Raw genomic sequence first — 56,387 nt, 5'->3', positions numbered from 1 at the left:
TTCTCGACGAAGCAACGGACAAATGGGGTGTGAGAATCACACGGGTTGAGATCAAAAAGATAGACCCACCTCAGGACATCACCGATGCTATGAGTAAGCAGATGAAGGCGGAGAGGACAAAAAGAGCTGCCATACTGGAGGCGGAGGGTTACAAGCAGGCGGAGATATTGAAAGCAGAGGGTCAGAAAAACGCGGCCATTTTGAGAGCAGAAGGTGAAGCGGAAGCCATAAAGAGAGTCGCGGAAGCGAACATGCAAAAGCTCATTCTCGAAGCACGTGGACAGGCTGAAGCGATAAAACTCGTTTTCAACGCGATACATGAAGGAAATCCGACTAAAGATCTTCTCACTGTCAGGTACCTTGAGACACTGAAGGAAATGGCCAACGGTCAGGCAACAAAGATATTCCTCCCGTTTGAGGCTAGTTCCATACTCGCAAGCCTGGGAGCCATATCTGAAATTTTCAAAAAGGAAGAAAACAAGAGGGATGAGAAATGATCTGGTTCCTTGAAGGGCTGTCCTTTTCTGTTGTTGGATTCTTTGTATCTGTCTTCTTTTCCTATCTCTATCTGAAAAGAAGAGAAAGAATTGATCTGAGTGCCCTCAAAATATTCAACGAGTTCACCACACTGGGTCTCATTTACCTGTTTTCTTGGATGTTGAATTCTCTCTTTTTTTATCTGATAGTGGTTGTTCTGGCGGTGCTCTTCTTTCTTGGAAAATCTGTTCGCTTTCTGATGAGTATAAATGAGCAGTACCGCATCATGTTTCTTTCCTTTGGATACAACGACAAAGAATTCAGCCTCTATCAGATCAGAAAAAAACTCTTCAAATCCTTTGTAAGACCTGCTCTGAAGTTTTTTGGTCTGTACATCGTCTTTTCGAGTGCAGATTTAAAGAATCCTTTCGTGATTTCAATCTTGCTTGTTCTTGGTGTAACAATAGGTTTACTGAACGGAGTAGACAAGTTCGACTAATTTGGTAGAATTATATCGGAGGTGAAAAAATGGGTATTTTGTCGGACAAGGACATCGCTTATCTCAAGGATCTTTTTGGAAAAGAGCTCAAAAGAAAGGTGAAGATCGTCTTCTTCAAAACAGAAGACAAAACACGCTGTCAGTACTGCGAAATCACGGAACAGGTTCTGGAGGAACTCGTTTCTGTTGATCCAAAGCTCGAGCTTGAAATCCACGATTTCGACAGCGACAAAGAAGCGGTGGAAAAGTACCAGGTGGAAATGGTTCCCGCCACAATCCTTTTGCCTGAGGATGGTAAGGATTACGGTATCAGGTTCTACGGAGTCCCTTCAGGACACGAATTTGGAACACTCATTCAGGATATCATCACCGTCTCTGAAGGAAAACCGCAGCTTTCTGAGGAGAGCATTCAGAAGCTCCAGAGTCTCGAGGAGCCGATAAGGATCAGTGTGTTTGTAACACCGACGTGTCCTTACTGTCCCAGGGCGGTTCTCATGGCTCACAACATGGCCATGGCCAGCGACAAGATAATCGGAGAGATGATAGAAGCGAACGAATACTGGGAACTGAGTGAAAAGTTCGGGGTTTCTTCTGTCCCCCACATCGTTGTGAACAGAGATCCATCGAAGTTCTTTGTAGGAGCTTATCCTGAGAAAGAGTTCATAAACGAGGTGTTGAGACTCGCAAAGGGGTGATGAAGAGTGGTTTTCTTTGATACTGGATCCTTAAAAAAGAAGGAGATAAAGGACAAATACGACATAGTTGTCGTGGGTGGAGGACCCGCGGGTCTCACGTCCGCTATCTACGCCAGGAGAGCCGGACTTTCTGTTCTGGTCGTTGAAAAGGCGATTGAAGGAGGTTACGTGAACCTCACTCATCTGGTTGAGAATTACCCGGGTTTCCCGGCCATCTCCGGAGAAGAGCTCGCCTCGAAATTCAAAGAACACGCTGAGAAGTTCGGTGCAGACATATACAACGCCGAAGTCGTTAAGCTGGAAGTCCAGGGAGACAAAAAAGTGGTTGAACTCGACGATGGTAAAAGAATAGAGGCTCCTGTAGTGATCGTTGCAACCGGTGCGAATCCGAAAAAACTGAATGTGCCAGGTGAGAAGGAGTTCTTTGGGAAAGGCGTGTCGTACTGCGCGACCTGTGATGGATATCTTTTCGCAGGAAAAGATGTAATTGTAGTGGGCGGAGGAGACAGCGCGTGCGACGAATCGATTTTTCTCTCCAACATAGTGAACAAGATCACCATGATCCAGCTTCTTGAAACGCTCACGGCTGCGAAGGTTCTTCAAGAAAGGGTTCTGAACAATCCAAAGATAGAGGTCATCTATAACTCCACCGTAAGGGAGATCAGAGGAAAAGACAAAGTCGAAGAGGTCGTTATAGAGAACGTGAAAACGGGAGAAACGAAGGTACTGAAAGCAGATGGAGTGTTCATCTTCATAGGACTCGATCCAAACTCGAAACTGCTTGAAGGTCTGGTAGAACTGGATCCCTACGGTTACGTTATAACGGATGAGAACATGGAAACTTCCGTGAAGGGAATATACGCGGTCGGTGATGTGAGGAAGAAAAATTTGAGACAGATAGTCACAGCTGTTGCAGACGGTGCTATAGCCGTTGAGCATGCCGCAAAACATTACTTCTGATCGCTCAAAAACAGAATCACAGGTCCTTCAAGAGGATGATTGGGTGGGGGTGTTTGTTCAGACACCTTCCACCCTTTTCCTTTTATTTCCACGTCTTTCACTCCGAGAGATTCCAGAACGAGTAAAGCGTCTCTAACTGGAAGACCTCTCAGATCCGGCATGAGACCTTTTACAATCCTTATTCTTCCGTCTTCTTTCTCCGTGAGAATCTCTACGATCTCTCTGAACACCGGAGCGGCAACCTCTCCTCCGTAGAAAGCCCCTGAGGGACTGTCCAGATGAACCAGTATCGTGTACTTTGGATCTTCAGCGGGGAAAAAACCCACAAAAAGTGAGTGATAGAGATTCCTATATTCTCCACCGACAGCCTTCTGCGCGGTTCCTGTTTTACCAGCAATCGCTATTCCCTTCACCTGAGCGAGTTTTCCTGTTCCTTCTTCCACGACCCGGACCATCGCCTGTCTTATCACGTCTGTTGTTTCTTTTGAAAAGACCCTTCTTTTTTTCACTGGGGAATCTTTCAAAATGGTAGGTTTCACCCAGTAGCCATCGTTCGCAAAGATATTGAGAGACGCAATCAGCTGTACAGGAGTGACACCGATACCCTGGCCAATCGAGATCTCAGCCGGATCTATGAGAGACCATTTTTTCGGTTCTCTCAGAACACCAGCGATTTCCCCTTCCATTTCGATACCGGTTTTTTCCCCAAAACCTACCTTTCGGAGCCACTCATAGAATCCTTCAACACCGGTTTTTTCTGTAATGAGCTCTCCTACCTTAACACTCATCACGTTGCACGATTTTACGATTCCCGCGGAGAAATCCACCAGACCGTGCTTTTCTATATCTCTTATGATCACAGGGAGTTGCTCTACTGGTTTTATTGAGCCTTCACATTCAACGGTGAAATCTGGGGAAGCAGAATGTGTCTCGAGAGCGATCGCGTACACCAGAGGTTTTATCGTCGAGCCTGGCTCTATGTATCCACCGATCAAATCGTTCCAGTTTCTGGTGGTCACCATTGAGAGTATCCTGCCGGTTTTCGATTCCATCACAATCACATGACCAGCTTCTGCGGAGTTTCCTTCCACGGCTTTCGAAATGATATCGTAGACGCGCCTTTGAAGGTCAAGATCCAGAGATAGCCAGACGTCTTTTCCGTTTTCGGGGGGGGAGTAATTCACAAGGGTGGGAGAGAGGCGGGCTCCTCTGTATCGAAGTTCTAAAAAACCCTTTCTTTTTCCTTGTAACTGATCGTCAAAAAAACCCTCTATTCCTCCCTTACCCGTTCCATCTATCACCGTTCCAAGCAGAATTCCTGTGGCGTAATCTTGAATTTTTTTTCTGGTGTATACCAGTTCTATGTTGACAAAAGGCAGCAACTCTGATTCTATCTTCTTTAACACGTCAACTTTGTCTTCTCCCTCTGTGAGTTTGAAAAACTTATACTCCATTACTTCCTCTGCTGACTTTGTGATACCGCAGTTTTGTAAGGTTTTCTCGAGTGCTTTTATATCCCCATTTTGCCTTTTAAAAAAGTCAACATCGAGATAAGCGACGTATTCTGGCGAATCATAAACTATTTTCCTCCCCCGAACATCCAGAACACTTCCTCTCCGAGGAGGAATGGAAACAAACCAGTTTTCTCTTTCCCCTGCCAGAGGAAAGAAGAACAGATTCATGAAGGAGACTGTCAAAAATATCGCGAAGATTGCAAGCAACAGCCACAACCTTTTTTCCATCTATCACTTTCACTCCGAGGGATTCAGGAGATCGAAATAGGACGAGATGTGGTAGAACTCTTCTTTGAGTGCCTGATGAGTTCTTTCCAGTTCTTTGATCTCGATTTCGAGCTTCTTGTTGTTTTGTGTGAGGTGGAAGGCCAGAACTCCCACTCTTAAGGCGGTTACCCCCACGAACAATAACACAGCAACGAGCACAATGGTGAAAATAAGTTGGTGCGAAAGAACAAGTACTCTCGTTCTCTGGTTTACCTTCGCTGGCAGATCAATCTCCTCCTTCCTCTATCCGCTCCGCTGCGCGCAAACGTCCGCTCCTGGCTCTTGGATTTTCTCTTATTTCCTCTTCTGAAGGACGAACAGGTTTTTCCGTCAATATTCGTAACTTTTTAGAATTTCTGAACGTCTCTTTGACGATCCTATCCTCCAGAGAATGAAAGGAAATGACCACTATTCTGCCACCAGGGTTTAGAAGATCCTCCGCTTTTTTCAGAAATTCTTTCAGATTTTCAAGTTCTCTGTTGACATAGATTCTTATAGCCTGGAACGTCTTCGTTGCAAAGTGTCTCTTGCGGCGTCTGATCTCGTAAGATGGAAGCGCTTCTCTCACAGCTTTAACAAGGTCAAGGGTGGTGTTGAGGGGACGATTTTCAACGATCTTTCGGGCGATTCTCCTTGCGAATCTCTTTTCTTCACCGTACTCAAAGATTATCCTCGCTAACTCCTCTTCCGGTAACTCATTCAATACCTTTTGAGCCGTTACTTCGCTTTCCAGATCCATACGCATATCCAGTGGTTCTTCTCTCTCGAACGTGAATCCCCGATTCTCTCCTTTGAGTTGATAAGTAGAAACCCCAAGATCCATTAATATCCCATCTACTTTTTCTATTCCTAAAGTTTTAAGAAGAAAATCCGCTTCTCTGTAGGAGACTTTGAACAAACTCACACGATCTGAGAATTCTTTCAATTTCTCTTCTGCGATCCGCAAAACTTCTGAATCAACGTCTATTCCTATGATTCTGCATCCCGGACAGTGTTCCAAAATCGCTCTAGAGTGTCCTCCTTCACCTACCGTGCAATCGAGGATGATTTTCTCATCCTCCGGTTTCAGAAACTCAATAACTTCTCTAACCATTACAGGAATATGTCGCTGCGAATATTTCCGCATTCTATCACGCCTTCTGATCCTCGTGTGGAAACATTATAACGTATTCTTCCGTAAAAATCAAAAAAACGGTAAACAAACGACAGGCCTCTTAAAATGCCGAATTGAAGGGATTTTTGGTTGATTCATTTTTTATATACAAGTGTGTACTAATTGAGTGGGAAAAGGAGACATTCTGTTGTTTCAAGAAACATTTACATTTTGTTTTATCAAACGTAAGATTTAAGTGCTAATATAATGAACCGGAGGTGAGAATTATGAGAAACCTGAACGAAAAGATGAAGGATATTTTCGAGAGGAGCGTGGAGGATATCAAAGAAAGAAATCAGAACCTGCTTAGACCAGAGCACATTCTCCTTCAGATCCTTTACGATGAAAACGAGGCCACGAAGGTGCTGAAAGATCTCAATGTAAACGTGGAGGAAGTGATTACTGAGCTGGAGGACTACATCGATTCCCAGTACGGGATATACTACGGATTCTCCGATCAGGTCTATGTATCGAAAGAACTTTCTTACATCCTGGAGCTAGCGAGAAAGGAAGCCAGGCTTTTCAAGCAGAAGGATATAGGTCCTCTTCACTTCCTTCTGGGACTGCTGAGAGATGGTTCCACACACGCTGCACGTGTCCTGAAGAAGTACGGTGTTGATTACGAAAAAGTGCTTCAGACGGTTAAGGAGCACGAAGAAGAATACGCAGCTGAGCAGTCACCACTCACGGCTTTTGCAACCGATCTCACAAAATTGGCAAAAGAAGGAAAAGTGGGTCCCATCATAGGAAGAGACAGGGAAATCGAGCGCGTGATAGAGATTCTCATGAGAAAAACCAAGAACAACCCAATTCTCATCGGTGATCCGGGTGTTGGAAAAACCGCCATTGTGGAAGGTCTCGCACAGAGAATCGTTGAAGGAAAAGTTCCTGATCCTCTAAAGGATGTGCGCATACTGATGGTAGATCTCGGAAGGATGATAGCGGGGACCAAATACAGGGGAGAATTCGAAGAAAGGTTGAAATCATTCCTCGATGAAGTGATGAAACAGAAAGAAAAAACGATTCTCTTCATCGACGAGATACACACTCTGGTTGGTGCTGGCGCAGCCGAAGGAGCGATGGACGCTGCCAACATGTTGAAACCGGCCCTTGCTCGCGGTGAAATACGCGTCATAGGTGCAACCACACTGGATGAGTACAGAAAACACATAGAAAAAGACAAAGCGCTCGCGAGAAGATTCCAGCCGGTGATGGTGAGAGAACCGAGTGTGGAAGAGACCATAGAGATTTTGAAGGGGTTGAAGAAAGTCTACGAGGAGCACCACAAAGTGAAGATAGAGGACGAAGCGATAGAGGCAGCTGCCAAGCTCTCAGCGAGATACATAACGGACAGATTCTTGCCAGACAAGGCGATTGACCTGCTGGATGAGGCGGCAGCGAGAGTGAGACTCAGCGCTACAAAACAGGAAAAGGATGAAACGAAGCTTCGCGAGCTCGAGGAAAAAATAAAAGAGCTTGAAACGAAAATCGATGAGCTCACTATAAGATCTCAGTACAAAGAAGCGGCTGATCTCAAGAAAGAACTCTTCAAGCTCAAAAATGAGTATGAAGCTTTGAAGAGTGGGAAACCGGTTGTCACAGCGGAAAAAATAGCAGAAGTGGTTGAATCCTGGTCTGGTGTTCCAGTTTCCAGAATCGTTGAATCTGAAAAGGAAAAGCTTCTGAAGCTCGAAGAGATAATCCACCAGAGGCTCGTGGACCAGGAGGAAGCGGTCAAGGTAGTGGCCGATGCCATCAGGAAGGCAAGGGCTGGAATAAAAGATCCTAACAGGCCAGTTGGTACCTTCCTCTTTCTTGGACCAACGGGTGTTGGTAAGACTGAGCTCGCAAAGACACTCGCTGAAGTGCTCTTTGGAAGCGAAAACGCACTGATACGAATCGACATGACCGAATACATGGAAAAGCACGCTGTCTCCAAGCTGATAGGAGCACCTCCGGGATACGTTGGTTACGAGGAAGGTGGTCAACTGACCGAAGCCGTAAGAAGAAGACCGTACAGTGTTATATTGCTCGATGAGATTGAAAAAGCGCATCCGGATGTGTTCAACATACTGCTTCAGATAATGGACGATGGAAGACTCACAGACAGCAAAGGAAACGTTGTTGATTTCAAGAACACGATCATCATCATGACGAGTAACATAGCAAGCGATCTGATACTGAACTACGTTAAAGAAGGAAAGAGCTTTGATGAGATTGAAGAAAGAGTCAGAGAAGAGCTGAAACACTACTTCAGACCCGAGTTCATAAACAGGATAGACCATGTCGTTGTCTTCAAACCGCTCACAAAAGAACACATGAAACAGATCGTGGAAATAATGATCAGAAGACTTGAAGCGCGGTTGAAGGACAAGAATATAAAACTCACGATCACTGAAGCGGCGAAAGAATACCTCGCAGAAAAAGGATACGATCCAACGTTCGGTGCAAGACCACTGAGGCGGCTGATAGAAAGGGAAATCGAAACACCACTCGCAAGAATGATCATAGCAGGTGAGGTGCAGGAAGGTCAGACGGTGAGAGTGGATTACAACGGTGAAAAACTGATCCTCGAAGTTGCCAGAGAACTCGAGAAGGTTCAGTAAGGGGCGTTAGCCCCTTTTCTTTTTTTCCCAGTTCAATTCCGCTATGGATTTCTGAAGATACAAAGGTTCGATTTCGTAGTAGTGTATGGTCTTTTTCTCTCTGAAAAGCCTCTCGCTCTCTTCAACCAACACAGCGGGTGAGATGAGAAGGTCGTCCTTCAGGACTATTTTTGGAGAAAACTCTTTTGTGATCTCTTCCAGTTCTTCGTCAGAGACCACACTCGGCTCTTTCAGCGGATTGAGTCCTTTGTCCTTCAGATAAACCGCACAATAGTGGTAACCTTTCCTCGCTCTTCTAGCCACGAGTACAACACCGTCAGCTGGACAGCTCTTTGCAGTCATTTCGAAGGAGTTCAGAGGAGCCACGGGTATATCGTATGGAGACACAAGCCCCACCACGGTGGCGATTCCCACCCTGAGACCTGTCAATCCTCCAGGGCCAATTCCCACTCCCACAACATCGAGATCTTTCACTTTGAGATCCAGTTCGTCCAGCAGCTTCTTCACAACAACGGGAAGAATTTCTGCGTGTTTTTTCTCACCTGTGTAGGAAATTTCAAAAAGATCTTCTCCTTTTCTCACCCCAGCTCTTATCCTCTGGGAAGTGTCGAGTGCCAGAACGTTCATTCTCTCACCTCAGAACAGATTGTCTATTTCCTGGACAGAAAACGAGTACTCTTCAGGATTCCATCCTTTCGACTCAAAAAAGTACCTCATGAACTCTTCCACTAATTCGTTCCTGTTTTTCTCCTTCACTGAAGAAAATGGAACGTAAATTGTGTACCAGTTTTTCTCCGATAGTATTTTCATATCACCATAAGAATCGAGGTAGTCGACTTCCTCAACAAAGACGTTTTTCAGATCTGCCCACTCTCCGAGCGGGAGATCAACGGCGTTCTCTTCTGGTGTGAGAGCCTTTATGGCGAAACTTGGTACTTCTTCTCCTTCTTCCAGAACGTTGATCTTGAGAAAAATTCTTCCAATCAGTTCAGAATTCACCGGTTCGAGGTTCACACCCGTTTCGTTGAAAATCTCTTTCATTTTCTTTTCGAGAACGCCGATTTCTTTTCCTTTTTTGTAGTAGAGTATTTCGAGACTGTCCATCAATCTCATTTTTTCTCTCCTTTCTTCAGCCCGAATCCTTCTTCTTCCACGTTTCCCAGTGGCTCAACGTGTATGGTTACGTCTTCTATATCGTCTCTCCTTTTCATCATCTCTTTTCTTATTTTCACGGTCAATTCGTGTGCATCTTTCACCGACATCTTTCCATCTACTTCGATATCCATTTCTATGAAGTATTTCGTTCCCACCCTTCTTATTCTCATCCTGTGGGGATTATGCACGTTTGGAAAACGCTCGAGAACGGCAAAGATATCATCGTACATATCTAACTCGGTTCTTTTCATACCATCCATGAGTTCGTAAGCTGCTTCGTAGAATACAGAAAAGGAAGTTCTCAGGATCATAATGGAAACGAAAATCGCGAGCAGACTGTCCAGCCACCACCATCCGAAGGTTTTCATCGCAACCATGCCGGCCAGAACGGTTGCCGAGATCATTATGTCGTTTCTCATGTTCAGAGCGTCACTGATTGTAGCCGGACTGTTCAAGCGTTTTCCAAGAGACAGTTTGTATAAAAAAAGAAAAGTTTTGCCTGCAACGGAAATTCCAACAACAATAAAGGCAGTTAGAGTGAGTTCTAGGGAAAACTCCTGTTTCACGAGCCTTTTGACTGATTCAACGAGAAGAGAGGCTCCTGCGTAAAACATAACGAAGGAGATGATCTTTGAAGCGATCGTTTCTGCCCTTTCATGACCGTATGGATGCGTCTCATCGGGTGGTTTTCCTGAAATTCTGGATGAGAGGAGTATGACAAGAGAGGTGAATATGTCGGTGGACGTGTCTATTCCGTCTGCGAGTATCGCGTAGCTTCCCGTAAACAGGCCCACCAGAATCTTCAAGACGGCAAGCACGGCGTTTCCAAATATTCCAATCCATGCTCCTTTTTTTATTTCTTCGTGCCTTTCCAATCTGAAACCACCTCAACAAAATGAAGGCCCACCTCGGTGGGCCTTCGGTGTTATCTCTTTATGGAGTAGAAAGATTTCAAACCTCTGAATTCTGCCACTTTTCCGAGTTCTTCCTCGATTCTCAACAGCTGGTTGTACTTGGCTGTTCTTTCGCTTCTGGAGAGGGAACCTGTCTTGATGAAACCAGCGTTCGTTGCCACAGCGAGATCCGCTATGAACGTGTCTTCACTCTCTCCAGATCTGTGGGAAATGATGGCCGTCATGTTGTTCTTCTGTGCCATTTCCACCGCGTCGAGAGTTTCCGTGACGGTGCCTATCTGATTGAGTTTGATGAGTATGGAGTTGGTCGCTTTGAGTTCTATTCCTTTGGAGAGTCTTTTCACGTTGGTCACGTAAAGGTCATCTCCAACGATCTGAACCTTGTTTCCTACTCTCTTTGTGAATTCCACGAACGCGTCCCAGTCTTCCTCCGCGAACGGATCTTCGATGGATATGATGGGGTACTTCGCTACCAGTTCTTCGTAGTATCCCATGAGAACTTCGCTGGATTTTTCCTCACCATCGACGTAGTAAACTCCCTTTTCCTCATCGTAAAAGGAAGATGCCGCACAGTCGAGAGCTATGAAAACTTCTTCTCCGGGTTTGTAGCCTGCTTTCTCTATGGCTTCAATCAGAACTTTTATGGCTTCCTCGTTGGAAGACAAATTGGGAGCGAATCCACCCTCGTCTCCGACCGCTGTCACGTGACCGGCTTCGTGGAGTATCTTTTTCAACGTGTGGAATATTTCCGCTCCTGCCCTCAAAGCTTCTCTGAAGCTGTCAAATCCGGCGGGAACAATCATGAATTCCTGAAGGTCAAGATTGTTGTCTGCGTGCTGTCCACCGTTGATCACGTTCATCAGAGGTACTGGCAGAACCTTCGCGTTGACTCCTCCAAGGTATTTGTAGAGGGGCAATCCAAGGTAATTCGCTGCTGCTCTGGCAACTGCCATAGAAACGGCGAGTATGGCGTTGGCACCCAGTTTAGATTTGTTTTCGGTGCCGTCCAGTTCTATCAATGTCTTGTCAACGAGTGGCTGGTCGAATGCGTTCATCCCGATCAGTGCAGGAGCTATGGTTTCGTTCACGTTCTCTACTGCTTTCAGAACACCTTTCCCGAGGTATCTCTTCTTGTCTTTGTCTCTGATTTCCAGGGCTTCGAATTTTCCCGTTGAGGCACCAGAGGGTACGATGGCTCTTCCCATTGTTCCGTCTTCAAGCACGACTTCCGCTTCAACGGTGGGGTTTCCTCTCGAATCCAGAACCTCTCTTGCTCTTACATCCACGATTTCCACGTACACAGTTTCCACCTCCTTGATTTTTTGATCCACCAAGGTTCTATTGTACCCTTTTATGTTAAATCTCTATTTGAGTTTCGGTTATAACATCCAGAATCTCTTCAGGTTTTATGAGTTCTCCATTCACCTTGTTTATGGTTCTTATGACTTTTGATCTTCTGTCTATAGAACTGATGAGTTCTTTCGCATACTGCCCCAGATTCATTTCAGCTATCACTATGGTGTTCACTTTCTCTGCCAGTTTTCTGAAACGTGATACGGGAGCCGGCCAGATTGTGATGGGTTTGAACAACCCTACTTTGATTCTGTCACGTCTTGCGATCTTCACTGCTTTCATAGCGCTTCTTGCGACTATCCCATAAGCTACCACCAGAATTTCTGCGTCCTCCGTCTCATACTCTTCGTAGAAGGCTATTTCATCCGCGTGAAGTCTAATTTTGTTCGTGAGCCTTCGTATCAATTTTTCTGCCGCATCCGGAGAGCTGAGAGGGAAACCTGATTCGTCATGAACAAGACCGGAGACATGAAACTTCGTTTTTCCCATCTCAGCCATGGGGAATGGTGTGGGTTCTGCGTACTCACTTTCAGAAAATGGTACGAAAAGATCTTCTTCTCCAAAGGAAGTGTCCTTCAGTCTCTCTATAATGAACAGTTCCTCATCTTTCGGTGGATAGAAACTTTCCCTCATGTGACCGAGCATTGCGTCCATGAGAAACACAACAGGAGTCCTGTACTCTTCCGCTAAGTTGAACGCAGTGATTATATAACGATAAACTTCCGCGACAGATGATGGATAGAGAGCGATTATGGCGTGGTCTCCATGCGTTCCCCATCTTGTCTGCATGATGTCTCCCTGTGCGGGTTTCGTTGGAAGTCCAGTGGAAGGGCCGAGTCTCATAACGTTGGCAAAAACACACGGTGTTTCCGTCATTATCGCATAGCCTATAACCTCCTGAATGAGGCTGAATCCGGGTCCACTTGTGGCAGTCATCGACTTCACACCGGCGAGGGACGCTCCAACAACAGCTGCCGCGCTGGCTATTTCGTCTTCCATTTGAACAAAAACACCACCCACTTTTGGCAGTTCTCTCGCCATCACTTCTGCTATCTCTGTGGAGGGAGTGATCGGATAGCCTGCGAAAAACCTGCATCCCGCTTTTATCGCACCCAGAGCACACGCTTCGTTCCCCTGAAGAAACATCATCTCAGGCATTCTCATCACTCACAATTTCTATGGCCATATCCGGACATATTTTCTCACATTTTAAACATCCGATGCATTTGTTTTCGTTTGTCACGGGTTTTCCTATTTCATCGCTTGTAATGGCACTAGTCGGACAAGCCCACGCGCACAGCTTACACGCTTTGCACCAGTCGTAATTCACCACGATCTTGTAACCCATATTCTTCCCTCTCAGCTGAGGAACATCAGAAACACTCCTGCCACAGTGGCTGAGCCTATGACTCCCGCCACGTTGGGTCCCATTGCGTGCATGAGTATGTGATTCCTTGGATCTTCTTCCTGAGCGAGTTTCTGTGCAACTCTGGCAGAATCTGGTACGGCAGAAACACCAGCCGCTCCTATGAGCGGGTTTATTTTATCCTTCAAAAACAGGTTCATGAGTTTCGCAAACAGAATCCCAGAACTCATTGACACGATGAAAGCGGCTGCTCCGAGAAAGAATATCATCAGACTTTGGGGAGTCAAGAAAACATCGGCTCTTGCAGAAGCCCCAACTGAAAGCATGAGAAGGATCGTCACCGTGTCGAGTATGTACCTGCTGGCGGCTTCAACGAGTCTTTTCACAATCCCCGCTTCTCTGAGGAGGTTTCCAAACATGAGAGATCCAACCAGAGGGAGCGACTTTGGAATCAGAAGAGCGGTTACTATTGTTATCACTATCGGAAATGAAAGTCTCTCGAATCTGCTCACCTTTCTTGGTGGTTTCATTTTGATTTTTCGTTCTTCTTTGCTTACTAAAATTCTGGAAACGACGGGTTGGAGGATGGGAATGAGAGCGATGTAGGAATAAGCAGATATGGCTATGGGGGCGATCAATTCTGGGGATAGTGTGTTCGTTATGTAAATGGCGGTTGGCCCATCTGCACCACCTATGATGGCGATGGAAGCCGCCTGTTTCAGAGAAAATCCTAGAACCTTTGCCACAAAAAAGGTGAAAAATATTCCCATCTGTGCAGCCGCACCGAGAAAGATGGTGATCGGGTACGAGAGCATGAAGGAAAAATCTGTGAGTGCTCCTATTCCGAGGAAGATGAGGGGAGGATAGATTCCCAGGTCAAGGCCTTTCTTTATGTAGTAGAGAAAACCGCCTTCGTTCAATATTCCCGTGGTTTCAACGGGTATGTTCGCAAGAATGATTCCAAAGGCTATGGGAATCAAAAGAAGAGGTTCTGAGTGTTTCACTATAGCTACGTAAAGCAGGGCAATGGCCACTGCGAACATGGCTATGTTTCCAAATGTGAGATGTGGGAACGCGGTTTGAGCGAAGAAATTTGCCAGGGCTGATATAATCGACAATTTTTCCACTCCTTTTGTGTTCAGAATCACAACTATTATTCTAACATGGAAAAAGAAGAACCCCGAAGGGGTTCTTCAGTGTATGTCTTCCAATCTGTAAGGTGTTTTCTGGTAGATGCAGTAATTCAACCAGTTGCTGAAGAAGAGGTGAGCGTGACTCCACCAAGTGAGAATGGGAGTTTTTGTGGGATCGTCGTTTGGAAAGTAATTGGCAGGAATCGGCACCTTCAGATTTCGACCTATATCTCGATAGTATTCGTCTCTCAGTGTGTATCTGTCGTACTCGGGATGTCCTGTGACGAATATCTGTCTTTCGCTTTTGTTTGCAACCACGTAAACACCAGCTTCGTCCGACTCTGCAAGGATCTCAAGCTCCGGTACTTTGTCTATGTCTTCCTTCTTCACCTCGGTGTACCGCGAGTGCGGCGCCCAGAAGAAGTCGTCGTGCCCCCTGAAGAGGACCGAATCTTTTGCGACTCTGTGCTTGTAAACGCCTGAGAGCTTCTGTGGGAGTTCGTACTTCGGTATTCCGTAGAAGTAGTACAGTCCCGCCTGAGCCGCCCAACAGATGAACATGGTCGAGTACACGTTGTGACGGCTCCATTCCATGATTTCTGTGAGTTCTTCCCAGTAATCCACTTCTTCGAACGGAAGGAGTTCCACGGGAGCACCCGTGATGATGAATCCATCGAATTTTCTATCTTTAACAGCGGAAAAAGTTGTGTAGAACTTCAGAATGTGTTCAATGGGAGTGTGTTTCGGTCTGTGAGTTTCAGTGTAGAGAAGGGTCACATTCACCTGAAGAGGAGTGTTTCCAAGGAGTCTGAGAAGTTGAATCTCCGTTTTTATTTTGTCTGGCATCAGGTTCAGAATGAGAATTTCAAGAGGGCGGATGTCCTGGTGGATCGCCCTCTTTTCCGTCATGACAAAGATGCCTTCTTTTGCCAAGACTTTCACAGCAGGAAGACCGCTTGGAACGTTTATTGGCAATTTTTCATCCCTCCTGAGATTTTCTGAGAGCCTGATCCAGATCGGCTATGATATCTTCCACATCTTCTATTCCAACAGACAATCTTATCATATCCGGAGTAACACCCGTTTTCAACTGCTCTTCTTCCGTGAGCTGCTGATGGGTTGTCGAAGCGGGATGAATAGCCAGAGTTCTTGCATCACCAATGTTGGCGAGGTGGGAAATGAGTGTGAGACTGTCTATGAACTTCTTTCCCGCCTCTTTTCCGCCTTTCACACCGAACGTTACAATCGCACCGTATCCTTCTTTGAGGTATTTCAGCGCATTTTCTCTGGTTTTGTTGCTTTCAACTATCGGATAGTTGACCCAGCTCACAGCGGGATGCGATTTCAGAAATTCAACGATCTTCAGTGCGTTTTCACAGTGTTTCTTCATCCTCAAGCTGAGGGTTTCAAGTCCGAGGATGAACAGAAACGCGTTGAACGGGCTCATACAGCTTCCCAGGTCCCTCAAAAGCTGGGTTCTACATTTTGCTATGTAGGCTGCTTCTTTGAACGTCTCCACATAACTCACACCGTGGTAGCTGGGATCTGGTTCCACGAGTTCTGGAAACTTTCCGTTCGTCCAGTCGAATTTTCCGCTGTCTACGATGAGACCGCCTATCGATGTTCCGTGTCCTCCGATGAATTTCGTGGCCGAATAAACAACGATGTCGGCACCATGTTCGAAAGGTCTGAATATGTACGGCGCTACCGTATTGTCCACTATCAAAGGGACACCGTGTCTGTGAGCGATCTCCGCTATCGCTTCAAAGTCCGGCACTGTGAGACCGGGATTCCCGATAGTTTCAAGGTACACCGCCTTTGTTTTCTCGGTGATGGCCTCTTCTATGTTCTTTGGATCTGTCTCATCCACAAACTTCACGATGATGCCGGATTTTTTATAGAGAGTGTGTCTGAACAGATTGTACGTTCCCCCATACAGCGCGCTCCCGCTGACGATCTCATCTCCTGGGCCCGCGATGTTCAAAATGGCGTAAGTTATAGCGGCTTGTCCACTGGCAACCGCTAAGGCTCCCACCCCTTCTTCCAGGGCGGCTATTCTTTCTTCAAGAACTGAGACGGTAGGATTTCCAATCCTTGTATAGATGAACCCAGGTTCTTCCAGTGCGAAGAGTCTCGCCGCGTGATCAGAGTCTCTGAAAACGTAAGAAGTCGTTTGATATATAGGGACCGCTCTCGATCCTGTGGCCTGCTCGGGTGGTTCATAACCTGCGTGAAGAGCCCTTGTGTTGTAACCGTATTTCTTCCAGTCCATTCTCTCCACCTCCCGTGATAAAATTTTCTGATGTCCTCTTTTAGATTTAGTATTACCTTACTATATCTTCGTGTCAAATGTTTCAGAGGTGTGTAAGAAATATTTTACACCATCTCAAATGTGGAGGTGATACTTTTGTACCTCCTCGTGGACGTGGGTAACACGCATTCTGTCTTCTCTATCACCGAAGATGGTAAAACTTTCAGAAGGTGGAGGCTGTCCACCGGTGTGTTTCAGACGGAAGACGAACTCTTTTCACACCTTCATCCTCTTCTGGGCGATGCTATGCGTGAGATAAAGGGGATAGGAGTGGCCTCCGTCGTTCCCACTCAGAACACAGTCATAGAGCGTTTTTCTCAAAAGTATTTCCACATATCACCGATATGGGTGAAGGCGAAAAACGGATGTGTGAAATGGAACGTGAAGAATCCCTCGGAAGTGGGTGCTGATAGGGTGGCCAACGTTGTCGCTTTCGTCAAGGAATACGGTAAAAACGGAATCATCATCGACATGGGAACGGCAACCACCGTGGATCTTGTTGTGAACGGATCTTACGAAGGAGGAGCCATTTTGCCTGGATTCTTCATGATGGTTCACTCGCTCTTTCGGGGAACGGCAAAACTTCCGCTCGTTGAGGTAAAACCAGCGGATTTTGTTGTAGGAAAGGATACGGAGGAAAACATCAGGCTGGGTGTGGTGAACGGAAGTGTCTACGCTCTTGAGGGGATAATAGGGCGAATAAAGGAAGTTTACGGTGATTTACCGGTGGTTCTCACGGGAGGTCAGTCGAAGATCGTGAAAGATATGATAAAACACGAGATTTTCGATGAGGACCTCACGATCAAGGGGGTGTACCATTTCTGCTTCGGAGATTGAATGTACTTCTCGTTAATCCGTGGATTCACGATTTTGCGGCGTACGATTTCTGGTTGAAGCCCATCGGTCTTCTTTACGTTGCTCGCGCAATGGAGTGGATGGGTTACGAGGTCCATCTCGTGGATCTTCTCAACAGACACGATCCCGATCTTCCACGATTTACGAGAGTGCCAAAAGACAAAAGATACGGCACAGGAAAGTTTCCAAGTCAGGTTATAGAGAAACCAGAGATATTGAGATTTGTTCCAAGAAGGTATAAGAGGTACGGAGCACCTCCAGAGTTTCTGGAGTGGAAATTGAGAGAAATCGGAAACGTTGATCTCATAATGGTCACGTCCACGTTGAGCTACTGGTATCCCGGAGTATGGGAGACGATTCGTTTTCTGAAAGGCCGCTACGACGTACCGATTGTCCTGGGAGGTGTCTACCCGCGGCTCTTTCCGAAACACGCGAAGAAGAGCGGAGCGATAGTCTATGAAAAGGGCGACCTCGTGTTTCTTCCCAGATTCTTAGAGACTCTGGGATTTCCATCGAAGGAAATCCCCGCTGACTGGTTTGAAGTTTTCGACCCCATGTACGAACTCTACAACAGAATTGGTTACCTCGTGTTCATCACCACACTTGGATGTCCCTTCAGGTGTTCTTACTGCGCTGTTCACCGACTCTGGAACGGTTTGAGAGTAAGAACACCGGAGAGAGTGGTTGAAACCATAGAGAAGTACCTGAACATTTTCAAAGTTGAGGATGTGGTCTTTTTCGATGATGCTATTCTGGCATCGGGAAGGTTCAAAGATCTTCTCAAACTGATTGTGGAAAAGAGATGGCCTGTACGGTTTCATCTCCCGAACGGGATACATGCACGTCTTCTCGATGAAGAAACGGCCTTCCTTTTGAAAGAAGCGAACTTCAGGACGATAAAACTGGGCTATGAAACTTCTGGAAGGCTCCAGAGGGAAACAGGCGGTAAGGTTTACGATGAGGACCTCGTTCGCGCAGCCAGGATCTTGAGGAAAGCTGGTTTCACCGAAAAAGAAGTTTCAGCGTACATCATGGTGAACATGCCGGGGCAGACGAAAGAGGATGTGCTGAACGCCATCAAGGTGTGTTTGAGTGAAGGAATAGGTATTTCCATAAACGAATACACTCCTATTCCGGGAACAAAAGACTGGGAAAAACTTGTCGAAGAAGGCAAGTTGGACCCGGATATCGATCCCGTTTTTTTGAACAACACGGTTCTTCCCTTCTGGTGGAAGCACGGTATGAGTTACGAAGAGATCCAGGAGATAAAAGACTTCGCTCAGAAACTCAAGAAATCAGAGGTTTACAGAGAATTTCCGTGATCTTTAGATCGAAAAGATTTGGAGAATTCGCGGGCTTGACAACGATTGCCGAGTCGAGACCGCTTTCTGTTCCACCGCAGGCAACAACCAGTTCAGACGTTTTAACAAGTCCCGCGTCAGCCGCCATGAGCGTTATCTCCACACCCACCTTCACACCTTCGCTGAACATTCTCAGCGTGTTCGCTATTATCTCAAGAGGGTAGATTCCACCAAATTTTCTTCTCAGAGACCTTTCACCCGCGGAGAGGGCATGCGTAGCTGTGAGAACATCGTGACCCTTTTCTTTCAACAATTTTCTCAATTCTTCGTCGAATTCCTGAGTGTCGGGTTCTTCAAAGCCCGCGTGGTGTGTCACCACAACGAGCTTCATGTCTTCCGGAATCATCTCGAGGGCCATTCTAGCACTGTAACCCGTAGCGGAAGCGATCAATAGCTTTTTTGAAGAAAGCTCAGAGGCTTTTTGAATTGCTATTTCGAGGGTTTTTCTTGTGTTCTCCTTTCCGGGTTTTTCGAACAGGACCATCGCTCAACCTCCTTCCATCAAAAACTTTTTCCAGATTTCAAGGGACAGTATCGGATCCACGCTGTTCAATTTTGAGAGGAATTCAATCTGATGATTGTAGTCCATGAGCTGTAGAACTTTGACAAGAACGCTCACAGGAAGTTTCGATCCATTGACCAGTTCAACCAGTTTCGCGTAGTCCAGATATTCTATTGTTCTATCGTCAATAAGAGGAATTCCCGGTTTGTCTAGTCTTTTGTATCGAAGATCTCCCTCGAACTTCTCCCAGCTGCTCACTATTTCTTTCCACACTGGAGCGCAATCCCTTCCACCAAGAAGGTTTTCCCCGTCCTTTACCACCGCGAATATGTACTCATCATCTCCTCCAACGAACCAGGCGTTCTTCTCTGCCGTTCCTGTTTTTCCCGCGATTTCTTTTCCTGGAATCTTCACCCGAACACCGGTGCCTCTCTCAACCACTTCTTTTAAGATACTCTTCAATATTTCACTCGCTTCCTGGGCGGATCTCACAAAAGACGGAACGACGGACAGCACTTTCGGGTACCCTCTGTAGATGATCTTCCCGTTTCTGTCTTCTATTTTGTCGATGATGTATGGCTCCAGAACCACTCCTCCGTTGAAGATGGCGGAATAAACCTTCACGATCTCTTCCGGGGCTGTTTCCACAGTACCAAGAGAAGCGGTGAGATCGTCTGGATACCTGGCTCTCAGCTTCAATACTTCCGTTATAAAACTCCTCACACTCTCTGGTTGCAAATAAGAGTAAAGTAACACAGAAGGGATGTTCCTCGAATCAACGAGTGCTTCCTTCAAACTGACTGTTCCTTTGAAGGTTTTATCGAAGTTTTCTGGTTCCCACTCTCCGATCTTCAGGGGAAGGTCCAGAAGGAGATCGGAAGGGTTTCTTCCCTTGAGAACGGCATAGTAATAATACAGGGGCTTTATGGCTGATCCTATCTGTCTCCATCCGGTTCCGTATTGAAGGCCGACTCCTCGATAAGCCACTATTTCTCCTGTTTTCACCTTTACACCAACAAAAGCTGTCTTATCATCTTCGACCGTGTTGTACACCTTTTTCTGAAGTTCTTTATCCAGTGTGAGATAAACCCTGTAGCCGTACCTGAGTTCGTTCAGCGAAAATCCAAGGTCCTGGGCTTCTCTCACGACCCTCCAGAAGAGTTCCTCGTCCACGTTCATCTGCTGCGTGTGAAACTCGAGTTTTGAAAGTTCCGCAGAGTAATTCTCGTATTCCTGAGTGCTGATTCTTTTCTCCGTCAGTAATCTGTCCAGGACGATCTTCGCCCTCTTTCGGGAGGTCTCGGGATCTTTTAAAGGATTGAAGTTCTCGGGGGATTTGATCAGAGCCACAAGAACACACATCTCCGGCACCGAAAGATCAGAGAGGTCCTTTCCGAAGTATAATTTAGAGGCCGTTTGGAATCCGTATATTCCGTTCCCCATATAGACGGAGTTTATGTACATCTCGAGGATTTCATCTTTGGTTCTTATGCGTTCAAGCCAGAAGGATATGAAGATTTCCTTCAATTTCCTGACGATGGATTTGTCCATCGAAAGATAAAGCGTCCTGGCGAGTTGCTGTGTGATGGTGCTTCCGCCCTGTGAGAAACTCAGTGTCTTTATATCCATGATCAACGCCCTCAGAAATCCCATGAGGTCGAATCCTGGATGTTTGTAGAATTCCTCGTCCTCGGAGGTGAGGAGTATCTCAACGAATTTCTCTGGAATGTCGGAGAGGTCTATCCAGATATTCCTGGAGACAAGCAGTGGAGTTCCGTCACTGTAAAACAGTCTGATGGTCGGCACAAGTTTCTCCTCGGGAGGAGGAAGGTCTTTTGTGAAGAAGAAATAAAGACCCCACAGTAAGAAAAAAGTCAAAAGCGAAGCTATGAAGAAGGATAAAAGGAATTTCTTCATTTTCTGAATCTCTCCAGATCGATCAGGTATTTCTTCCATTCCAAGCCTGCGCTGAAACCACCGAGTCCTTTCTTAGAAACCACCCTGTGGCACGGTATATAGAGAGGAAGAGGGTTTTTCGAAAGAGCCTGCCCCACTGCTCTGGGGGACGTTCCGAGTTTTTTTGCTATCTCGCTGTAAGTTTTCGTCTCACCGTACGGGATTTTTCGAACTTCTTCCCAGACTCTTTTCTGAAAGGGTGTGCCTCTGATCTCTACCTGGAATGAAAAGCTTTTTCTTTGACCTGAAAGGTATTCTTCTATTTCGCGGAGAATCTCCTCCGAACCTTCTGTTTCGTTCGATCCCAAGATAATTTTCACTACCTTTCCATTCTCCGTCTGAACAGAAATGTTTCCCGGCACTCTCATCGAAAACACCGCCTCCTGATAGAATTATATCAGGGCCTTGAACGAGAAGGAGGAGTAGAAATCCATGGTGTGTATTTTTGCAAACGGTTCCTATGAAGAGTTCGTGGATGTTTCCCGTTGTGAGAAAATTGTGGCGGTGGACGGAGGAGCGAACTACTTGAGAACAAGAAACATTGTACCAGATTTTTTCATAGGTGATGCCGATTCGGCGAAAGAGGAAACCATGGAGTGGTTGAAACAACACGGGGTAACGCTGAAAATATTTCCAAAGGAGAAGGACGAAATAGATCTGGAACTTGCACTTCGAGAGTTCGAAGAAGAAGAAAAGGTTGTCTTCGGATGGAAAGGAGACCGTCTCGACATGGTGCTTGCTCTTTTCTATCTGTTGAGACGCTTCAAAAACACGATCCTTGAATCACCTTCTCTCACGGTTGGTTACGTGGAAGGAGCAAAAACTCTTTCCGCTGTTCCTGGAGAAAAGTGGTCCATACTACCGCTCGGTGGCGACGCAGAAGGGGTGACCCTCAAGGGCTTCAAATACACCCTTGAGGATGCCGTTATGCCCATCACAAAACCCTACGGTGTGAGCAACGAAGCTGTGAGGGATAGAGTCACGATAGAAGTGAAGAAGGGAGGTTTGATCTACTTCAGATGGAAGAAAGAACCCTCGTGATACTGGGTGCCACTGGATCCATAGGGACTCAGACACTCGATGTTTTGAAAAAAGTGAAAGGAATTCGATTGATAGGTATCTCGTTTCACAGCAATCTGGAGCTGGCCTTCAAGATCGTGAAAGAATTCAACGTGAAGAACGTGGCGATCACGGGTGATGTGGAGTTCGAAGACAGTTCGATCAATGTCTGGAAAGGTTCTCATTCCATAGAAGAGATGCTGGAAGCGCTGAAGCCTGACATCACAATGGTAGCAGTTTCGGGATTCAGTGGATTGAGGGCGGTGCTTGCGTCTCTAGAACACTCGAAAAGGGTGTGTCTTGCGAACAAAGAATCTCTCGTGTGCGGCGGATTTCTGGTGAAGAAAAAACTCAAAGAGAAAGGAACGGAACTTATTCCAGTCGATAGTGAACACAGCGCCATCTTTCAGGTGATGGAGCCAGAAGTGGAAAAGGTGGTTTTGACAGCTTCTGGAGGTGCTTTGAGAGACTGGAAAATTTCCAAGATCGATAGAGCAAGGCCTGAAGACGTACTCAAGCATCCCGTGTGGAATATGGGAGCCCGTATAACGGTAGATTCTGCTACAATGGTGAACAAGGCGTTCGAAGTTCTGGAAGCCATGGAACTTTTCGAGCTGCCCTTCGAGAAGATAGAAGTGAAGATACACAGAGAGGGATTGGTTCACGGAGCAGTGGTTCTGCCCGATGGAAACGTCAAAATGGTGGTGTCACCACCGGATATGAGAATACCGATAAGTTATGCCCTTTTCTATCCGAGACGCGTCGCTCTTGAACCGTTTTTTCTGAGGACCATTAGCCTTTCTTTTGAAGATCCCGATCCCGAAAAATACCCTGCGTTCTTTCTTCTGAAAGAGATAAAGGATTCTTACGCTCTGAGAACAGCTTTCAACGCGGCAGATGAAGTGGCAGTCGAAGCCTTTTTGAAGGGGAGAATAAGGTTCGGTGGTATCCACAGAGTGATAGAGAAAACTCTCGAAGAGTTTCAAGGATATCCACAGCCACGAACGCTGGATGATGTGGAGCGAATTCATTTCGAAGCGATAAAAAAAGCGGAGAGGGTGACAGAATGGTTATCGTCTACTTCATATTGATATTGACGGGTGTCATAATGGTCCACGAACTCGGCCACTATCTTTTTGCGAGGCTCTTTAAAGTGAAGGTTCTGGAGTTCGCGATTGGGTTTGGACCAAAGATTTTTTCTGTGAAGGGAAGGGAAACCACCTTCAGACTAAACGTCTTTCCCATAGGTGGATACGTGAGAATGCTCGGCGAAGAAGGAGAAGAGATAGCAGACGAGGAAGAGAAAGAAAAGAGTTTCTACGCGAAACCCGCCTGGCAGAGATTTCTGATCACCCTTGCGGGTCCTCTCTTTTCAATACTCGCGGGTTATCTCCTCTTTCTCCCTATCACTCTTAACTGGGGAATCGCGCTTCCCGGGATAGATGAAGTTGTGCCGGGAAGTCCCGCAGAAGAAGCTGGACTGAGACGAGGAGATATCATCTATTCCATAAACGACAAGATCGCTTTTGACACGTCAATCATCTCGAACGAGATCCAGAAGGGACTGCCTGTTGAACTGGTTATCATCAGGAATGGTGAGAAGAAATCTCTCAGGTTAACTCCCAGAATGTATCCCGAAACGTACGAGTTCGTTCTTGAAAGTGCAGAAGGAACTCCTTCGGGAAAACTCGTCTCAGTTAACGGAAACAGAGACACATCTGTTCTCAAAGAATTTGTGAACGAATACGTGGTTCTTGAGTTCGAAGGAGGAACGGTAAAGGGAATTCTGAAGCAGTTCAACGAAATTCCGGCCCGCTATATGATCGGAATATCCTTCTCCGGGCTCGCTCCTGTGTTCAAAAAGGACATTTATTTTAAAGAAGGGCTTTTCGTCTTTAAAAAGGGAGATCGTATAGTCCGGGTGGAAGACCAGGAAATAGAAGGATGGCAGGACTTGGTGGTGCTTTATCAGAGGCTGACACTGGGAAAAGACACCATGATAGTGAGTTTGCAGGGAGAAAATATCGAATGGTGGAGAGGACTTTCAGGCAGCGTCAGAGTAGTGATAAAAAGGGGTGACAGCACGATAGAGAAAAACGTGGAGGCCTCATTTTTGAAAAACATCCTCGAAACGCCCGATCTCTTGGAGATGGGTGTTCCCCGTTATAAACCGAAGAATCCTCTGGAAGCGGTGAATCTTTCTGTGAAGGCGTGCAACTACGTGTTACTGACGACTGCCTCTTCTCTGAAGAACTTCTTCAGGAATGTTCAGACAGGACAGATAGTGGGAGTGGTGGGACTGGCGGGCGTGATCAGTGCGGCATCCAAAACGGGTCTGGAGGCAGTCCTCACAGTTGTGGCTGTGATAACAATCAGTCTGGGTGTTTTGAATCTTCTGCCACTTCCGGCGCTCGATGGTGGTCGCATTATCTTCTCGCTTGTGGAGATGATCACTCGAAAGAAACTCAATCCCCAGGTCGAAAACATCATTCATTTCCTTGGGTTCATATTTCTCATGATACTCTTCCTTTACATCACATTCCTCGACATAGGAAGGATGATGGGAATATGAGAAAGAGTGTGAAAGTCGGGAAGGTGGTGATCGGGGGAGAAGCCCCCGTGAGTGTTCAGTCTATGACCACGACGAAGACGGCCGACGTGGAAAAAACCGTCTCCCAAATAAAAAGCCTTGAAAGGGCTGGTTGTGAGATCGTTCGGGTGGCCGTTCAAGATGAAGAAGATGCGAAAGCAATCAGACGAATAAAGGAACAGATAGAGATTCCCCTTGTTGCGGATATTCAGTTCGATTACAGGCTTGCTATTCTTTCGATTGAGAATGGAGCAGACAAAATAAGGATCAATCCAGGTAATATGAGTAGGGATCGGCTGAAGGATGTCGTCGCGGCTGCGAAAGGAAAAGGCATTCCCATTCGTGTTGGAGCGAACGTGGGATCCATAAAGAGGAGGACCTCAGAAAGGTGGAAAGATCTGGCAGAATCCGCTCTCGAGGAAGTCAGACTACTCGAGAAGGAAGGGTTCTACGATATCATCGTCTCGGTGAAGAGCTCGGATGTTCTCGAAACGATAAAGGCGAACGAGTACATCGCCGAAAAGGTCGAATATCCCATCCATCTTGGGGTGACCGAGGCGGGAGTTTCGGAAACGGCCATTGTTAAATCCTCCATTGCTATAGGTCATCTCCTTCTGAAAAACATAGGTGACACCATAAGGGTATCCATATCTGGAGATCCAGTGAGGGAGGTTATCGTCGGAAAGAAAATCCTCATAGCCCTCGGTCTCAGGGAAGGTGTGGAGGTGATAGCCTGCCCCACTTGTGGCAGAGCAGAAATAGATGTCGAAAATATGGCGAAGATGATCGAAGAGAATTTCTTTCACGTTCAAAAGAGATTGAAAATAGCTGTTATGGGATGTGTTGTGAACGGTATTGGAGAAGGAAAAGATGCCGATCTGGGAGTGGCCGGTCTCAGGGATGGAGCTGTTATATTCGTGAAAGGAGAGATAAAAGAACGTGTTTCAAAAGAGTTCGTTCTGGAACGTCTCAAATACTATCTGAATGAACTACTCGAGGAGGTGGAACGATGAAAGTCAAAAAATGGGTCACCCAGGACTTCCCGATGGTTGAAGAATCAGCTACAGTGAGAGAATGTCTGCACAGGATGAGGCAGTACCAGACGAACGAATGTATTGTCAAAGATCGGGAAGGCCACTTCAGAGGAGTGGTGAACAAGGAGGATTTGCTGGATCTGGATCTTGATTCTTCTGTATTCAATAAAGTTTCTCTTCCGAACTTTTTCGTCCACGAAGAAGACAACATCACCCACGCTCTTCTTCTGTTTCTGGAGCACCAGGAGCCTTACCTTCCGGTGGTTGATGAAGAGATGCGCCTCAAGGGTGCTGTGAGTCTTCATGATTTTCTTGAAGCGCTCATAGAGGCTCTGGCGATGGACGTTCCTGGTATCCGTTTTTCTGTCCTTCTCGAGGACAAACCTGGAGAGTTGAGGAAGGTTGTAGATGCCTTAGCGCTCAGTAACATAAACATCTTATCCGTTATCACAACAAGGTCAGGAGATGGCAAGAGAGAGGTTCTCATCAAAGTGGACGCGGTAGATGAAGGAACACTCATCAAGCTTTTTGAAAGTCTTGGGATAAAAATAGAATCCATCGAAAAGGAAGAGGGGTTCTGACGTGGATCTGCTGCTCGGAATAGTACAGGGATTGACGGAGTTTCTTCCCATTTCCAGTTCCGGACACCTGACTCTTCTGTCGCATCTGTTAAAGACGGATCTGAACGCTTACCAGACGGCCGTTCTGCATCTTGGGACGCTGGTATCCGTTGTTCTTTTCGCGCTTGACGGTATAAGAAGGAGTCTGAGAAGCTGGAGAATCATCCTGAATCTGATTGTTTCAACCATTCCGGCCGGCGTTTTTGGAGTTCTCTTCGAAAAACAAATCGATCAACTGTTTTCTTCACCACGCTTTCTCCCTCTGTTTTTCTCTGCAACCGCTTTGATCCTGATGTTCACCAGGTATTCTTCGTCTGGTGAAAAGAGAATGGAAAACATGAGTTTCCTCGATGCCCTTCTTGTTGGGATTGCCCAGCTTTTTGCTCTCTTTCCGGGTATCTCGAGAAGTGGAATCACAGTGTCTTCTCTTTTGTTCATGAAGTACAGAAGCGAAGATGCTCTTCAATACTCCTTTCTGATGTCCATACCTGTCGTTCTGGGCGCAGGAATCCTTGGCTTAGGAAAGGGAAATGTAACCATTCTGGCACCGATCTTTGCTTTTCTTTCCGGCCTTTTTGCTCTTTACGTGCTTTCAAGATCTGTGAGATCTGGAAAGATATGGCAGTTTTCTTACTACTGTTTGTTCGTGGCGATTTTGAGCTACCTTGCGGGGTGATACCGAGTGGAGTTGAAAATCCTCGTAACGGGAGGAAACGTTTTCGTTCCAGGAAGGCTGAACGCTCACTTCTCCACTGTCGTTTATCTGGAACACAAGGACAGAAGAATCATCATCGACCCCGGTAACCTCTCTTCTATGGACGAACTGGAAGAAAAGTTCTCTGAGCTAGGAATCTCCCCGGATGATATAACGGACGTTCTCTTCACGCATGTGCATCTCGATCATATCTTCAACTCTGTCCTCTTCGAGAATGCTACTTTCTATGTTCATGAAGTTTACAAAACGAAGAACTATCTTTCTTTTGGTACGATCGTGGGAAGAATCTATTCAAAAGTGATCTCTTCGTGGAAGAATGTGGTGCTTCTGAAGGGAGAAGAGTCGCTGTTCGATGAAAAAGTAAAGGTGTTTCACACTCCATGGCACGCCAGAGAGCACCTTTCTTTTCTTCTCGATACGGAGAATGCGGGAAGAGTGCTGATCACGGGGGATATAACACCTAACAGGCTTAGCTACTATGATATAATCAAAGGGTACGGAAGTGTTCAGGTTAAGAACTTCCTTGACAGAGTTGGAAGGATCGATCTTTTAGTTTTTCCACACGACGCACCGCTGAAACCGGAGGTGAAAAAATGAAAGTGGTATTCGTTTCTTACGAGGTTTTTCCGTTCGCGAAAGTAGGAGGATTGGCGGACGTTGCTGGAACTCTTCCAAAGTACTTGAAGAAACACGGGGTGGATGTCACAATAGTTATGCCGAAACACAGAATCGTTGAAAAAAATGCGGAGAAATTTGGGTATGAGATCAAGAAAGTAGCCGAAAGTCTCTCTGTTTCTCATGTCAAAACCGATCAAAAGTTCGATATATATGAATCCGTTCTTCCCGGTAGCGATGTGAAAACGTATTTCGTTGCCAACGATTACTATTTCTCTGCGGAAGATGTCTACGCGGGGCCAGATCTTGGTGAACAGGCGATTTTCTTCTGTGCGGCCACTCTGGATCTGGTAAAACATCTTGATTTGAAGCCCGATATCGTCCATGTGAACGACTGGCAAACCGCTTTGATCCCCGTCTATTTGAAAACTGTGTACAGGGACGATCCTTACTTTTCCAGAACGGCCACGGTTTTGACAATACACAACCTTGGATACCAGGGCGTGTTCGATCCAAAGTACCTCTCTTTTGCAGGCCTTCCCGATTATGTTTACACTATCGACGGTCTTGAGTTCTACGGACAGCTGAATTTCCTCAAGGGCGGAATAGTGTTCAGCGATGTGATAAACACGGTTAGCCCCACTTACGCCGAGGAAATTCAGACGGAAGAGTATGGTGAGAAACTCGATGGTGTACTGAGAATGCGCTCGAAGGATCTCTACGGTATATTGAACGGAATAGATTACGAGCTTTATAACCCAGCCACGGACAGATACATTTACGTCAACTACGACGTGAATCGTCTTGAACTCAAGTGGGAAAACAAGGTGAAGCTCCAGGAAGAACTGGGACTTCCCGTTAACAAGGAAACGGCTGTAGCCGGGTTGATCAGCAGGCTCGTCCCTCAAAAAGGTCTGGACCTTCTGGTTGATGTGATGGATTATCTGACGCTCTTTGATCTTCAGATCGTTGTTCTAGGAACAGGAGATGAACAGTACGAGAACGCTTTCAGAAAGTTCCAGGAAAGGTATCCAGACAAAGTATCAGCGAACATAAAGTTCGATGTCGAGCTGGCGCAGAAGATATACGCCGGTGCGGACATATTCCTCATGCCGAGCAGATACGAACCGTGCGGTTTGGGACAGATGTTCAGCATGAGATACGGAACAATCCCCGTTGTGAGATACACGGGAGGCCTGGCGGATACTGTGAAAGAATACGATCCACAATCGATGGAAGGTACGGGTTTTGGATTCAAGAAGTACGATTCCGCTCATCTTTTGAAGGCTGTTTCGAAGGCTTTGCACTTTTACTACAGGGAAAAAGATCATTGGAGGAGAATCATGACAAATGCCATGAACACGGATCTGTCCTGGGACAGGTCCGCCAAAGAGTACGTTGATCTTTACAAAAAAGCCCTTGCAAAGGTTGGAAGGTGAAAGTATGCCCGAATTCAGAAAAGATCCCATTATAAAAAGATGGGTTATCATAGCCACCGAGAGAGCGAAAAGGCCTCATGATTTTGCAAGAACGAAAGTAGAAGAAGTGCGGGAAGGTTTCTGTCCCTTCGATTACGGTAATGAACACACCACACCACCGGAGATTTTCGCCTTCAGGCCTGCAGACACGGAACCCAACACACCGGGCTGGTGGGTGCGTGTTGTTCCAAACAAGTTTCCAGCGGTTGATCCCAACGCACCTTTGAGAAAATACGGAAGAGGTATGTACGATGCAGCTATGGGGTTTGGTTACCACGATGTGGTCGTTGAAACTCCCGATCACAATTCTCACCTTGCCGTTATGGATTACAAGAACGTGGAAGAAGTCATCTGGGCTTACAAGATCAGATACGAACAGCTCATGAAGGATGAGAGAATAAAATACATACTGATTTTCAAAAACCACGGAAGGGACGCAGGAGCTTCTCTCAGCCATCCTCACAGCCAGATAATCGCGCTCCCTATCATGCCAAAGAGGGTTCAAGAAGAACTCGACGGTTCTAAGGAATATTACGAGTACAAGGAAAGATGTCCTTTCTGCGATATCATAGACGAGGAGAAAAGAGAAAGGGAGAGAATCGTTGAGGAGAACGATCACTTCATTGCTCTGGAGCCCTTCGCCGCCAGATTTCCGTTCGAAACATGGATTCTTCCAAAGAGGCACATGAACAGCTTTCACCTGATATCCGAGGATGAAGTTGGGTCCCTTGCAAAAATCCTAAAGAACGTTCTCTACAGGATATACGCCGCTTTAGATAATCCGCCCTACAACCTTTTGATCCACACCGCCCCCACGAGTCTCGAAGGCAAGGATTATTACCACTGGCACATAGAGATATTCCCAAGATTGACAAAAGTAGCGGGCTTCGAATGGGGAACGGGATTCTACATAAACACAGTACCCCCGGAAGATGCCGCTAGATATCTGAGAGAAGTCAGTTTAGAGCAAGTTTGAAATCTCCAATTCTTTTATGATAAAATGCAAGTTAGAAACCCGTGAGTAAGGAGGAATGGTAAGATGGAAATCCTGAAGGTCAGTTCGAACTCGAACCCCAACAAGGTAGCCGGTGCGATAGCGGGTTCTCTTACCAAGAGCGAAAAGGTGGAGATTCAGGCTATCGGTGCTGGTGCAGTGAACCAGGCAGTAAAGGCTCTGGCAGTCGCAAGGAGATTTCTGGAAGAGTCTGGCAAGGACCTCTTCGTTGTACCGGGTTTCATTGAAATCAAAATAGGGGATGATGTGAGAACAGGTATTTCTTTCAAAGTCTTTCTGGAAAATAACAAAAATGAGTGATGAAGCCGGAAATACGAGAAATAGTTAGAGCAATGGAGGAAGATTCGAGAATCAAAGTAATAGTCACTCAAATTCTCAAGATGTCTGCCGAGGAGAGGGAGCAATTTAAAAAGAAGGTGATGTATTACTTTATGGACCGAAACTCCGAAGTGGATACGGAAGCCTTCAAGTTTTTCAAAACGGTGCTTGAAAACGTCGAAGAACTTTCAAAGCTCATTGAACAGAAATGAAAACGTGTTTTTTTTCTCCGTTGATTTCTAATTCAAAAACGACGAGATTCTTAGAAGGACCTTCGTCGATCTCAACGAGAAGATCAGAAGAAAGCAAGCTGATTTTTCCAGCAGGAACGTTTTTGTAGTAACCGACAAATTTGATTCTGTCAATCTTTCTATCTTTCAGACTATCCAGGAGCACTTTCAGTGCTCCTTCTATTTTTTTTCTGTCGACGAGCACCTCTCTTTTTATTCTTGTTCTCCACAAGATTGGAATGTCGGTATTTGAGAAAACATCCATTTCCTTGGACGGGATCGTTTTCACATCGACCGTGAAATGAACATTTTCGCTGTGGAACGATGTATCCGAGAGTTCAGGGTTAAAAAGGTAAGGCCCGGAGATCAGAATTTCTGGAGTTCCTGTTCTGCATCGTATTTCATTCTCAAGGGAACATTCTTTTACAGAGAGCTGTTGTTCGCTTGTTGTACCCTCGTGAACCGTTGTTTCTTCTTTTAGAGAGAAAACATTCACCTTGTTCTGGAAAGGCTGTTCTCTTACAGCTGGAAGTTGAAAAGAAGGATCTGCCTTTTCAACGGGAGGACCTTTCAATTCGAGAAGAAAACCCTCTATCCATTTCTTTATCAGAGCAGCTATTTTTCCGAACATAGATACTCCAGCGCCCTTTCCAGTCTCTGAAACGGTTCCATAACATCGAAGGTCTCCAGAAGATCAGCGAGTTTTTTCATGTCCTCATCGGATATTTTTCCCACAATTTTCACTGAGGATCCTTTGAACGGCAGAAGAACTTCCTCCTCAGATACACGGGTCGGGGTTTCTACTTTTTCAGTTCTTTCTACGATCAGAAGAAGCCTGTCGTCCACTTCCAGCAACTCCGGATCACGTACAAAAACGAAATCCGGTTTTTTCTCCATTTTCTTCAGCAATGTTTTGGCAATCAGTTCTCCCTTCAGATAGGTGTCGATCGAGCTGCCGTAAAGAATTTTCTGGAGTTCGTTTGGAACCACTGGATCTGTGTACTTGAACTCCACAGGGATTCCTCTCTCATCGACTGAAAGGAGCCCACCTATGAACTTTCCCTCTATTTTTCGTGAATCGAGATATGCTATTGTCATGTTCTCACGTCCATGAATAATCCTTTGTTTTCTTCTTTTATTGACGTTTTTTTCTTTTTCAGCGAAGAGTGAGTCCTAGTCTGAGGAAAACCTCTTTGCCTTCTTTCTGTGGAAGTTCTCACTTCTGCTCTTTCAGCGGTGTTACTCTCTTTAACTGAACTCTGCTCTCTCTGAATCTGATGTAATAGATGTTGAGAAAGGGCTTGCTGAACCAGTGTTTGCTGGTTCAACGTTTGAGAGACGTTTTGAACGGACTCCACACCTTTCACAACAAATCCCTGGAAGTCAACCGGCCTGATCATCGCCCATCACTTCTTTCTTTATTTTCAGAAGGGACTTACTTATAATCTGAGAAACACGGGATTCGGATACACCGAGCACTCTCGCTATCTCCTTCAAAGATAGACCCTTTTCGAATCTGAGAGACAGAACCAGTTTTTCTTTGTCCGAAAGTTTTTCTATTGCCTTCTTCATCTCTTCCACCAGAAGTTCACGGTACGCGTTTTCGTCTGGCCCCTCTGTTTTCAGAACGATTTCGTCTTCCATCGCATCTATCATGAGAAGTTGCTTTCTCATCATTTCGTTTCTTGCACGAACGACTTCTTTCAATTCGAGACCGGTTTTTCTGGCTATCTCTTCATCGGATGGAAACTCCTCGCTTTCGTATATCACTCTTTCGATCATCTTCACGTTTTTTCTCAGGTTCCTTGGCATCCAGTCTATTTTTCTCAAATAGTCGTACATGGCACCTTTCACTCTTTTCATTATGAACGTCGTGAAACTCGCTTTCGATGGATCGTATCTTTCCAGAGAAGACAGGGCCGCGACGATTCCTTCCTGGATCAGATCGTCTACCTCTATGTTTGGGGGTAAAGTCTGTGCCAGATCTTCAGCTATTCTCTTTATGAACGGAAGCAAGCTTCTTATCACACTTTCCTTGTTCCACACTAAATTTCTTTTATTTCTAATTGTTCACCACCACCCACTTTTCTCACGAGAAGCTTTCCAGTTTCAATATTGTATTCAACACTCCTTGCTCTGTTGCCTCCCGTGTCTTCTGCCAGTAGTTTGATTCCAAAATCCTTCAGATGTTTTTTCACAGCCTCTACGTTCCTCGCTCCTATGTTCATCCCCTTAGATTCAAACATACTGGCTCCACCCGCTATTTTCGCTTCCAGTCTTTCCACCTTTGCTCCCATTTTCTTCAACTCTTCCACCAGCGTTTTTACCGCCGTGTCTGCGTATTTGCCGGGTTTGTCCGTTTTTCCTCCGCTGTCTGGAAGCATCACGTGTGCCATGGCTCCGACTTTTGCCACAGGATCTCTCATACACACAGCAACGCAAGATCCCAATCCAAGAGTCACAATCACTCCAGGATTCTTCATAACCGCGTATTCTCCTATTCCGATGACTTTTTTCATTCCTGAATCCCCATCCTTTCGAAGATCTTTACCAGGTATCCCGGCTTTGGTATCATCATCATGTAGGATGTCAAAGGCTCTTCTTCTTCCACTCTCAAAAGCGTTTCTACAAACACTATCTGATCTTCCGAGTTATCTTCCAGCTCTTCTATGGAAGCTTCTGCGAATATGGCAGATATCATGTCGATGACAAGCTGTGGGGGAAGTGTGTCGATCTTGAAACCAAGAAAATCCGCGAGAGCTGAAACGTAAGTACCGCACATTATGTTCCCTATCTCCTGAAGCGCCGAAGCGGAAAACTCATCGAGATTCAACAGATTGTCGGGAGCCCGACCTGTCAGAATTTCGAGTATTTTCTTCACAACAGTAGTTCCCATTATGAGAAGGACACTTCCTTCTATATCTCCCGTTACGGGCATTTTCACACCAACGACTATCTCTTCGGGATCCTTCGCTATGAATATGACTTTACTGATAGGTACGATTTCCACGTTTGGAACGGAGATTTCGACCTTTTTATTTATCATATATGAAATCGCCGTGGCAGCGTTTCCGGCTCCTATGTTTCCTATTTCTTTTAAAAGATCTTTTTGCCTTTCTGAGATCTTCATTCGCTTTCACTCCTTTCCTTGTTTCTCATCTCTATTTCTTTCTTGAAAACAAAGCTCACCAGTTTCCTTTCCAAAGCAGGGGGAACATTCAGAAATTCCACACCGTACATTCTCTCTCCCGTTTCGAGAGCGCCTGCTTCTCTCACGACTCTCGCCGGGTGATCCTTGAGCTTTAGATCTTCGTCCAGATCAAGCGTAACGTATATGATCTGTTCTGGTGTCAGGATATCTTCAACTACCATAAGCATACCCCCGGCACTGAAATCCCTTGTCACAAATCTTTTCGGTGGTTCATCTCTCGAAGCGACCCTGTACGTTCCTTCGAGGAATATCTTTATTCTCTTGAATCTTCTTCTCTGAATCTTCCTCAATCTTCCGGGAAACGGTACTTTTGTCACCGGAAAGCCGTCTTCGTCTCTACCACTTTCAAGCACACTCGTCCTGAAAACGTAGATCGCAGAGCTGTCCAGTATCATCACAGTACACCTGGTTCCGCGAGGAAGTGGGACCAATCTTCCTCGAAAACTCGGCATCGAAAGAGTGAGAACTCTCTTTTCAAAGTCCACGTCGTGCACACTGCTTTTGTACTGACCTTCCAGATCCTCCGGCGCAGAAACTTCTACGATCACATTTTGACCTGGTCTTATCACGTCCTTTGCATTTACGAGCTCCGTGTAGTACTCCATTATTTCTCACCCTATTCCCAGCATTTGTCTTATTTTGTTCAAAAAACCTTTCTTTTGAACAGGTTCTTTCAAAATCTTTTCCCTCAGGCCGTAAATGGCAAGGGATGGTTGAGATCGACTGTGAGATCGTACGAATGGTTCCTGCAAAAATACACTCCTCTGTACAACCTGATCCTCTTTTATCACAAAGTAGTTCTTTATCGTAAAGCCAACGAATCTTTCGACCACCCTTTTCAATCTGTCGGCTGCCAACCTTCCTTCTTTCATGTTTCTTACCATGTTCATCACCAGAAATATCTCTTCGGGTGTGATCCCTTTCACCGAAAGGAGTTTTATCAGAGTGTAGGTATTTATGATCGAAGTTGGTTCTGGACTGGTAACGAGAATGAGGAAGTCTGATTGGATGTAAAACTGATCCAGGTTTTCGTTGTACCCCGGTGGAAAATCTATCACGAGATAATCGTATTTCCTGAGAAGTCTGGCAAACTCGTCGAAGAAACGGCGACGGTCGCCCAGATTGAAAAGAATGAGATCCTCCATATCTATTCCCGAACTGAGAACGTCCACACCGTATTTTGTTTCAAAAACGATGTCTTCTATCCTCACATTTGACTTGAAGAAATCTTTCAGGGTCTTGGGTGCCATGAATCCAAGAAGGATCTCGACGCTTCCAAATCCCACGTCGGCATCGAGCAGAAGAACTCTCAGCCCTTTCTCTTTAAGAGCAAGGGAAAGATTGACAGCTATAACAGATTTTCCCACACCACCCTTACCGCTGAGAACACTTATTATATTCGGTTCATTCTTTCTCAGATGTTCCGCTTGATCTGGCATGATTCAACACCTCACCGGCAACAATCCTGGCAAGTTCCACGGGATTCGCTTCGAATATATCGTCAGGGACTCTCTGCCCGTTTGTCACGAATGCAATTGGAAGTCCCGTGATTTCTGATATGTTCACGAACGTTCCGTATACCGATGTTTCATCCATCTTGGTGAGAATGATGTGAGTTGGTTTCACAGCAGAGAACCTTTCAACGATTCTTTTCATGTCATCGAGTTTGTAGTTCATGGAAAGTACCAGAAAAGTGATGTTTGGTTTTACAGCTTCCGAAAGTGCTCTGAGTTCGCTCATCTGAAGATCGTTTTGATGGCTTCTCCCGGCTGTGTCCACAAGAACGATGTCGTAATCTTTCAGAGCCATCATTTCGTATTCCGCTTCTTTTGGAGTATAGGCGATCTTCATGGGAATATCCATAATATCCGCGTATATCTTCAACTGTTCCGCTGCTGCTATCCGGTACGTGTCAAGCGTCAGTATAGCGACGCGTTTTTTCTCGTCTATCTTGAAACGGGCCGCGAGTTTGGCGAGTGAAGTTGTTTTTCCCACACCAGTTGTTCCCACAAAGAGTACTTTCGCGTTTTTGAAGTCTGGTGCATTTGTCTTCACAAGGTTTACGAATTGCTCCGACAGAATCTTGAAAGTCTCGTTCGAATTCGGGTCCAGATCTCCAAATTTCATCTTCAGAAAATCTATTAGTTTGTATCTAATTTCCGGGAGAATTTCCTGTTTCTCCATACCGTAAAGGATTTTTGAAAGCCCTTCTGGTAGAGTCTGTCTTTTTTCTGTCACGAGCATCTGCTTTATCTCGTTTATCGTTCGTTTTATCTCATCGAACTCTCCCTTGATATTATCGTTCGAACTCTGACGATTCTTTACAAGTATTTCTTGGAGTCTGTAGCTCGTGTTTTCCTCTTTTTTTCTTTCTTCCTCAACTGCAGCTGTCACTTCAAAGTACGTTTTTCCACCTATTCCAAAGAAACCCCCTTTTTTTATTCTTCGAGAACTCAAAATGACGGCGTTTTCTCCCAGTTCTCTTCTTATCATGATCATCGCTTCTCTGATGCTCTCAGCAACGTACTTTTTTATCTTCATAATTTCACCACGCCTTCAATTTGAAGGGTGTAGTCATCGGGTATTTCATCGTAGGAGATCACATAAACACCCGGGATCGTTCGCATTACGTATCTGGAGAAGTAAGGTCTGATCCTTGATGAACACACAATTACAGGTTGATAGCCTTTTTTCATCAGATTTCCCAGTTCGTTTGAAATCTTGTTCATCAGTTCTCTTGAGACTTCGGGGTTGAGAAGCAGTTCTCTTTCTTCTCCTATTTCTTTCAGCGACTCCAGGAGTTTCTGTTCGAGATCTCTCTCCAGAACGATTGCGTGTATCTTCCCGTCTTCAGAGCGGACCATCGAAGCTATTTGACGTTTCAGTGCCTTTCTCACACTTTCCACAAGGTAATCTATATCCTTACTTTTCTCAGCACTCTCAAGGAGAGTTTCAAAAATCGTTGGAAGGTTTCGAATGGATACCCCTTCCTTCAGAAGTCTCTGAAGCACTTTCTTGATTTCAGCGGGTTTCAAAACATCCGGTATGAGATCTTCCACCAGCTTCGGGAACTTCTCCTTCAGACCTTCTATGAGAAGTTCGAGCTCTTTGAAGCCGAGGAGCTCATCGGCGTGTCTTCTCAGTACTTCAGAGAGGTGTGTGGCAAACACAGTTGGTGGATCCACGACCGTGTAACCTTTTTGCTGGGCTTCTTCCTTTCTCCACTCTTCTATCCAGTATGCTTCCAGATTGAACGCTGGTTCTCTGGTTGGAATACCGGGAATCTTTTCCTTAGCAGTCCCTGGATTTATGGCGAGGAGCCTGTTGGGTACGAGCTCGTACCTCGCAACTTCACTTCCACGGATCTTTATGGAATATTCGTTTGGTTTCAAAAGAACACTATCCCTCACCCTGATGGGAGAGACGACAAGCCCCAGCTCGAACGCGAGCTGTTTTCTGATGGAGGTGATTCTATCGAGGAGGTCTCCTCCCTGTGATGGATCGGCAAGCGGTATCAGTCCGTAGCCGATCTCCACCTCAACGGTATCGCTCTGTATGATCTCAGAAACCTCTTCAGGTGTAGAAAGAACAGGCCCACCAGGTCTTTCCGCAGGAGCAGGCCCCGCCAGTTCTTCCTGAGGAACGGCTCTGGAGGTGTACACCGCAAGAAAGATCAGGGCTCCGCCAAGAATAGCGCTGAAGAACGGTATGGGAGTGAAGATTCCCAGAAAAATCAGCACTCCACCGGTGAGGAGAAGTACTTTCGTTTCTCTCGAAAGTTCCGTGACGAGATCTTTCCCGAGATTTTCCTTGGAAGCGGCTCTGGAGACAATTATGCCGGTGGCGGTTGAAACAAGAAGGGCCGGGATCTGTGCCGCAAGGCCATCTCCCACAGTGAGGATCACGTACTCCTGAGCAGCCTCTGCAAGGCTCATTCCATGTCGGAGCATGCCTATCAGAAGTCCGCCGATTATGTTTATAAAAACGATGATGATGCTTGCTATGGCATCTCCTCTTACGAATTTACTTGCACCATCCATAGCTCCATAGAAATCCGCTTCTCTTCTGATGTCTTCTCTCCTTTTCCTCGCTTCTTCTTCGGTTATCAATCCGCTGTTCAGATCGGCATCTACACTCATCTGTTTTCCGGGCATGGCGTCGAGAGTGAACCTTGCGGCCACTTCCGCTATTCTCTCCGCACCCCTGGTGATAACAATGAACTGGATGATGACGAGGATGAAAAAGACGATGAGACCAACGACGTAATCTCCTTTCACAACGAAATCTCCGAAGGTTCTTATAACCCGTCCCTGGAATTTTGGACCCTCGAGGAGTATGAGCCTTGTTGAGGCTACGTTGAGACCGAGTCTGAACAGGGTCACCACAAGAAGCAGTGTTGGAAATGAAGAGAGTTCAAGGGCGTTTCTTATGTACATGGTGGAAAACAGTATGATCATGGAAAGGGTTATATTCAGGATCTGGAAGAAATCCAGCATCCTGTCGGGTACGGGAAGAACCATCAAAAGAACGATAGCAACTATCATTAAAGAAACGATTATATCCACATTCTTCAAATTCTCACGCCCTTTTTCGCGTAAACGTAAACGAGTACCTCCGCCACTATCCTGTAAAATTCTACCGGAATTTCTTCACCTATCTCCGTCTTATAGTATAGAGCCCTCGCAAGAGACGGATTTCTCAAAACGGGTACATCGTTCTCTTTTGCGATTTCTATTATTTTAAATGCCAGATGATCCACACCTTTTGCTACCACAACCGGTGCGTTCATCGTATCTGGATCGTACTTCAAGGCAACAGCGAAGTGAGTGGGGTTGGTGATCACGACATCCGCCTTTGGGACCTCTTCCAGCATTCTTCTCCGTAGGATATCATACATCATCTGTCTCTGTCTTCGCTTTATCTCGGGATTTCCTTCCACTTCCTTCAGTTCGTCCTTCACTTCCTGCTTCGTCATGCGGATGCTCTTTTCGAATTCCCATCTCTGGTAGAAGTAGTCGAAAACAGCGAGAGCGAGAAGGATCATTCCGCTTTTCAACGTGATCTCAGATGTGATGTCCCAGAAATTAGCAAAGGCGTCGTTCACACTCATTTCTGTTAAGAGAATCATTTCGTCCCATCTGTTTTTCAAGACCTGGTAGACCACGATCCCCACAATGGCGACTTTAAGGACAGACTTCAAAAGTTCCACGAGTGATCTGAGTGAGAACAATCTCTTAAAACCTTCTATCGGGTTGATTCTGTTGAGGTCCGGTTTCAACGCTTTCGGAGCAAACAGAAATCTCGTTTGAAGGGCCCCAATCATAACACCTGCGACCATGGAGAAAACCACAAAGGCTCCTACGATCAAAAGCACATCTTTGAAAATGTTTACGGCATTCATGAGTAGATCTTCTGTTTCTTCAAACGAAAGAAAGACCTGAACGTCTTCTGTGATCCTCTCTACACCCTGATATCCAAAGATCTTCAGCGCTAAGGCGAACACGAGAAAGGTAACAGCCATGTTGAGCTCCCTGGATACGGGAGCTCTACCTTCTTCTCTTACTCTCCTTCTTTTTCTGGGAGTGGCGCGCTCTGTTCTCTCTGCTTCGGCAAAGAGCAGGAGCTCTATTTCCCAAGAAGTTCCTGAATAGCGTTCCAACTGAGTGCTGAGATTTTCTGAGCCATGTCCGCCCATATCGGTAACATCCCCAGAATCAATATAACCCCAATGATCACTTTCAGGGGCAATCCAACCATGAAAACGTTCATCTGTGGGATGAGCCTCGAAACGATACCGAGAACGATGCTTATGATGAGCATGAAAGCGATAACTGGAGCTCCTATCTTCAGGATCAACACGAAGAAGTCGCTCGATCTTCCCACGATGTAAGAGAAGAACCCGTCCGTAACACCTGTGAGATTCACGGGGAAGACATCGATTGAATCTTTCAAGCCTTCGAACAGGAGAACAGGTCCCTTTATCAGCACAAAAACAGTAAGGGCTATGAAATAAACCAGTTCTCCTGTGGGGTTTGTTTCTTCTTCACCGAAAGCCAGCACTTCTTCCATTCCGAACCCAATTTGAAAACCAAAGATGTATCCCGCCCCGTTGAACGCCTGAAGGAACAAATAGACAATAAAACCGATTCCGAACCCAACGAGAAAGTTGAAAAACAGATTCAAAGTGAAACTCAAAACAGGTGTGTTCAAGGGTATGGATACATCAACTGTGAAAAGCATCAACCAGCTCGTGAACAGTCCCAGAAGCACCCTCACCACAACAGGAAACGCTCTCTCGGAAAAGAAAGGAGCGATCAAAAAAAATCCCGTAAACCTCGTGAAAATACACATCCACGCAAGGAATTTTTCTTCGAGAAAACTGAATATGGTCTCCAAAATCACACCTCGAGGATCTTCTTTATGTTCTCTTCGAAAGGAGGTCTGATCACACCTTTTTCCGTGATTATTGCCGTTATGAGGGTATTTTCTGTGACATCGAAAGCGGGATTCAGAACTTTTACTCCCTCCGGAGCTATTCTGTTCCCACCACAGTGAGTTACCTCCTCCGGTCTTCTTTCCTCTATGGGTATTTCTTCCCCACTCCTTATGGTTGGGTCTATCGTCGAGACAGGAGCTGCAACATAGAACGGTATGTTGTTTCTCTTAGCAAGAACGGCCAGAGAATAAGTTCCTATCTTGTTCGCTGTGTCACCGTTCAGAGCGATTCTGTCCGCTCCAACCACAACGGCATCGATCAACCCTCTCTTCATCAGCCATCCGGCCATGTTGTCGGTGATGACATAGACTTCTATACCGTCCTTCATGAGTTCCCAAGCGGTGAGTCGTGCTCCCTGAAGGTACGGTCTTGTCTCATCTGCGAAAACTCTGATTCGTTTTCCTGATTCCACTGCTGCTCTTATCACTCCGAGGGCAGTACCGTAATCTACAGTTGCGAGAGCTCCCGCGTTGCAGTGAGTGAGGATGGTCGATCCATCTTTTATGAGCTGAGCGCCGTTCTTTCCGATCGCTTTGTTGACTTCTATATCTTCATACGCCATCTTCAACGCTTCGTTTTCTAAGATTTCGAAGAGATTCTCTCTATCAGCGTTCTCGAAAAACACCTTTTCCATTCTGTTCAGGGCCCAGAACAGGTTTACAGCCGTGGGTCTTGTTCTGGCCAGAGTCTCTTTCACCTGTTTCATCCAGTCTGTCAAACTTCCCGTTTTGTAATCTCTGAGTCCCAGAACGTATCCGAACGCTGCGGCGACTCCTATGGCAGGAGCTCCTCTGACGATCATCTCCTTTATGGCGTGTGCAACCTCTTCGTGTGTTTTGCACTCCACGTATTCTTCAATGAATGGAAGCTTTCTCTGATCGAGGAGTTTTAGAGAGTTTCCCGACCACTCCATCGTTTTCGTCTTGAGTTTCATCCCTGACTCCCTCCAAGTTTTATCTCTATGTGGCTGTTCTTCTTGAATTCCTCGAACACCTTGTTGAACCAGTCGTTCCACAGCTGATTCCTCTTATCCGCGAGCAGTTTGTCCATGATCTCCTGTTTAACCTCTTCGAACTTTTTGTAGGAAGAAGATCTCTTCTCTACGACTTTGTAGAGCACGAATTTGCCTTCAGACTCGAAGGGCCCAAGGATGGCTCCTTCTGGAGCGTCAAAGATCACACTCTCGATGTCTTTTTCCAACTTTCCTTCTTCAATCCAGCCGAGATCACCACCGGTTGCCACCTGCGTTGCAACTTCGAGGAAGTCTTCTCCTTTTCTGATCTTTGAAAGCACTTCATCCATTTTACTCTTGTCCTCAGTGGTAATTCTGTAGAGGTGAACAGCGGCAGGTATCCTGTAGGTCTCCTTGTTTTGGTTGTAATAGTTCTGAGCTTCTTCGAGTGTGACGGTTGCGTTCTGAGTAATTTTCTCCTGGAGTCGCTGGAGTGAAAGCTGTGTTTTCACATGCCAGTGCAATCTCTTTTTGAAGGTTTCGAGATCACCGTATCCGGCGCTCTGAAGGAACTTGTCAAGGTCTTCCAGAGTTATTCCCATGGATTCAACTGTTTCTTTAAGCCTTGCCTCGACTTCTTTCTTTACCTCCTCGTCACTTACTCCGACCCCTTCTTTTTCCGCGAGCTGCTGAATGAGAAGATCGTCTATTAGGGAGTTTAGAACTTCTTGCTTGTATTTCAACAGCAATTTCAGGCCTTCTTCGGTGCCTGTAAGAACGTTGAAAAATCTCATATCAATCTGTGCAATGCTTCTCAGAATTCCGTCTATATCCGCTTCGAGTTCGAGCAAGTCGGAGGTGATGGGTTCCCCGTTGACGATGGCTACAACTGTGCTGGATGTGGTTGTTGCCTGCCCGAAGAGGCTGATTCCCAGTACTGCCAGAATCACGAAGATCAACTTTCTCATGTTTCATCTCCTCCCTTCGCCTTTTCCCAGTACTCATCTAACTTTTCAATAGGAAGCTCTTCAAGAACCAGACCGTCCTTCTCTATTAATTCCTCCATCTTCTTGAATCTTTCAACAAATTTTCTTGTGGCCTTTCTCAGAGCCGATTCAGGGTCAACGTTCAAAAACCTCGAAAGGTTGACTATCGAAAACAGTAGATCACCGAATTCTTCTTCCAGTTCTCTGGGATCCTTTGCCTCTTTCAGCTCTTTCAACTCTTCCTCTATCTTCTCATAGACTCCTTCTGGATCTTTCCAGTCAAACCCCACCTGTGAGGCGTTCTCCTGGATTCTTCTTGCCATCGAGAGAGCAGGAACAAGCGGGTTTATCTCACCGATCCTCGAGGATTTCTTTTTCCCTTTTTCCTGAGCTTTTATATCTTCCCATTGTTTGTACGAGTACCCCGGACTGTCTCCGAAAACGTGTGGATGTCGTCTGATCAATTTTTCGTTGAGAGTTCGTATCACATCCTCAATGGTGAAAGCGCCTCTTTCGCGGGCTATCTGTGCGTGGAAAACCACCTGGAGCAGCACGTCACCGAGTTCTTCTTTCATCATATCGTCGTTTTTTTCGTCTATCGCTTCGATCAACTCGTAACATTCTTCGATAAGATATGGTTTCAAGCTCTCGTGAGTTTGCTTTCTGTCCCATTCACATCCTTCAGGAGACCGAAGTTTTTCCATTATAGATACGAGTTCTTCGAAGAGGATTCCTGCCTCTTTCACTTCAGAACCTCCTTTTCAGAAGAATGATTTCTGCTCTATCAGATACGTCCTCCGTTCTATCGGCTATGTCCCCTATGCTCCTTATCAACTCTTTCACCTCGAGTTTTACACTCCTTTCGATGTCCATCTCGAAAAGTTTCCTGAGAGCCGTTCGCTCCACAGCATCTTCGTCGTGTTCGTATTTCTCCACGGCAAGAACAAACTCTTCGACTCTTTCGAGATCCTCGAACAAAAATTTGAGAGCACTTTTCAGGGATTCGTAGGCCTTCAGAGAGTATTCCATCTGCGACAGAATGAGATCTTTCAGTTCGTGAGGAACTTCTGGTTTTTGAAGAACAATCAAGTCCGCCACGTACTCGGCTTTGTTCGCCACTTTGTCTACGGATTCAATCAACCCAAGAAGATCTCCTCTAAAATTCGGCAGGAACGCTCCACTGTACATTTCCATCTCTGTTTTTCGGCGTAATCGATCGGCTTCGCTTTCAAGCCTTTGTGTTCGGAGATAAAGAGACTCGATATCGTCAGTATCTTCGAGATACTTTTTTATTAGATCGAAGACACATTTCAGAGTTTCCTCAACTTTGTCGATGTGTTTAAAAAAGAGGGAGATTATGGTTTGTTCTTTCTTTCCGGAAAACCACACTTTTTCTCGCCCCCAGAAGATTCAATATTCGTTCGAATCGATTTTCGGAGATGAGGCCTTTTTCGAAGAACTCCCTCAACAAATCATCGGTCAGAAGTTCTAAAACAGGTTCAAAACTCAGCCGGTGGATTGGTAAAACTCCGTTCTTTCTGATTTCGTTCAGATGTTCTTTTGTGGCGTAACCTTTGTGTTTGTGGAAGGAAAACTGTGGATACATCCTGTGAAACTCGCTCATCAATCTATCTCTGAAGACCTTCGCAACAATGGAAGCTGCTCCTATCAATTTGCTTTTCTGGTCTCCCTTCACTAAGCATGTACCGGGAACGCTCAACTCGATTCCTTTCCCGTCAACGAGTACAAATGATGGTTTCACAGACAGGTTCTCCAGTGCTCGATTCATAGCAAGTTTTGTGGCATTGAATATGTTGTAGAGATCTATTTCCTCTGGAGACGCAATTCCTATCCCAACTGCTGCCTTCTCCATTATTTCATCTAAAAGTCTTTCCCTCTTCGCAGGGGAAAGCTGTTTTGAATCGTTTATTCCTTCTATTTCTTTTTCCAGAACGACAGCGGCCGCCACAACGGGACCTGCGAGGCACCCTCTTCCCGCTTCATCCACACCTGCTACGATTCCAAACTCTTTTTTGTAAAGCTCATCTATTCCCATTACCCGTCTCCTTTCTGTTGTAGTAGGGAGCAGGAATGTAGTTCACCGACGGCCTCTTGGGTTCAGCCTGTTTGTAAAGATCCATGAGATCGTATATTTCCTGAGGCATGTCCGTTTTCACCTGTATGCCCATCTCTCTCAATTTTTCGTAGTTCAGCGGATAATCGTGTGTCCAGTATCCACTGCAGAGTTTATCGGCAATTTTTTCAGCTTTTTCCTTTGACACTTTGTCTGAAAGAATTTCCACCACAAATTCTTTCACCTGTCTGATCGCTTTTTCCGCTATGTCTGCCAGTATAAGTGTCTGGTCGTCCACTTCGTTCACATCTTTCTTTTTCACGGCGGCGAGAATGGAGGGAGCGGGCATGTTTCCTATCTGGGGATCGAGGGGCCCCAGAACAGCATTCTCATCCATGATGATCTCGTCGGCGGCGAGGGCTATCAATGTTCCACCGGACATGGCATAGTGCGGAACAAAAACCGTTACCTTTCCCTTGTGCATTTTCAGAGCTCTGGCAATCTGCTCCGCCGCTAAAACGAGTCCACCTGGTGTATGTATTATGAGATCTATGGGCATATCGGGAGGAGTTAGCTTAATAGCTCTCAGAATTTCTTCGGAATCTTCGATGTCTATGTATCTGCGCACTGGAAAGCCGAGGAAACTGATGGATTCCGTCCTGTGAATCAGTGTGATCACACGGCTGTTTCTCTTTTTTTCAATTTCTCTTATCAAAGCTTCTCTGGCTGATTTGAGGGCAGAATTCTTGAGAAAAGGCGTAATGAGTGAAAAAATGAAGATCATCCAGAAAATTTGAAAGATCAAGGTACCAATATCTACCATGAGTATCCCTCCTTAATATGACATTTGCTGTGTAAATTCTATCACATCGGGCCACATTTGGCGGGGTTTTTATACAAAAAAATGCGGGCTCTTTCGAGCCCGCCAAGGCCGTGGGGGGTGTATCTCAAGGGGGATAGGGGGGTCAACTTTCATGCTCCATGGTACATTTTAAATGTAACAGGTTAAGAGAAGATTCTAATTTCTTTCCTAAATGGGTACCTTATTTTTAAGATTATATGAAGTTCTGTTGGGTTTTCCTAGTCTTCATTGTTTGAGACAGATGTATCATGAAAAGGGTTCAAAGTGATACAATAGAAAACACACCACAGGAGGGGTCGTAGTGTTTGTACTCCTTTTGCCTTCTCTCTTTCTGGGCTGGTCGCTGGGCGCCAACGATGCGGCGAACGTTTTCGGTCCTTTCGTGGGATCTGGGCTCATTCCTTACAGAAAGGCCACCATAGTGGCGAGCATTTTCGTGATTCTGGGTTCTGTTCTTGGAGGAGCGAGGGGACTTCAGAATATCAGTTCTCTGAGCACTTCCGATTTACTTCTCTCCAGTATCGCTGTTCTTTCGGGTGCCCTCACAGTCACGATCATGACAAAACTTGGAATACCTGTTTCCACATCTCAAGCTGTGGTTGGAGGTATAATAGGAGCCAATGTCACGGTAATGGGCATTGGTGGAATCGATTTTTCTGCACTCACGAAAATATTTGTTGTTTGGTTTTTAACACCGGTTGGGGCCTTCCTTTTGAGTATTATCTTCTATCCAGTTCTTTCGTTCCTCTTCAGGAAAATTCCCAGTATTCAAATTCAAGACAGAGTGATAAAAACTTCCGCGTGGATCATAGGTGCTTACGGTGCGTTTTCTTTGGGAGCGAACAACGTTGCGAACGTAACGGGAGTGTTCGCCGGAAAGATCCTGACGATCGAGCAAGCAGCCTTTCTGGGAGGAATCAGTATAGCCATTGGAATTCTCACCTACAGTAAAAACGTGATGCTGACGGTGGGGAAAATCTAATAGAATTAGATCATTTTACTTCTCTTATAGCAGTTTTATCACAGGCAATGGTTGTGTGGATTTTCAGCTTGATAGGAATTCCCGTCTCTTCATCTCAGGCCATTGTGGGAGCCGTTCTGGGAGCTGGTTACTCAAAGGGTATGAATCTGGGAAATAAGAAAGTTTTAATAAGGATTTTGAGTGGATGGTTTTTAACCCCCGCTGTTTCCGGTACCCTTTCTTTTTTGTTGACATCTCTGATAAAATAAAGGTTGATAACACCGAAACCGGGAGGGTGAAGCCATGACACTTCGTGCGAAGGTTTTCCTTGTTATACTGGTTGTTCTGGCAGGACTCCTTGTTAGTTTTTATCTCATTTATCAGAGCGTTTCCGGCGCGGTTGTTGAAACTGTCAAAAAGAACGCAACAGTTCAAATTCAGGTTCTTTCGAATTATTTCGCTGAAAAATTGAACAAGTATGTAGAAAGAGCAGTTGCTCTGACCCAGTCCATGGAAGCACAGCTCCTCGATACCTATTCCATGGCATCCAACATGGTCAAACTGGTGAAAGAAGCTTCCAATACACTCATTGCTGGAATTACGATAGAAGAAATGACGGGTTCTGGCTACATTGCTAAAGCTGATGGATTGGAGCAGATTGATTCTTCTTCGACCATCTATCAAAAATACATGAACCTTGTGAAGAATTCACAAAACCCTTATGTAGTAACCCCGGACGTTTTTGAAGGGAAACCCGCCCTCGTTGTTTTGGCTCCGCTTGGTGCGTTCGGCGCGGGCACACTCGGTGCGGTAGGTTATGCGATAGACCTCTCTCAAAACAAGGATTTCTGGCGTACGGTGGCAGAAGGCGGAAAGCTGGGTGAGAACGGCTATGGGCTTCTTGTCACAAGCGACGGAAAGGTACTGATCCACAAAGACATGGGAAACTTCATGAAAGACGTGAAGGAGTTAGGCGGCTTTGAGAAAGCATTCGAGGAAGCAAAGAAAGGTGGAGAGAAATACGTAGAATACGAATACAACGGGGAGAAGAAATACACCGTGTGGGAGAAAGTGCCCGGGTACGACTTCTACATCTTCTCAACGGGGTACCTGGAAGAACTTCTTGCAGAAGGAAGGAAAGCGACCCTTGGGACGATAGTGACGTATGTAGTGTTTGGCGGAGTGATCTTTGCGGTGCTGTTTGTCTCGATGATGCCGGTAGTGAAGAGAATGAGGCAGCAGGTAGAGAAAGTGAAGAGATTCGGAGAAGGGGATCTGACAGTAGAGTTCGAAGCGAAAGGAAGAGACGAGCTGACCCAGATAGAAGAGAGCCTGAAAGAAGCGGTACTTTCACTCAAAGAGATGATAGTGAGCATCATAGAAGCTGCGAAAGAGCTTAGCGGAGCATCAGAAGAGATAAAAGTTCTCTCAGAAGAGAGCCACAAGATGTCAGAGAACCTGCACGAAGAAGCCAAAAAGATACTGGACGAGGCGAACAACATGAGCAGTGCGCTGACAGAAGTGACGAGCGGCGTAGAAGAAGTAGCAGCGAGTGCTCAGAACATCTCAAAGATCACCCAGGATCTGACAGAAAGGTCAGAAGCGGTGACGAAAGCGGCAAGAGAAGGGACAGAGAGAGTAGAAGCGGTGGGAGGAGTCATAAACAAACTCAAAGGGTCAGCAGAAAGACAGAGGGACTACCTGAGAGAACTCGTTGACTCGGCCAAGACGATAGGAGAGATAGTGGACACGATCAGCTCGATAGCAGAGCAGACGAACCTGCTCGCGTTGAACGCAGCGATAGAAGCGGCTCGAGCTGGAGAAGCGGGAAGAGGCTTTGCGGTGGTGGCAGACGAGATAAGGAAACTCGCAGAAGAGAGCCAGAGGGCGACAGAAGACATAGCGAAGATGCTGAGCAGCCTGAGAACAACGATAGAACACGTGGAGAACGGTTCGAAAGAGATGTTCGAAGGAGTGGACGAGATAGCGGTGATGGGAGAAGAAGTCACAAAGAGATTCAGAGAGATCCTTGGAAGGATAGAAGAGATCAACAGCATGATAGAGAACACAGCTGCCACTGCGCAGGAGCAGGGAGCGGCCGCAGAAGAAATGGCAAGCGCTATGGACAACGTCACAAAGATAGTCGAAGGAGTTGTGGAAAGTCTAAACAGAATGGAGTCTCTCAAAGATCAGACCACTTCTGCTGCAAAAGTCTCTCAGGCTGCTGAAAGACTGTCTGAGCTTTCTGAACAGCTCTCAACGCTCGTTCAAAAATTCAAGGTGTGAGGTGAAAAAATGCAGGCACGCTGGATAGGGAACATGATGTTTCATGTAAGAACTGACTCAAATCATGACGTTCTCATGGATACAAAAGAAGAGGTCGGGGGAAAAGACGCTGCTCCCCGACCTCTTGAGCTCGTCCTCACTGGGCTCATGGGATGTACAGGAATGGATGTGGTCTCAATTTTGAGAAAAATGAAAGTGATTGATCAGATGAAAGACTTCAGGATAGAGATCGAGTACGAACGCACGGAAGAACATCCCCGCATATTCACTAAAGTTCATCTGAAGTACATCTTCAAGTTCGATGGGGAGCCTCCGAAGGACAAGGTTGAAAAAGCCGTTCAGCTTTCTCAGGAAAAATATTGCAGTGTCTCTGCCATTTTGAAGTGCTCTTCGAAGGTGACTTACGAGATTGTTTACGAGAATTGAGGTGGAATTCGTGTGGGAATTCTACATGCCCACGGATGTCTTTTTTGGAGAAAAAATCCTCGAGAAGAGGGGAGGAATATTAGATCTTCTTGGAAAAAGAGCTTTGGTAGTAACCGGCAAATCTTCTTCGAAAAAGAACGGATCTCTCGATGATCTGAAAAAGCTTCTCGACGAAACAGAAATATCCTACGAGATCTTCGATGAAGTCGAGGAGAATCCGTCTTTCGACAACGTTATGAAGGCTGTTGAGAGATACAGAAACGATTCTTTCGATTTCGTCGTGGGACTCGGTGGAGGAAGCCCTATGGATTTCGCCAAGGCGATAGCTGTTCTTCTGAAAGAAAAGGATCTTTCCGTCGAAGATCTTTACGATAGAGAAAAAGTGAAGCACTGGCTTCCAGTCGTGGAGATACCAACCACCGCTGGAACGGGTAGTGAAGTCACTCCGTATTCCATACTCACCGATCCAGAGGGAAACAAAAGAGGTTGTACACTCATGTTTCCGGTGTACGCGTTTCTCGATCCCAGATACACCTACTCCATGTCAGATGAACTGACCTTATCGACTGGAGTCGATGCGCTTTCTCATGCGGTCGAAGGATACCTTTCTAGAAAGAGTACGCCGCCTTCCGATGCCCTCGCGATCGAAGCCATGAAGATAATTCACAGGAATTTACCGAAGGCCATTGAAGGAAACAGAGAAGCCAGAAAGAAGATGTTCGTGGCCTCCTGCCTTGCCGGGATGGTGATTGCGCAAACTGGGACCACACTGGCGCACGCTCTGGGTTATCCTCTAACAACGGAGAAGGGAATAAAACACGGGAAAGCGACAGGTATGGTACTACCATTTGTAATGGAGGTAATGAAAGAAGAAATTCCAGAAAAGGTGGATACTGTGAATCACATATTCGGCGGCAGTCTTTTGAAATTTCTGAAAGAACTCGGACTTTACGAAAAAGTGGCAGTTTCCTCTGAAGAACTGGAGAAGTGGGTCGAAAAGGGTTCCAGAGCGAAACATCTCAAAAACACGCCGGGTACCTTCACTCCCGAGAAGATCAGAGACATATACAGGGAGGCACTCGGGGTGTGAGGAGTTTTTTCCTGTGCTTTCTGCTTGTTCTTGTGTTTATAGCGAATCTCTACAGATTGTTCCCAGATGATTATTACGATTTCATATCCAAAAATTCCGATGATCTCGATCCTCTTCTCATTCAAAGTATCATATGGGTGGAGAGCAGTTTTGATAGAAACGCGGTTTCTTCGCTGGGAGCTTTTGGTCTCATGCAGATCATGCCTTCAACGGCTGTCTGGTTGAAAAAGAAGTTTTCTCTGGAAGAGGATTTCAAGAATCCAGAAGGAAACATAATCTATGGAATCGTTTATCTGAAATTTTTGAAAGATCTGTACGATGATCTCGACAAAGCCATCATGGCTTACAACGTAGGACCGGCTGCTTTGAGCGAAGGAAGAAATCTGGACAGTGCGAAAAGATACTTGAAAAAAGTGAAGAGGACCTATCTCATATACCGTTTCCTCTACAGTGAGAGGTGATGAGGGTGAGAGTAGCAACCGCCCAGGAGATGAAAGAGATCGATGAATTAACAATAAAAGAATACGGTGTGGACTCGAGAATCCTCATGGAGCGAGCCGGAATTTCCGTTGTTCTCGCAATGGAGGAGGAACTTGGAAATCTTTCTGATTACAGATTCCTGGTTCTCTGCGGGGGAGGGAACAACGGAGGAGACGGCTTTGTCGTGGCCAGAAACCTCCTCGGTGTGGCAAAAGATGTCTTGGTTGTCTTTCTTGGAAAGAAAAAAACTCCCGATTGTGAGTACAACTACGATCTTTACAAAAAGTTCGGAGGAAAAGTGGTGGAACAATTCGAACCCTCTATTCTGAGCGAATTCGATGTGGTGGTTGACGCCATTTTTGGAACGGGCCTGAGAGGAGAAATCACGGGAGAGTACGCTGAGATAATAAATCTTGTGAATAAATCGGGAAAAATAGTTGTTTCCGTTGACATTCCATCGGGGGTAGATTCGAACACGGGGAAGGTTCTTGGAACAGCGGTGAAAGCGGATCTCACGGTTACCTTTGGAGTTCCCAAGATAGGTCACATCCTCTTTCCAGGAAGAGATCTCACAGGAAAGCTCAAAGTGGCCAACATAGGCCATCCTGTTCATCTGATCAATTCGATCAATCGATACGTGATAACACGGGAAATGGTTCGTTCCCTTCTGCCAGAACGCCCCAGAGATTCCCACAAGGGAACCTACGGAAAAGTGCTGATAATAGCGGGGTCCAGACTGTACTCCGGAGCTCCCGTTCTCTCTGGAATGGGATCCTTGAAAGTGGGAACGGGTCTTGTGAAGCTCGCAGTTCCTTTTCCACAGAATCTGATCGCTACTTCGAGATTTCCGGAACTCATTTCCGTTCCCATAGATACAGAAAAAGGCTTCTTCAGCCTGCAGAATCTTCAGGAATGTCTGGAGCTATCAAAAGACGTGGATGTGGTAGCCATCGGGCCGGGTCTTGGAAACAATGAACACGTGAGGGGGTTTGTCAACGAGTTTTTGAAAACACTCGAAAAACCGGCTGTCATCGATGCCGATGCCATCAACGTTCTGGATATCTCTGTTCTGAAGGGGAGAAAATCCCCTGCGGTACTAACCCCACATCCTGGGGAGATGGCAAGACTCGTGAAAAAAACTGTTGGGGACGTCAAGTACAACTACGAACTGGCAGAGGAGTTTGCAAAAGAAAACGACTGCGTGCTGGTTTTGAAATCTGCCACCACCATCGTAACAGATGGTGAGAGAACTCTGTTCAATATAACGGGAAACACAGGACTTTCAAAGGGAGGAAGTGGAGACGTTCTGACAGGAATGATAGCCGGCTTTATAGCACAGGGACTTTCCCCTCTCGAAGCTTCCGCGGTTTCTGTGTATCTACACGGTTTCGCCGCGGAGCTTTTCGAACAGGATGAGAGAGGACTCACCGCTTCTGAGTTGCTGCGCCTCATACCTGAGGCTATAAGGAGGTTGAAAGAATGAATATTCTGGAAAAAATCGTGAGGGATCTCATCAGCGAGAAAAGAATCACCGAGGCGAGAAATCTGCTCTCTCTCTTTCCAGAAGAGTTTCCTCATCTTGAACTGGAAGTGGAATACGCCGCCAGGAACTGGAAGGCTGTGAAAAGGCTCTATGAAAACTTGCCGGATGAACTCAAGGAGAAATACAGAGAATACTACGAATACGCGGCAAACCAGCTGAATATAGACTACTCGAAAGAAACGGAAGAAGCCCTCAAAGAGATAGAACGAAAGAATTTTCAGGGAGCTGCCTCCATACTCGAATCGATTGTCAAGGATTACCCCGAACTCGTGGAAGTAGTAGCTCTGAGATATAAACTCGCCCTTCAGAGAAACGAGAAGAGAGCGATTGAAAAGTATCGAAAGCTTCTTTTAAGCCTTGACAGAACCCACCCTGCTCTGATCGAAACCAGAGCTTCCTCTCGTAGGATAGGTGTTTTCGAAGTGTTCACACTTTCTCTTTTGGTTGCACTTCTTGTCACAACAATACTCGCTTTTTACACCCTTCCCTCCCGCATCGAGGTAAACGTGCCATCTTCTGAAAACACGATAAATATTAAACCAGTCGAACAGCGTGTTGAAGATGTTTTGGCGAACATCGTTATCCTCACAGAAAATCTGGGAAAGATAAACGATTCCCTTGAGAAGAATTTCAGTGCCTTGCAGGAGAATATGAGCCCCATTTCTGAGAATATTGAATCTCTTAAAGAGGCTCTAACGAACCTGGAATCCAGACTCTCCAAGATCGAATCCGCTATAGCAAGAACATCGAACAAAGAACCTTCAGTATCTGTTGTTTACGTTCCCGCACGGGAAGATCGAATAGAGAGGGCAAAGAGCCTGTGGTTTCTGGGTTACATGTTCTACCTGAGAAGGGACTACGATGAAGCCATAAACAGGTTTGAAATCGCTATAAAGGAAATTGGAGAAGACAACGTCTATTTCAAAGATGACGTTTACTATTACAGGGCTTTGTGTTACTACTACAAAGGCGATACATCGACTGCTCGTTCGCTTTTCGAGGAGTTCATAAAGCTCTTCCCAGATAGTGAGTATGCGGACGACGCCGAGTACTTTTTGAAGAGGCTGTGAAGAGTGAACTTTTCTACAGAAAGCTTGAAAAGTGTGATCTCTGCCCCAGAAATTGTGGAGTGAACAGACTCATGGGAGAGAAAGGTGCTTGCGGGGTAGCAAACTCTCCCGTTGTTTCTTCCTGGGGGCCTCACTTTGGAGAGGAAAGAATACTCGTTGGCCGCGGTGGAAGCGGAACCGTCTTTTTCACCTATTGCAATCTCAAATGTGTCTACTGTCAGAACTATGAAATCAGTCAGCTTGGTATAGGGAAAGAAATCACTGTTGAAGATCTTCTGAGGATATTCACGGAACTTCAGGACATGGGTGTGGAAAATCTCAACCTGGTGACTCCCACTCACCAGGTAACTTTCATTGTCGATGCCCTCGAGAGAATGGAGAGAGAAATTCCTGTTGTTTACAACTGTGGGGGATACGAATCTGTCGATACCATAATTTCTCTTGAAGGGTCCGTCGATATCTATATGCCAGACTTCAAGTACAGTGATCCCGAACTTGGAGAAAGACTCTCTGGTGTGAAAGATTATCCAAAATTCGCCCTGGAAGCTCTGAAGGTTATGACCGATCAGGTGGGAGAACCGGTGATAAGAAATGGTGTTATGAAAAAAGGAGTTCTTGTGAGACACCTTGTTCTTCCTGGTTTCCTTGAAAACAGTTTCGGTGTGATCGATCTGCTTTCAACGCTGGAGCCGAAACCACTTGTGAACATCATGGCGCAGTTCCACCCAGCGTACAGAGCGAAAGAATATGGACTCGATAGATTCATCACCAGAGACGAATATCTAAAAGTTGTGGAATACGCGAAGAAGAAAAAACTGAATCTCATAGAAGTGGAGAGGTGGCTGAGGTGGTTGTAACAGAATACGAACTGAAGCCTCAAAACTTTCCCAGATTTCCTCTCGACTGGTCTGAGATATTCGGCAGAAAGGCAAAGATAGTGGTTGAGATTGGTTTTGGAAACGGGGAATTTCTGGCAGAACTTGCAAGAAGGCATCCAGAAAAAGACTTCGTTGGTTTTGAGGTGTCCATCACGTCCTTCGTGAAAGCACAGAAAAAGTTCAAAAGGTACAACTTGAAAAATGTTCGACTCGTGAAGGTAGATGCCAGATTCGGTCTGAGGGAGTTGTTCCCCGACAACAGCGTAGAAAAGGTTTACATCAACTTTCCATGTCCATGGCCGAAAAAGAGACACGAAAACAGAAGAATCACCAGCTACGACTTTCTCCAAACGCTCTCCGCCGTCCTGGAGATGGATGGTACGGTGGAGTTTGCAACCGATGAAGAGTGGTACGCACGGGAAGTTTTGGATACTTTCGAAAGCTCAGAGTATTTTGTCGTAGATGTGTTCGAAGAGAACTTCAAAAGAGATGTAGAAACTCGCTACGAAAGAAAGTGGAAATCTCAAGGAAAAAAGACCTTTTTGATCGTTGCAAGAAAAGTAAAAAATGGAAGTGTAAAAAGAATAATGGAGGGTGAAAACACCATGGCTCACAGTGTATTCGAAGGTGATGTCACCTGGGAAAAACTTAAAGAGCTGGAAGGAAAGGTGTTCAAAGATAAAAACAAGATCTTCGTTGTGAAGAAAGTGTACAGGGATGGCGATTATCTTCTGAAGGTGATCTCCACTGACGAAGGCGGTTTCCAGCAAGTATACTATCTCAACCTTTCCGGAAGAGACGGCAAGTGGGTTTTGAAGCTGGACGAAGGTTCTGATCCCTACAGAACGCCCGCTCTGAAGTGGTCCCTCAGGAGAATTCCCGAGGAGTTAACCGCTCAGGGCTCTCTTTGAGATTTCTCCTATCACTTCATCGATCAAAGCCTTCAGTTGTTTGTTCCCTTTGAGGAGGGAATCTTTGACTTTTTTGACGCTGTCCACAACGACGGGGTGCGACCTGTTGAATTTCTCCGCTATCGTTCTCAGAGAACTCTTCAGATAGTTCTTGGCCACGTACATGCCGATTCGTCTGGCAGTGAGAGCTTTCACGTTTCTACTGTTGGAAAGGATCTCTTCACGTGGAACACCTGTTACCTTCGCGACGATCTCTATGAGTTCATCTATTGGATCCATGGCCTTTACCCTGTTTGGCTTTATGAAATCCTTCAGAAGCAGGATGGCTTCCTTCAGATCGACCTCTTTTCCCGTTGTCTCTTTGTAAACCAGAAGTTTTATGATGGCTCCTCTGAGTCTTCGCAGGTTGTCGTCCACGTTCTCTGCAACAAAGTTCAGAACTTCCTCAGGAAGTTCACCGTGTTCAATTTCAAGCATCTTTTTTGCTATGTTCTTCCTAGTTTCCTCGTCAGGGGGTTCTAACTTCGCTACAAGTCCCATTTGGAATCTGGAAACCAGCCTATCCTGGAACTCGTTCAATTTTTGCGGTTCTCTGTCCGAACAGATAACGATCTGTTTTCCAGAGTCATGCAGCTCGTTGAATGTGTGGAACAGTTCCGTCTGAACACCTGTCTTTCCTATGAGAAACTGAACATCGTCTATGAGAAGAATATCAACCTTTTTTCTGTATTTCTCCCTGAACTCGTTCAGCTTTCCTTCTTTCATGCTGTCAACAAGGTCGTTCAGGAATTTCTCGCTGGTGATGTACATCACCCTCAAGTCCGGTTCGTTCTGAACAACGTAGTTTCCTATCGATTGAAGGAGATGCGTCTTTCCAAGTCCCACACCACCGTATATGAAGAGTGGATTGTACCTGCCTGGATGTTTTGCCACTTCGAGAGCGGCGTGATAAGCGAACGAATTTCCCGGACCAACGACGAAGTTTTCGAAGGTGTAATCGGGATTCAGCGGTGTGAGGAGCACCGCTCTTTTCTTCACGAGCGGTTCACTGTAGGAGGAGTGAGGTTCAAAAGCTTCGTAGGTGATTTCAAAAGTGGCATCGTTCCCGAGCACAACTTTCACAGCTTTTGATAGTACAGAATAATACTTCTTCTCCAGCCATTCTTTTATGAAAAGATTACCGACTGAGAAGACAACTTTGCTGCCCTCTATCGATTTCACGTCAAAAGAACTGAACCAGAGTTCCCAGCTTTTTCTGTTTACTCTGGTCTTTATCTCCTGGAGTATTCTCTCTTTCATAATGGAGGACCCCCAAACGAGGAGTGACTGGATTAATTATCCAACAGATACACTCAAAAAATCAACGGAGAAAAAGAAACAGATCTGAAAAATTTCTAAAGGGGTGGAACC

At 45.8% G+C, this 56,387-nt stretch carries 60 protein-coding genes and 1 pseudogene (1 of these 61 running past the window's edge); 27 read left to right on the top strand and 34 right to left on the bottom strand.

Annotated features, from left to right (window positions below; genetic code table 11):
* The 4 genes in view from T2812B_RS00305 to trxB are tightly spaced (at most 29 nt apart) and all read left to right on the top strand, a layout consistent with a single transcriptional unit that may run on beyond the window.
* Positions 1-497, top strand: partial view of an SPFH domain-containing protein gene (locus T2812B_RS00305; RefSeq protein ID WP_004080738.1) — the 3' portion only. 421 nt of this gene lie to the left of the window's left edge; only the last 497 of its 918 coding nucleotides appear in the window; its start codon lies beyond the left edge, outside the window; the stop codon is at positions 495-497.
* Positions 494-976 carry a hypothetical protein gene (locus T2812B_RS00300; protein WP_004080737.1) on the top strand — a complete coding sequence of 161 codons (483 nt, stop codon included), beginning with the start codon at positions 494-496 and terminating at the stop codon, positions 974-976. The genes T2812B_RS00305 and T2812B_RS00300 overlap by 4 nt, the downstream gene beginning before the upstream one ends.
* 29 nt (positions 977-1,005) lie before the next feature.
* Complete coding sequence (locus tag T2812B_RS00295) at positions 1,006-1,671, top strand: thioredoxin family protein (protein ID WP_004080736.1); 666 nt, start codon at positions 1,006-1,008, stop codon at positions 1,669-1,671.
* Positions 1,672-1,677: 6 nt separating this feature from the next.
* Positions 1,678-2,631: a thioredoxin-disulfide reductase gene (gene trxB / locus T2812B_RS00290; RefSeq protein WP_004080734.1), complete on the top strand. Its 954-nt coding sequence runs from the start codon at positions 1,678-1,680 to the stop codon at positions 2,629-2,631.
* On the opposite strand, the gene T2812B_RS00285 is transcribed toward trxB, so the two are convergent.
* The 3 genes from T2812B_RS00285 to rsmH all read right to left on the bottom strand — a co-directional run bounded on the left by T2812B_RS00285 (position 2,622) and on the right by rsmH (position 5,538).
* Positions 2,622-4,373 (bottom strand): penicillin-binding protein, encoded by a 1,752-nt coding sequence (locus T2812B_RS00285; RefSeq protein ID WP_004080731.1) that lies wholly within the window; start codon positions 4,371-4,373, stop codon positions 2,622-2,624. The two genes, trxB and T2812B_RS00285, sit on opposite strands and share 10 nt — an antisense overlap.
* Before the next feature lie 9 nt (positions 4,374-4,382).
* Positions 4,383-4,526, bottom strand: a complete 144-nt coding sequence (locus T2812B_RS00280) for a hypothetical protein (RefSeq protein WP_008193080.1) — start codon at positions 4,524-4,526, stop codon at positions 4,383-4,385.
* Between the two features lie 112 nt (positions 4,527-4,638).
* The gene (rsmH, locus tag T2812B_RS00275; RefSeq protein ID WP_004080729.1) at positions 4,639-5,538 is read right to left on the bottom strand and encodes a 16S rRNA (cytosine(1402)-N(4))-methyltransferase RsmH; all 900 of its coding nucleotides are present in this window, start codon (positions 5,536-5,538) and stop codon (positions 4,639-4,641) included.
* Between the two features lie 254 nt (positions 5,539-5,792).
* Between rsmH and T2812B_RS00270 the strand changes: the two genes are divergently transcribed.
* Positions 5,793-8,171, top strand: coding sequence for an ATP-dependent Clp protease ATP-binding subunit (locus T2812B_RS00270; RefSeq protein ID WP_004080728.1), 2,379 nt, complete (start codon positions 5,793-5,795; stop codon positions 8,169-8,171).
* Positions 8,172-8,177: 6 nt separating this feature from the next.
* Here T2812B_RS00270 and tsaB read toward each other — a convergent pair whose 3' ends face one another.
* The 9 genes from tsaB to T2812B_RS00225 all read right to left on the bottom strand — a co-directional run bounded on the left by tsaB (position 8,178) and on the right by T2812B_RS00225 (position 16,364).
* A complete protein-coding gene (tsaB, locus tag T2812B_RS00265) occupies positions 8,178-8,798 on the bottom strand; it encodes a tRNA (adenosine(37)-N6)-threonylcarbamoyltransferase complex dimerization subunit type 1 TsaB (protein WP_008193087.1) in 621 nt (206 codons plus the stop codon).
* A 9-nt stretch (positions 8,799-8,807) separates the two neighbouring features.
* Entirely contained in the window at positions 8,808-9,284 is a 477-nt protein-coding gene (locus T2812B_RS00260; RefSeq protein WP_008193089.1) for a DUF3855 domain-containing protein, read from the bottom strand.
* Positions 9,281-10,201: a cation diffusion facilitator family transporter gene (locus T2812B_RS00255; RefSeq protein WP_008193091.1), complete on the bottom strand. Its 921-nt coding sequence runs from the start codon at positions 10,199-10,201 to the stop codon at positions 9,281-9,283. Before T2812B_RS00255 ends, T2812B_RS00260 begins: the two co-directional genes overlap by 4 nt.
* 50 nt (positions 10,202-10,251) lie before the next feature.
* Positions 10,252-11,541 (bottom strand): phosphopyruvate hydratase, encoded by a 1,290-nt coding sequence (gene eno, locus T2812B_RS00250; RefSeq protein ID WP_008193093.1) that lies wholly within the window; start codon positions 11,539-11,541, stop codon positions 10,252-10,254.
* 55 nt (positions 11,542-11,596) lie between these two features.
* On the bottom strand, positions 11,597-12,751 hold the full coding sequence (locus tag T2812B_RS00245) for a 2-oxoacid:acceptor oxidoreductase subunit alpha (protein ID WP_004080717.1): 1,155 nt from the start codon (positions 12,749-12,751) through the stop codon (positions 11,597-11,599).
* On the bottom strand, positions 12,744-12,941 hold the full coding sequence (locus T2812B_RS00240) for an ATP-binding protein (RefSeq protein ID WP_004080714.1): 198 nt from the start codon (positions 12,939-12,941) through the stop codon (positions 12,744-12,746). The genes T2812B_RS00245 and T2812B_RS00240 overlap by 8 nt, the downstream gene beginning before the upstream one ends.
* A gap of 11 nt (positions 12,942-12,952) precedes the next feature.
* Complete coding sequence (locus tag T2812B_RS00235; RefSeq protein ID WP_008193096.1) at positions 12,953-14,077, bottom strand: sodium ion-translocating decarboxylase subunit beta; 1,125 nt, start codon at positions 14,075-14,077, stop codon at positions 12,953-12,955.
* Positions 14,078-14,152: 75 nt separating this feature from the next.
* On the bottom strand, positions 14,153-15,067 hold the full coding sequence (gene metA, locus T2812B_RS00230; protein WP_008193099.1) for a homoserine O-succinyltransferase: 915 nt from the start codon (positions 15,065-15,067) through the stop codon (positions 14,153-14,155).
* Between the two features lie 4 nt (positions 15,068-15,071).
* A complete protein-coding gene (locus T2812B_RS00225) occupies positions 15,072-16,364 on the bottom strand; it encodes an O-acetyl-L-homoserine sulfhydrylase (RefSeq protein ID WP_008193101.1) in 1,293 nt (430 codons plus the stop codon).
* A 135-nt stretch (positions 16,365-16,499) separates the two neighbouring features.
* On the opposite strand from T2812B_RS00225, the gene T2812B_RS00220 reads away from it, so the two are divergent.
* Both T2812B_RS00220 and T2812B_RS00215 read left to right on the top strand, forming a co-directional pair.
* Complete coding sequence (locus T2812B_RS00220; protein ID WP_004080709.1) at positions 16,500-17,240, top strand: type III pantothenate kinase; 741 nt, start codon at positions 16,500-16,502, stop codon at positions 17,238-17,240.
* Complete coding sequence (locus T2812B_RS00215; protein ID WP_004080708.1) at positions 17,237-18,580, top strand: radical SAM protein; 1,344 nt, start codon at positions 17,237-17,239, stop codon at positions 18,578-18,580. Before T2812B_RS00220 ends, T2812B_RS00215 begins: the two co-directional genes overlap by 4 nt.
* Here the strand turns inward: T2812B_RS00215 and T2812B_RS00210 are convergent.
* Genes T2812B_RS00210 through T2812B_RS00200 form a run of 3 tightly spaced genes read right to left on the bottom strand, consistent with a single transcriptional unit; the run spans position 18,546 to position 21,445 of the window.
* Positions 18,546-19,103 carry a pyruvate kinase alpha/beta domain-containing protein gene (locus T2812B_RS00210; RefSeq protein ID WP_004080707.1) on the bottom strand — a complete coding sequence of 186 codons (558 nt, stop codon included), beginning with the start codon at positions 19,101-19,103 and terminating at the stop codon, positions 18,546-18,548. The genes T2812B_RS00215 and T2812B_RS00210 overlap by 35 nt on opposite strands.
* Positions 19,104-19,106: 3 nt before the next feature.
* Positions 19,107-21,038 (bottom strand): transglycosylase domain-containing protein, encoded by a 1,932-nt coding sequence (locus T2812B_RS00205; RefSeq protein ID WP_004080706.1) that lies wholly within the window; start codon positions 21,036-21,038, stop codon positions 19,107-19,109.
* Entirely contained in the window at positions 21,035-21,445 is a 411-nt protein-coding gene (locus T2812B_RS00200) for a methylated-DNA--[protein]-cysteine S-methyltransferase (protein WP_004080704.1), read from the bottom strand. Before T2812B_RS00200 ends, T2812B_RS00205 begins: the two co-directional genes overlap by 4 nt.
* Positions 21,446-21,509: 64 nt before the next feature.
* Here T2812B_RS00200 and T2812B_RS00195 point away from each other — a divergent pair, with 64 nt between their 5' ends.
* The 11 genes from T2812B_RS00195 (at position 21,510) to T2812B_RS00145 (ending at position 30,733) form a co-directional block, all read left to right on the top strand.
* Positions 21,510-22,118: a thiamine diphosphokinase gene (locus T2812B_RS00195; RefSeq protein WP_004080702.1), complete on the top strand. Its 609-nt coding sequence runs from the start codon at positions 21,510-21,512 to the stop codon at positions 22,116-22,118.
* The gene (gene dxr, locus T2812B_RS00190; protein ID WP_004080699.1) at positions 22,097-23,227 is read left to right on the top strand and encodes a 1-deoxy-D-xylulose-5-phosphate reductoisomerase; all 1,131 of its coding nucleotides are present in this window, start codon (positions 22,097-22,099) and stop codon (positions 23,225-23,227) included. The genes T2812B_RS00195 and dxr overlap by 22 nt, the downstream gene beginning before the upstream one ends.
* A complete protein-coding gene (locus T2812B_RS00185) occupies positions 23,203-24,708 on the top strand; it encodes an RIP metalloprotease (protein WP_004080697.1) in 1,506 nt (501 codons plus the stop codon). Before dxr ends, T2812B_RS00185 begins: the two co-directional genes overlap by 25 nt.
* A complete protein-coding gene (ispG, locus tag T2812B_RS00180; protein ID WP_004080695.1) occupies positions 24,705-25,739 on the top strand; it encodes a flavodoxin-dependent (E)-4-hydroxy-3-methylbut-2-enyl-diphosphate synthase in 1,035 nt (344 codons plus the stop codon). The genes T2812B_RS00185 and ispG overlap by 4 nt, the downstream gene beginning before the upstream one ends.
* Positions 25,736-26,341 carry a CBS domain-containing protein gene (locus T2812B_RS00175; RefSeq protein WP_008193112.1) on the top strand — a complete coding sequence of 202 codons (606 nt, stop codon included), beginning with the start codon at positions 25,736-25,738 and terminating at the stop codon, positions 26,339-26,341. Before ispG ends, T2812B_RS00175 begins: the two co-directional genes overlap by 4 nt.
* A gap of 1 nt (position 26,342) precedes the next feature.
* Positions 26,343-27,056, top strand: a complete 714-nt coding sequence (locus tag T2812B_RS00170; RefSeq protein ID WP_004080690.1) for an undecaprenyl-diphosphate phosphatase — start codon at positions 26,343-26,345, stop codon at positions 27,054-27,056.
* Positions 27,057-27,062: 6 nt separating this feature from the next.
* Positions 27,063-27,692 (top strand): MBL fold metallo-hydrolase, encoded by a 630-nt coding sequence (locus T2812B_RS00165; protein WP_008193116.1) that lies wholly within the window; start codon positions 27,063-27,065, stop codon positions 27,690-27,692.
* Positions 27,689-29,149 carry a glycogen synthase gene (locus T2812B_RS00160; RefSeq protein ID WP_004080686.1) on the top strand — a complete coding sequence of 487 codons (1,461 nt, stop codon included), beginning with the start codon at positions 27,689-27,691 and terminating at the stop codon, positions 29,147-29,149. The genes T2812B_RS00165 and T2812B_RS00160 overlap by 4 nt, the downstream gene beginning before the upstream one ends.
* Before the next feature lie 4 nt (positions 29,150-29,153).
* The gene (gene galT, locus T2812B_RS00155; protein WP_004080684.1) at positions 29,154-30,164 is read left to right on the top strand and encodes a galactose-1-phosphate uridylyltransferase; all 1,011 of its coding nucleotides are present in this window, start codon (positions 29,154-29,156) and stop codon (positions 30,162-30,164) included.
* 63 nt (positions 30,165-30,227) lie between these two features.
* Positions 30,228-30,503 (top strand): stage V sporulation protein S, encoded by a 276-nt coding sequence (locus T2812B_RS00150; RefSeq protein ID WP_004080683.1) that lies wholly within the window; start codon positions 30,228-30,230, stop codon positions 30,501-30,503.
* Positions 30,503-30,733, top strand: coding sequence for a hypothetical protein (locus T2812B_RS00145; protein WP_004080673.1), 231 nt, complete (start codon positions 30,503-30,505; stop codon positions 30,731-30,733). The genes T2812B_RS00150 and T2812B_RS00145 overlap by 1 nt, the downstream gene beginning before the upstream one ends.
* Here the strand turns inward: T2812B_RS00145 and T2812B_RS00140 are convergent.
* From T2812B_RS00140 to T2812B_RS00055, 18 genes are read right to left on the bottom strand one after another with little or no spacing between them, the layout of a single operon-like run.
* Positions 30,717-31,382, bottom strand: coding sequence for a hypothetical protein (locus T2812B_RS00140; RefSeq protein ID WP_004080671.1), 666 nt, complete (start codon positions 31,380-31,382; stop codon positions 30,717-30,719). The genes T2812B_RS00145 and T2812B_RS00140 overlap by 17 nt on opposite strands.
* Positions 31,367-31,849 carry a hypothetical protein gene (locus T2812B_RS00135; protein WP_004080669.1) on the bottom strand — a complete coding sequence of 161 codons (483 nt, stop codon included), beginning with the start codon at positions 31,847-31,849 and terminating at the stop codon, positions 31,367-31,369. Before T2812B_RS00135 ends, T2812B_RS00140 begins: the two co-directional genes overlap by 16 nt.
* Positions 31,846-32,151, bottom strand: a complete 306-nt coding sequence (locus tag T2812B_RS00130; RefSeq protein ID WP_008193125.1) for a hypothetical protein — start codon at positions 32,149-32,151, stop codon at positions 31,846-31,848. The genes T2812B_RS00135 and T2812B_RS00130 overlap by 4 nt, the downstream gene beginning before the upstream one ends.
* Positions 32,135-32,797 carry a FliA/WhiG family RNA polymerase sigma factor gene (locus tag T2812B_RS00125; RefSeq protein WP_008193127.1) on the bottom strand — a complete coding sequence of 221 codons (663 nt, stop codon included), beginning with the start codon at positions 32,795-32,797 and terminating at the stop codon, positions 32,135-32,137. Before T2812B_RS00125 ends, T2812B_RS00130 begins: the two co-directional genes overlap by 17 nt.
* Complete coding sequence (locus T2812B_RS00120) at positions 32,797-33,270, bottom strand: chemoreceptor glutamine deamidase CheD (protein WP_004080666.1); 474 nt, start codon at positions 33,268-33,270, stop codon at positions 32,797-32,799. Before T2812B_RS00120 ends, T2812B_RS00125 begins: the two co-directional genes overlap by 1 nt.
* Positions 33,267-33,881: a CheY-P phosphatase CheC gene (gene cheC, locus T2812B_RS00115; protein WP_008193129.1), complete on the bottom strand. Its 615-nt coding sequence runs from the start codon at positions 33,879-33,881 to the stop codon at positions 33,267-33,269. Before cheC ends, T2812B_RS00120 begins: the two co-directional genes overlap by 4 nt.
* Entirely contained in the window at positions 33,878-34,567 is a 690-nt protein-coding gene (locus tag T2812B_RS00110) for a flagellar brake protein (RefSeq protein ID WP_004080664.1), read from the bottom strand. The genes cheC and T2812B_RS00110 overlap by 4 nt, the downstream gene beginning before the upstream one ends.
* A 6-nt stretch (positions 34,568-34,573) precedes the next feature.
* Positions 34,574-35,401 carry a MinD/ParA family protein gene (locus T2812B_RS00105; protein WP_004080662.1) on the bottom strand — a complete coding sequence of 276 codons (828 nt, stop codon included), beginning with the start codon at positions 35,399-35,401 and terminating at the stop codon, positions 34,574-34,576.
* Positions 35,367-36,503, bottom strand: coding sequence for a flagellar biosynthesis protein FlhF (gene flhF / locus T2812B_RS00100; protein ID WP_004080660.1), 1,137 nt, complete (start codon positions 36,501-36,503; stop codon positions 35,367-35,369). Before flhF ends, T2812B_RS00105 begins: the two co-directional genes overlap by 35 nt.
* Entirely contained in the window at positions 36,500-38,536 is a 2,037-nt protein-coding gene (flhA, locus tag T2812B_RS00095; RefSeq protein ID WP_004080658.1) for a flagellar biosynthesis protein FlhA, read from the bottom strand. The genes flhF and flhA overlap by 4 nt, the downstream gene beginning before the upstream one ends.
* On the bottom strand, positions 38,533-39,657 hold the full coding sequence (gene flhB / locus T2812B_RS00090) for a flagellar biosynthesis protein FlhB (protein ID WP_008193133.1): 1,125 nt from the start codon (positions 39,655-39,657) through the stop codon (positions 38,533-38,535). Before flhB ends, flhA begins: the two co-directional genes overlap by 4 nt.
* Entirely contained in the window at positions 39,588-40,364 is a 777-nt protein-coding gene (fliR, locus tag T2812B_RS00085; protein ID WP_010865219.1) for a flagellar biosynthetic protein FliR, read from the bottom strand. The genes flhB and fliR overlap by 70 nt, the downstream gene beginning before the upstream one ends.
* Positions 40,361-41,392: an S-methyl-5-thioribose-1-phosphate isomerase gene (gene mtnA, locus T2812B_RS00080; protein ID WP_004080652.1), complete on the bottom strand. Its 1,032-nt coding sequence runs from the start codon at positions 41,390-41,392 to the stop codon at positions 40,361-40,363. Before mtnA ends, fliR begins: the two co-directional genes overlap by 4 nt.
* Entirely contained in the window at positions 41,389-42,378 is a 990-nt protein-coding gene (locus T2812B_RS00075) for a peptidyl-prolyl cis-trans isomerase (protein WP_004080650.1), read from the bottom strand. The genes mtnA and T2812B_RS00075 overlap by 4 nt, the downstream gene beginning before the upstream one ends.
* Positions 42,375-43,142, bottom strand: a complete 768-nt coding sequence (gene mazG / locus T2812B_RS00070) for a nucleoside triphosphate pyrophosphohydrolase (protein WP_004080649.1) — start codon at positions 43,140-43,142, stop codon at positions 42,375-42,377. The genes T2812B_RS00075 and mazG overlap by 4 nt, the downstream gene beginning before the upstream one ends.
* A 1-nt stretch (position 43,143) precedes the next feature.
* Positions 43,144-43,785 (bottom strand): TIGR00153 family protein, encoded by a 642-nt coding sequence (locus T2812B_RS00065; RefSeq protein WP_004080648.1) that lies wholly within the window; start codon positions 43,783-43,785, stop codon positions 43,144-43,146.
* The gene (locus tag T2812B_RS00060; protein WP_004080647.1) at positions 43,736-44,452 is read right to left on the bottom strand and encodes a ribonuclease HII; all 717 of its coding nucleotides are present in this window, start codon (positions 44,450-44,452) and stop codon (positions 43,736-43,738) included. The genes T2812B_RS00065 and T2812B_RS00060 overlap by 50 nt, the downstream gene beginning before the upstream one ends.
* Complete coding sequence (locus T2812B_RS00055) at positions 44,439-45,293, bottom strand: ATP-dependent Clp protease proteolytic subunit (protein WP_008193141.1); 855 nt, start codon at positions 45,291-45,293, stop codon at positions 44,439-44,441. Before T2812B_RS00055 ends, T2812B_RS00060 begins: the two co-directional genes overlap by 14 nt.
* 340 nt (positions 45,294-45,633) lie before the next feature.
* Here T2812B_RS00055 and T2812B_RS00050 point away from each other — a divergent pair.
* From T2812B_RS00050 to trmB, 9 genes and pseudogenes are all read left to right on the top strand, one after another.
* Positions 45,634-46,562 (top strand): annotated as a pseudogene (locus tag T2812B_RS00050) (inorganic phosphate transporter).
* 34 nt (positions 46,563-46,596) lie between these two features.
* Positions 46,597-48,579: a methyl-accepting chemotaxis protein gene (locus T2812B_RS00045; protein WP_039454386.1), complete on the top strand. Its 1,983-nt coding sequence runs from the start codon at positions 46,597-46,599 to the stop codon at positions 48,577-48,579.
* A gap of 9 nt (positions 48,580-48,588) precedes the next feature.
* A complete protein-coding gene (locus T2812B_RS00040) occupies positions 48,589-49,005 on the top strand; it encodes an OsmC family protein (RefSeq protein ID WP_004080643.1) in 417 nt (138 codons plus the stop codon).
* Positions 49,006-49,015: 10 nt separating this feature from the next.
* Positions 49,016-50,095, top strand: a complete 1,080-nt coding sequence (locus T2812B_RS00035; protein ID WP_008193149.1) for an iron-containing alcohol dehydrogenase family protein — start codon at positions 49,016-49,018, stop codon at positions 50,093-50,095.
* Positions 50,092-50,556 (top strand): lytic transglycosylase domain-containing protein, encoded by a 465-nt coding sequence (locus T2812B_RS00030; protein WP_008193152.1) that lies wholly within the window; start codon positions 50,092-50,094, stop codon positions 50,554-50,556. Before T2812B_RS00035 ends, T2812B_RS00030 begins: the two co-directional genes overlap by 4 nt.
* A complete protein-coding gene (locus T2812B_RS00025) occupies positions 50,556-52,058 on the top strand; it encodes an NAD(P)H-hydrate dehydratase (RefSeq protein ID WP_197049731.1) in 1,503 nt (500 codons plus the stop codon). The genes T2812B_RS00030 and T2812B_RS00025 overlap by 1 nt, the downstream gene beginning before the upstream one ends.
* Entirely contained in the window at positions 52,055-53,188 is a 1,134-nt protein-coding gene (locus T2812B_RS00020; RefSeq protein ID WP_004080639.1) for a tol-pal system YbgF family protein, read from the top strand. The genes T2812B_RS00025 and T2812B_RS00020 overlap by 4 nt, the downstream gene beginning before the upstream one ends.
* The gene (locus T2812B_RS00015) at positions 53,185-54,045 is read left to right on the top strand and encodes a radical SAM protein (RefSeq protein ID WP_008193161.1); all 861 of its coding nucleotides are present in this window, start codon (positions 53,185-53,187) and stop codon (positions 54,043-54,045) included. The genes T2812B_RS00020 and T2812B_RS00015 overlap by 4 nt, the downstream gene beginning before the upstream one ends.
* On the top strand, positions 54,036-54,977 hold the full coding sequence (gene trmB, locus T2812B_RS00010; protein WP_008193164.1) for a tRNA (guanosine(46)-N7)-methyltransferase TrmB: 942 nt from the start codon (positions 54,036-54,038) through the stop codon (positions 54,975-54,977). Before T2812B_RS00015 ends, trmB begins: the two co-directional genes overlap by 10 nt.
* On the opposite strand, the gene dnaA is transcribed toward trmB, so the two are convergent.
* A complete protein-coding gene (gene dnaA / locus T2812B_RS00005) occupies positions 54,954-56,276 on the bottom strand; it encodes a chromosomal replication initiator protein DnaA (protein WP_008193166.1) in 1,323 nt (440 codons plus the stop codon). The genes trmB and dnaA overlap by 24 nt on opposite strands.
* Between the last annotated feature and the right edge of the window lie 111 nt (positions 56,277-56,387).

The organism is Thermotoga sp. 2812B, assembly GCF_000789335.1.
Classification (GTDB): Bacteria; Thermotogota; Thermotogae; order Thermotogales; family Thermotogaceae; genus Thermotoga; species Thermotoga maritima.
The sequence above is the reverse complement of the archived record's forward strand: the minus strand, read 5'-3'. Positions and strand labels throughout refer to the sequence as shown.

Excerpts from the sequence above, each read along its gene's own strand:
- T2812B_RS00210 (WP_004080707.1), bottom strand. The coding sequence starts at position 19,103 with ATGGTCCTGTTCGAAAAACCCGGAAAGGAGAACACAAGAAAAACCCTC.
- dxr (WP_004080699.1), top strand. The coding sequence starts at position 22,097 with ATGGAAGAAAGAACCCTCGTGATACTGGGTGCCACTGGATCCATAGGG.
- T2812B_RS00245 (WP_004080717.1), bottom strand. The coding sequence starts at position 12,751 with ATGCCTGAGATGATGTTTCTTCAGGGGAACGAAGCGTGTGCTCTGGGT.
- T2812B_RS00150 (WP_004080683.1), top strand. The coding sequence starts at position 30,228 with ATGGAAATCCTGAAGGTCAGTTCGAACTCGAACCCCAACAAGGTAGCC.
- T2812B_RS00120 (WP_004080666.1), bottom strand. The coding sequence starts at position 33,270 with ATGAAAAAAGTCATCGGAATAGGAGAATACGCGGTTATGAAGAATCCT.
- T2812B_RS00175 (WP_008193112.1), top strand. The coding sequence starts at position 25,736 with ATGAAAGTCAAAAAATGGGTCACCCAGGACTTCCCGATGGTTGAAGAA.
- T2812B_RS00145 (WP_004080673.1), top strand. The coding sequence starts at position 30,503 with ATGAAGCCGGAAATACGAGAAATAGTTAGAGCAATGGAGGAAGATTCG.
- T2812B_RS00140 (WP_004080671.1), bottom strand. The coding sequence starts at position 31,382 with ATGTTCGGAAAAATAGCTGCTCTGATAAAGAAATGGATAGAGGGTTTT.
- mtnA (WP_004080652.1), bottom strand. The coding sequence starts at position 41,392 with ATGAAACTCAAGACGAAAACGATGGAGTGGTCGGGAAACTCTCTAAAA.
- T2812B_RS00055 (WP_008193141.1), bottom strand. The coding sequence starts at position 45,293 with ATGGTAGATATTGGTACCTTGATCTTTCAAATTTTCTGGATGATCTTC.
- T2812B_RS00135 (WP_004080669.1), bottom strand. The coding sequence starts at position 31,849 with ATGACAATAGCATATCTCGATTCACGAAAAATAGAGGGAAAGTTCATA.
- T2812B_RS00195 (WP_004080702.1), top strand. The coding sequence starts at position 21,510 with ATGGTGTGTATTTTTGCAAACGGTTCCTATGAAGAGTTCGTGGATGTT.
- T2812B_RS00270 (WP_004080728.1), top strand. The coding sequence starts at position 5,793 with ATGAGAAACCTGAACGAAAAGATGAAGGATATTTTCGAGAGGAGCGTG.
- T2812B_RS00020 (WP_004080639.1), top strand. The coding sequence starts at position 52,055 with ATGAATATTCTGGAAAAAATCGTGAGGGATCTCATCAGCGAGAAAAGA.
- rsmH (WP_004080729.1), bottom strand. The coding sequence starts at position 5,538 with ATGCGGAAATATTCGCAGCGACATATTCCTGTAATGGTTAGAGAAGTT.
- T2812B_RS00045 (WP_039454386.1), top strand. The coding sequence starts at position 46,597 with ATGACACTTCGTGCGAAGGTTTTCCTTGTTATACTGGTTGTTCTGGCA.
- T2812B_RS00130 (WP_008193125.1), bottom strand. The coding sequence starts at position 32,151 with ATGATCAGGCCGGTTGACTTCCAGGGATTTGTTGTGAAAGGTGTGGAG.
- T2812B_RS00225 (WP_008193101.1), bottom strand. The coding sequence starts at position 16,364 with ATGGACTGGAAGAAATACGGTTACAACACAAGGGCTCTTCACGCAGGT.
- T2812B_RS00060 (WP_004080647.1), bottom strand. The coding sequence starts at position 44,452 with ATGGGAATAGATGAGCTTTACAAAAAAGAGTTTGGAATCGTAGCAGGT.
- T2812B_RS00285 (WP_004080731.1), bottom strand. The coding sequence starts at position 4,373 with ATGGAAAAAAGGTTGTGGCTGTTGCTTGCAATCTTCGCGATATTTTTG.
- cheC (WP_008193129.1), bottom strand. The coding sequence starts at position 33,881 with ATGAAGATCTCAGAAAGGCAAAAAGATCTTTTAAAAGAAATAGGAAAC.
- T2812B_RS00205 (WP_004080706.1), bottom strand. The coding sequence starts at position 21,038 with ATGAAGAAATTCCTTTTATCCTTCTTCATAGCTTCGCTTTTGACTTTT.
- flhB (WP_008193133.1), bottom strand. The coding sequence starts at position 39,657 with ATGGGCGGACATGGCTCAGAAAATCTCAGCACTCAGTTGGAACGCTAT.
- T2812B_RS00105 (WP_004080662.1), bottom strand. The coding sequence starts at position 35,401 with ATGCCAGATCAAGCGGAACATCTGAGAAAGAATGAACCGAATATAATA.
- T2812B_RS00025 (WP_197049731.1), top strand. The coding sequence starts at position 50,556 with ATGAGGGTGAGAGTAGCAACCGCCCAGGAGATGAAAGAGATCGATGAA.
- T2812B_RS00075 (WP_004080650.1), bottom strand. The coding sequence starts at position 42,378 with ATGAGAAAGTTGATCTTCGTGATTCTGGCAGTACTGGGAATCAGCCTC.
- T2812B_RS00295 (WP_004080736.1), top strand. The coding sequence starts at position 1,006 with ATGGGTATTTTGTCGGACAAGGACATCGCTTATCTCAAGGATCTTTTT.
- ispG (WP_004080695.1), top strand. The coding sequence starts at position 24,705 with ATGAGAAAGAGTGTGAAAGTCGGGAAGGTGGTGATCGGGGGAGAAGCC.
- T2812B_RS00260 (WP_008193089.1), bottom strand. The coding sequence starts at position 9,284 with ATGAGATTGATGGACAGTCTCGAAATACTCTACTACAAAAAAGGAAAA.
- T2812B_RS00110 (WP_004080664.1), bottom strand. The coding sequence starts at position 34,567 with ATGGAGTACTACACGGAGCTCGTAAATGCAAAGGACGTGATAAGACCA.
- T2812B_RS00040 (WP_004080643.1), top strand. The coding sequence starts at position 48,589 with ATGCAGGCACGCTGGATAGGGAACATGATGTTTCATGTAAGAACTGAC.
- T2812B_RS00200 (WP_004080704.1), bottom strand. The coding sequence starts at position 21,445 with ATGAGAGTGCCGGGAAACATTTCTGTTCAGACGGAGAATGGAAAGGTA.
- dnaA (WP_008193166.1), bottom strand. The coding sequence starts at position 56,276 with ATGAAAGAGAGAATACTCCAGGAGATAAAGACCAGAGTAAACAGAAAA.
- flhF (WP_004080660.1), bottom strand. The coding sequence starts at position 36,503 with ATGAAGATAAAAAAGTACGTTGCTGAGAGCATCAGAGAAGCGATGATC.
- T2812B_RS00185 (WP_004080697.1), top strand. The coding sequence starts at position 23,203 with ATGGTTATCGTCTACTTCATATTGATATTGACGGGTGTCATAATGGTC.
- tsaB (WP_008193087.1), bottom strand. The coding sequence starts at position 8,798 with ATGAACGTTCTGGCACTCGACACTTCCCAGAGGATAAGAGCTGGGGTG.
- T2812B_RS00160 (WP_004080686.1), top strand. The coding sequence starts at position 27,689 with ATGAAAGTGGTATTCGTTTCTTACGAGGTTTTTCCGTTCGCGAAAGTA.
- galT (WP_004080684.1), top strand. The coding sequence starts at position 29,154 with ATGCCCGAATTCAGAAAAGATCCCATTATAAAAAGATGGGTTATCATA.
- T2812B_RS00300 (WP_004080737.1), top strand. The coding sequence starts at position 494 with ATGATCTGGTTCCTTGAAGGGCTGTCCTTTTCTGTTGTTGGATTCTTT.
- T2812B_RS00240 (WP_004080714.1), bottom strand. The coding sequence starts at position 12,941 with ATGGGTTACAAGATCGTGGTGAATTACGACTGGTGCAAAGCGTGTAAG.